This is a genomic window from Arthrobacter sp. Soil762, from assembly GCF_001428335.1.
Taxonomy (GTDB): Bacteria; Actinomycetota; Actinomycetes; order Actinomycetales; family Micrococcaceae; genus Arthrobacter.
This window is the reverse complement of record NZ_LMSG01000001.1, coordinates 456,436-512,667: the sequence shown is the minus strand read 5'-3', so window position 1 is coordinate 512,667 and position 56,232 is coordinate 456,436. Positions and strand designations below refer to the sequence as shown.

Annotated in this window: 51 protein-coding genes, 4 tRNA genes, 1 other RNA gene and 1 pseudogene (2 of these 57 cut by a window edge); 35 read left to right on the top strand and 22 right to left on the bottom strand. The window is 65.2% G+C overall.

The window, feature by feature from the left end:
* Positions 1-721: pseudogene (locus ASG77_RS02395) on the top strand (L-idonate 5-dehydrogenase) (it extends 522 nt beyond the left edge of the window).
* On the opposite strand, the gene ASG77_RS02390 reads toward ASG77_RS02395, so the two are convergent.
* On the bottom strand, positions 699-1,427 hold the full coding sequence (locus ASG77_RS02390; protein WP_056340687.1) for a FadR/GntR family transcriptional regulator: 729 nt from the start codon (positions 1,425-1,427) through the stop codon (positions 699-701). The pseudogene ASG77_RS02395 and the gene ASG77_RS02390 overlap by 23 nt on opposite strands.
* Positions 1,428-1,599: 172 nt before the next feature.
* Here ASG77_RS02390 and gndA point away from each other — a divergent pair, with 172 nt between their 5' ends.
* Together gndA and ASG77_RS02380 are read left to right on the top strand one after the other, a co-directional pair.
* Positions 1,600-3,036 (top strand): NADP-dependent phosphogluconate dehydrogenase, encoded by a 1,437-nt coding sequence (gndA, locus tag ASG77_RS02385; RefSeq protein ID WP_056340684.1) that lies wholly within the window; start codon positions 1,600-1,602, stop codon positions 3,034-3,036.
* Positions 3,037-3,157: 121 nt separating this feature from the next.
* Positions 3,158-3,991 (top strand): oxidoreductase, encoded by an 834-nt coding sequence (locus ASG77_RS02380; RefSeq protein WP_056340682.1) that lies wholly within the window; start codon positions 3,158-3,160, stop codon positions 3,989-3,991.
* 15 nt (positions 3,992-4,006) lie between these two features.
* On the opposite strand, the gene epsC is transcribed toward ASG77_RS02380, so the two are convergent.
* The 3 genes from epsC to msrA all read right to left on the bottom strand — a co-directional run bounded on the left by epsC (position 4,007) and on the right by msrA (position 6,156).
* Positions 4,007-4,591, bottom strand: coding sequence for a serine O-acetyltransferase EpsC (gene epsC, locus ASG77_RS02375; protein ID WP_056340679.1), 585 nt, complete (start codon positions 4,589-4,591; stop codon positions 4,007-4,009).
* Between the two features lie 39 nt (positions 4,592-4,630).
* Positions 4,631-5,566, bottom strand: a complete 936-nt coding sequence (cysK, locus tag ASG77_RS02370; RefSeq protein ID WP_056340675.1) for a cysteine synthase A — start codon at positions 5,564-5,566, stop codon at positions 4,631-4,633.
* A gap of 65 nt (positions 5,567-5,631) precedes the next feature.
* Positions 5,632-6,156: a peptide-methionine (S)-S-oxide reductase MsrA gene (gene msrA, locus ASG77_RS02365; RefSeq protein WP_056340672.1), complete on the bottom strand. Its 525-nt coding sequence runs from the start codon at positions 6,154-6,156 to the stop codon at positions 5,632-5,634.
* A 99-nt stretch (positions 6,157-6,255) separates the two neighbouring features.
* On the opposite strand from msrA, the gene ASG77_RS02360 reads away from it, so the two are divergent.
* A complete protein-coding gene (locus ASG77_RS02360; RefSeq protein ID WP_056340669.1) occupies positions 6,256-7,179 on the top strand; it encodes a Nif3-like dinuclear metal center hexameric protein in 924 nt (307 codons plus the stop codon).
* 132 nt (positions 7,180-7,311) lie between these two features.
* Positions 7,312-8,067: a zinc ribbon domain-containing protein gene (locus tag ASG77_RS02355; RefSeq protein ID WP_056340665.1), complete on the top strand. Its 756-nt coding sequence runs from the start codon at positions 7,312-7,314 to the stop codon at positions 8,065-8,067.
* A gap of 60 nt (positions 8,068-8,127) precedes the next feature.
* Here ASG77_RS02355 and ASG77_RS02350 read toward each other — a convergent pair whose 3' ends face one another.
* Entirely contained in the window at positions 8,128-8,892 is a 765-nt protein-coding gene (locus ASG77_RS02350) for a YaaA family protein (RefSeq protein ID WP_056340662.1), read from the bottom strand.
* A gap of 56 nt (positions 8,893-8,948) precedes the next feature.
* On the opposite strand from ASG77_RS02350, the gene rnpB reads away from it, so the two are divergent.
* From rnpB to ASG77_RS02335, 4 genes are all read left to right on the top strand, one after another.
* Positions 8,949-9,335, top strand: an RNA gene (gene rnpB, locus ASG77_RS04560) — RNase P RNA component class A.
* A 268-nt stretch (positions 9,336-9,603) separates the two neighbouring features.
* Positions 9,604-11,082, top strand: a complete 1,479-nt coding sequence (locus ASG77_RS02345) for a glyceraldehyde-3-phosphate dehydrogenase (protein ID WP_082575784.1) — start codon at positions 9,604-9,606, stop codon at positions 11,080-11,082.
* Positions 11,083-11,159: 77 nt separating this feature from the next.
* The gene (locus ASG77_RS02340; RefSeq protein WP_056340655.1) at positions 11,160-11,363 is read left to right on the top strand and encodes a hypothetical protein; all 204 of its coding nucleotides are present in this window, start codon (positions 11,160-11,162) and stop codon (positions 11,361-11,363) included.
* A 125-nt stretch (positions 11,364-11,488) separates the two neighbouring features.
* Positions 11,489-12,286, top strand: coding sequence for an HNH endonuclease family protein (locus tag ASG77_RS02335; protein ID WP_056340650.1), 798 nt, complete (start codon positions 11,489-11,491; stop codon positions 12,284-12,286).
* A gap of 9 nt (positions 12,287-12,295) precedes the next feature.
* Here ASG77_RS02335 and def read toward each other — a convergent pair whose 3' ends face one another.
* The 3 genes from def to orn form a co-directional block, all read right to left on the bottom strand.
* Entirely contained in the window at positions 12,296-12,868 is a 573-nt protein-coding gene (gene def / locus ASG77_RS02330; protein ID WP_056340647.1) for a peptide deformylase, read from the bottom strand.
* 116 nt (positions 12,869-12,984) lie between these two features.
* Positions 12,985-13,057 (bottom strand) — tRNA-His (locus ASG77_RS02325).
* Between the two features lie 129 nt (positions 13,058-13,186).
* Positions 13,187-13,819: an oligoribonuclease gene (orn, locus tag ASG77_RS02320; protein WP_082575783.1), complete on the bottom strand. Its 633-nt coding sequence runs from the start codon at positions 13,817-13,819 to the stop codon at positions 13,187-13,189.
* 162 nt (positions 13,820-13,981) lie between these two features.
* Between orn and mptB the strand changes: the two genes are divergently transcribed.
* On the top strand, positions 13,982-15,538 hold the full coding sequence (mptB, locus tag ASG77_RS02315; RefSeq protein ID WP_181037117.1) for a polyprenol phosphomannose-dependent alpha 1,6 mannosyltransferase MptB: 1,557 nt from the start codon (positions 13,982-13,984) through the stop codon (positions 15,536-15,538).
* Positions 15,539-15,553: 15 nt separating this feature from the next.
* On the opposite strand, the gene ASG77_RS02310 is transcribed toward mptB, so the two are convergent.
* Positions 15,554-16,330: a DNA alkylation repair protein gene (locus tag ASG77_RS02310; RefSeq protein WP_082575782.1), complete on the bottom strand. Its 777-nt coding sequence runs from the start codon at positions 16,328-16,330 to the stop codon at positions 15,554-15,556.
* Positions 16,331-16,470: 140 nt separating this feature from the next.
* On the opposite strand from ASG77_RS02310, the gene map reads away from it, so the two are divergent.
* Entirely contained in the window at positions 16,471-17,238 is a 768-nt protein-coding gene (gene map, locus ASG77_RS02305; protein WP_056340638.1) for a type I methionyl aminopeptidase, read from the top strand.
* On the opposite strand, the gene ASG77_RS02300 is transcribed toward map, so the two are convergent.
* Positions 17,225-17,860 carry a GNAT family N-acetyltransferase gene (locus ASG77_RS02300; RefSeq protein WP_056340635.1) on the bottom strand — a complete coding sequence of 212 codons (636 nt, stop codon included), beginning with the start codon at positions 17,858-17,860 and terminating at the stop codon, positions 17,225-17,227. The two genes, map and ASG77_RS02300, sit on opposite strands and share 14 nt — an antisense overlap.
* Positions 17,861-17,864: 4 nt before the next feature.
* Positions 17,865-18,953, bottom strand: coding sequence for a LacI family DNA-binding transcriptional regulator (locus tag ASG77_RS02295; RefSeq protein WP_056340634.1), 1,089 nt, complete (start codon positions 18,951-18,953; stop codon positions 17,865-17,867).
* Positions 18,954-19,131: 178 nt separating this feature from the next.
* Between ASG77_RS02295 and ASG77_RS02290 the strand changes: the two genes are divergently transcribed.
* Genes ASG77_RS02290 through ASG77_RS02280 form a run of 3 tightly spaced genes read left to right on the top strand, consistent with a single transcriptional unit; the run spans position 19,132 to position 22,369 of the window.
* The gene (locus tag ASG77_RS02290; RefSeq protein ID WP_056340631.1) at positions 19,132-20,301 is read left to right on the top strand and encodes a Gfo/Idh/MocA family protein; all 1,170 of its coding nucleotides are present in this window, start codon (positions 19,132-19,134) and stop codon (positions 20,299-20,301) included.
* A complete protein-coding gene (locus tag ASG77_RS02285; RefSeq protein WP_056340629.1) occupies positions 20,301-21,515 on the top strand; it encodes a dihydrodipicolinate synthase family protein in 1,215 nt (404 codons plus the stop codon). Before ASG77_RS02290 ends, ASG77_RS02285 begins: the two co-directional genes overlap by 1 nt.
* Entirely contained in the window at positions 21,512-22,369 is an 858-nt protein-coding gene (locus ASG77_RS02280; protein ID WP_056340625.1) for a sugar phosphate isomerase/epimerase family protein, read from the top strand. The genes ASG77_RS02285 and ASG77_RS02280 overlap by 4 nt, the downstream gene beginning before the upstream one ends.
* A 114-nt stretch (positions 22,370-22,483) precedes the next feature.
* Here the strand turns inward: ASG77_RS02280 and ASG77_RS02275 are convergent.
* Positions 22,484-22,556: transfer RNA gene (locus ASG77_RS02275), tRNA-Arg, on the bottom strand.
* A 215-nt stretch (positions 22,557-22,771) separates the two neighbouring features.
* On the opposite strand from ASG77_RS02275, the gene ASG77_RS02270 reads away from it, so the two are divergent.
* The 3 genes from ASG77_RS02270 (at position 22,772) to ettA (ending at position 25,748) form a co-directional block, all read left to right on the top strand.
* Positions 22,772-23,353 carry a single-stranded DNA-binding protein gene (locus ASG77_RS02270; protein WP_056340623.1) on the top strand — a complete coding sequence of 194 codons (582 nt, stop codon included), beginning with the start codon at positions 22,772-22,774 and terminating at the stop codon, positions 23,351-23,353.
* Positions 23,354-23,461: 108 nt separating this feature from the next.
* Positions 23,462-24,019 carry a DUF6993 domain-containing protein gene (locus ASG77_RS22360; protein WP_235564243.1) on the top strand — a complete coding sequence of 186 codons (558 nt, stop codon included), beginning with the start codon at positions 23,462-23,464 and terminating at the stop codon, positions 24,017-24,019.
* Positions 24,020-24,065: 46 nt separating this feature from the next.
* The gene (ettA, locus tag ASG77_RS02260) at positions 24,066-25,748 is read left to right on the top strand and encodes an energy-dependent translational throttle protein EttA (RefSeq protein WP_056340620.1); all 1,683 of its coding nucleotides are present in this window, start codon (positions 24,066-24,068) and stop codon (positions 25,746-25,748) included.
* Between the two features lie 162 nt (positions 25,749-25,910).
* Here ettA and ASG77_RS02255 read toward each other — a convergent pair whose 3' ends face one another.
* Positions 25,911-26,849 (bottom strand): acyl-CoA thioesterase, encoded by a 939-nt coding sequence (locus tag ASG77_RS02255; protein WP_056340615.1) that lies wholly within the window; start codon positions 26,847-26,849, stop codon positions 25,911-25,913.
* A gap of 63 nt (positions 26,850-26,912) precedes the next feature.
* On the opposite strand from ASG77_RS02255, the gene ASG77_RS02250 reads away from it, so the two are divergent.
* Positions 26,913-27,569: a hypothetical protein gene (locus ASG77_RS02250; RefSeq protein ID WP_056340612.1), complete on the top strand. Its 657-nt coding sequence runs from the start codon at positions 26,913-26,915 to the stop codon at positions 27,567-27,569.
* Positions 27,570-27,621: 52 nt separating this feature from the next.
* Here the strand turns inward: ASG77_RS02250 and ASG77_RS02245 are convergent, their stop codons facing one another.
* Both ASG77_RS02245 and ASG77_RS02240 read right to left on the bottom strand, forming a co-directional pair.
* Entirely contained in the window at positions 27,622-28,074 is a 453-nt protein-coding gene (locus ASG77_RS02245) for a globin (RefSeq protein WP_056340609.1), read from the bottom strand.
* 4 nt (positions 28,075-28,078) lie between these two features.
* Entirely contained in the window at positions 28,079-28,774 is a 696-nt protein-coding gene (locus ASG77_RS02240; RefSeq protein ID WP_442854228.1) for a mechanosensitive ion channel family protein, read from the bottom strand.
* Positions 28,775-28,908: 134 nt separating this feature from the next.
* Between ASG77_RS02240 and ASG77_RS02235 the strand changes: the two genes are divergently transcribed.
* Complete coding sequence (locus tag ASG77_RS02235) at positions 28,909-29,916, top strand: epimerase (protein ID WP_056340603.1); 1,008 nt, start codon at positions 28,909-28,911, stop codon at positions 29,914-29,916.
* Positions 29,917-29,923: 7 nt separating this feature from the next.
* On the opposite strand, the gene ASG77_RS02230 is transcribed toward ASG77_RS02235, so the two are convergent.
* Complete coding sequence (locus ASG77_RS02230) at positions 29,924-30,397, bottom strand: OsmC family protein (protein ID WP_056340600.1); 474 nt, start codon at positions 30,395-30,397, stop codon at positions 29,924-29,926.
* Positions 30,398-30,406: 9 nt separating this feature from the next.
* Positions 30,407-32,974 (bottom strand): aminopeptidase N, encoded by a 2,568-nt coding sequence (gene pepN / locus ASG77_RS02225; protein WP_056340598.1) that lies wholly within the window; start codon positions 32,972-32,974, stop codon positions 30,407-30,409.
* A 109-nt stretch (positions 32,975-33,083) separates the two neighbouring features.
* Between pepN and ASG77_RS02220 the strand changes: the two genes are divergently transcribed.
* From ASG77_RS02220 to ASG77_RS02210, 3 genes are all read left to right on the top strand, one after another.
* Positions 33,084-34,094, top strand: coding sequence for a hypothetical protein (locus ASG77_RS02220; RefSeq protein ID WP_056340593.1), 1,011 nt, complete (start codon positions 33,084-33,086; stop codon positions 34,092-34,094).
* An 84-nt stretch (positions 34,095-34,178) separates the two neighbouring features.
* Entirely contained in the window at positions 34,179-34,673 is a 495-nt protein-coding gene (locus tag ASG77_RS02215; RefSeq protein ID WP_056340590.1) for a ribose-5-phosphate isomerase, read from the top strand.
* Complete coding sequence (locus ASG77_RS02210; RefSeq protein ID WP_056340588.1) at positions 34,673-35,593, top strand: Fpg/Nei family DNA glycosylase; 921 nt, start codon at positions 34,673-34,675, stop codon at positions 35,591-35,593. The genes ASG77_RS02215 and ASG77_RS02210 overlap by 1 nt, the downstream gene beginning before the upstream one ends.
* 75 nt (positions 35,594-35,668) lie before the next feature.
* Here ASG77_RS02210 and ASG77_RS02205 read toward each other — a convergent pair.
* Positions 35,669-35,742, bottom strand: a tRNA-Gly gene (locus ASG77_RS02205).
* Between the two features lie 148 nt (positions 35,743-35,890).
* On the opposite strand from ASG77_RS02205, the gene ASG77_RS02200 reads away from it, so the two are divergent.
* The 6 genes from ASG77_RS02200 (at position 35,891) to ASG77_RS02175 (ending at position 41,124) form a co-directional block, all read left to right on the top strand.
* A tRNA-Pro gene (locus tag ASG77_RS02200) sits at positions 35,891-35,965 on the top strand.
* A gap of 85 nt (positions 35,966-36,050) precedes the next feature.
* Positions 36,051-37,436: a trigger factor gene (gene tig / locus ASG77_RS02195; protein ID WP_056340584.1), complete on the top strand. Its 1,386-nt coding sequence runs from the start codon at positions 36,051-36,053 to the stop codon at positions 37,434-37,436.
* 224 nt (positions 37,437-37,660) lie between these two features.
* Entirely contained in the window at positions 37,661-38,284 is a 624-nt protein-coding gene (locus ASG77_RS02190; RefSeq protein ID WP_056340581.1) for an ATP-dependent Clp protease proteolytic subunit, read from the top strand.
* A 37-nt stretch (positions 38,285-38,321) separates the two neighbouring features.
* Positions 38,322-38,981, top strand: a complete 660-nt coding sequence (locus tag ASG77_RS02185) for an ATP-dependent Clp protease proteolytic subunit (protein ID WP_056340578.1) — start codon at positions 38,322-38,324, stop codon at positions 38,979-38,981.
* A gap of 179 nt (positions 38,982-39,160) precedes the next feature.
* Positions 39,161-40,441 (top strand): ATP-dependent Clp protease ATP-binding subunit ClpX, encoded by a 1,281-nt coding sequence (gene clpX, locus ASG77_RS02180; protein ID WP_056340575.1) that lies wholly within the window; start codon positions 39,161-39,163, stop codon positions 40,439-40,441.
* Positions 40,442-40,509: 68 nt separating this feature from the next.
* Entirely contained in the window at positions 40,510-41,124 is a 615-nt protein-coding gene (locus ASG77_RS02175) for a mycothiol-dependent nitroreductase Rv2466c family protein (RefSeq protein WP_056340571.1), read from the top strand.
* 344 nt (positions 41,125-41,468) lie between these two features.
* Here the strand turns inward: ASG77_RS02175 and valS are convergent, their stop codons facing one another.
* Positions 41,469-44,087, bottom strand: a complete 2,619-nt coding sequence (gene valS / locus ASG77_RS02170; protein WP_056340568.1) for a valine--tRNA ligase — start codon at positions 44,085-44,087, stop codon at positions 41,469-41,471.
* Positions 44,088-44,169: 82 nt separating this feature from the next.
* On the opposite strand from valS, the gene ASG77_RS02165 reads away from it, so the two are divergent.
* Entirely contained in the window at positions 44,170-44,928 is a 759-nt protein-coding gene (locus ASG77_RS02165) for an SDR family oxidoreductase (RefSeq protein WP_056340566.1), read from the top strand.
* Here ASG77_RS02165 and ASG77_RS02160 read toward each other — a convergent pair.
* The gene (locus ASG77_RS02160; RefSeq protein ID WP_056341550.1) at positions 44,925-45,935 is read right to left on the bottom strand and encodes an endonuclease/exonuclease/phosphatase family protein; all 1,011 of its coding nucleotides are present in this window, start codon (positions 45,933-45,935) and stop codon (positions 44,925-44,927) included. The two genes, ASG77_RS02165 and ASG77_RS02160, sit on opposite strands and share 4 nt — an antisense overlap.
* Before the next feature lie 214 nt (positions 45,936-46,149).
* On the opposite strand from ASG77_RS02160, the gene ASG77_RS02155 reads away from it, so the two are divergent.
* From ASG77_RS02155 to ASG77_RS02140, 4 genes are all read left to right on the top strand, one after another.
* Positions 46,150-47,202 (top strand): glycerophosphodiester phosphodiesterase, encoded by a 1,053-nt coding sequence (locus ASG77_RS02155; protein ID WP_056340563.1) that lies wholly within the window; start codon positions 46,150-46,152, stop codon positions 47,200-47,202.
* Between the two features lie 385 nt (positions 47,203-47,587).
* Complete coding sequence (ileS, locus tag ASG77_RS02150; RefSeq protein ID WP_056340561.1) at positions 47,588-50,914, top strand: isoleucine--tRNA ligase; 3,327 nt, start codon at positions 47,588-47,590, stop codon at positions 50,912-50,914.
* A gap of 3 nt (positions 50,915-50,917) precedes the next feature.
* On the top strand, positions 50,918-52,276 hold the full coding sequence (locus ASG77_RS02145) for a bifunctional folylpolyglutamate synthase/dihydrofolate synthase (RefSeq protein WP_056340558.1): 1,359 nt from the start codon (positions 50,918-50,920) through the stop codon (positions 52,274-52,276).
* 2 nt (positions 52,277-52,278) lie between these two features.
* On the top strand, positions 52,279-52,728 hold the full coding sequence (locus ASG77_RS02140) for a DUF4233 domain-containing protein (RefSeq protein WP_056340555.1): 450 nt from the start codon (positions 52,279-52,281) through the stop codon (positions 52,726-52,728).
* Here the strand turns inward: ASG77_RS02140 and ASG77_RS02135 are convergent.
* Positions 52,725-53,462, bottom strand: coding sequence for a nuclear transport factor 2 family protein (locus tag ASG77_RS02135; protein ID WP_200950612.1), 738 nt, complete (start codon positions 53,460-53,462; stop codon positions 52,725-52,727). The two genes, ASG77_RS02140 and ASG77_RS02135, sit on opposite strands and share 4 nt — an antisense overlap.
* A gap of 211 nt (positions 53,463-53,673) precedes the next feature.
* Between ASG77_RS02135 and ndk the strand changes: the two genes are divergently transcribed.
* Positions 53,674-54,093 carry a nucleoside-diphosphate kinase gene (ndk, locus tag ASG77_RS02130; protein WP_056340550.1) on the top strand — a complete coding sequence of 140 codons (420 nt, stop codon included), beginning with the start codon at positions 53,674-53,676 and terminating at the stop codon, positions 54,091-54,093.
* A gap of 137 nt (positions 54,094-54,230) precedes the next feature.
* On the opposite strand, the gene ASG77_RS02125 is transcribed toward ndk, so the two are convergent.
* Positions 54,231-54,905 carry a vitamin K epoxide reductase family protein gene (locus ASG77_RS02125; protein WP_056340548.1) on the bottom strand — a complete coding sequence of 225 codons (675 nt, stop codon included), beginning with the start codon at positions 54,903-54,905 and terminating at the stop codon, positions 54,231-54,233.
* 454 nt (positions 54,906-55,359) lie between these two features.
* Between ASG77_RS02125 and ASG77_RS02120 the strand changes: the two genes are divergently transcribed.
* Positions 55,360-56,232: the start of an Rne/Rng family ribonuclease gene (locus ASG77_RS02120; protein ID WP_056340545.1), read on the top strand. Its footprint extends 2,406 nt past the window's final position; the window shows 873 of its 3,279 coding nt (coding positions 1-873); it begins with the start codon at positions 55,360-55,362; its stop codon lies beyond the right edge, outside the window.

Sequence of the window (56,232 nt, the reverse complement as noted above, 5' to 3'; positions counted from 1 at the left end):
GCCGTGGCCTGGCACGCCGTCGCGAGGGCCGGGGACGTGGCGGGCAAGAGTGTGCTGGTGATCGGCTGCGGTCCGATCGGGGCTTTGGCCGTCGCGGTCCTCAAGCGTGCCGGCGCGGGACGGATCACCGCCGTCGACGTCCACGCCAAACCGCTGGAGATCGCCGCCGCGGTCGGCGCGGATCAAGCCCTGCAGGCCGGGGACACGGACGCGATCGCGGCGGTGCAGGCCGACRTGGTCATYGAGTCCTCMGGCAGCCACCACGGCCTGGCCTCAGCCATTCAGGGCGCGGGGCGCGGCGGGACCGTGGTCATGGTCGGGCTGCTGCCCACCGGGCCCCAGCCGGTCCTGCGGCAGCCACCACGGCCTGGCCTCAGCCATTCAGGGCGCGGGGCGCGGCGGGACCGTGGTCATGGTCGGGCTGCTGCCCACCGGGCCCCAGCCGGTCCTGATCTCCCTGGCCATCACCCGGGAACTGGACCTGCGCGGATCCTTCCGCTTCAACGACGAGATCGACGACGTCATCACCGCCCTCGCCGACGGCACCCTGCACATCAGCCCCGTCATCACCCACGAATACCCCCTCAGCCAAGGCCTCCAGGCCTTCGAAACCGCAAAGAACTCCGCCGAATCAGGAAAAGTCCTCCTCAACTTCCACCCGAATAACGTCGTTGCGTATGGGCTGACTCCAGGCGCGGTCAGTTCCGGCGGACCGGGATAAACACCCGGGGCTGGTCCGTCCAGGTTCCGGACAGCCGGGAGGTGGTGCGGCGCATGATCTGTTCGGACGCGTCCCGGGCCGTGGCGGCGTCCCCGGCGGCGACCGCTTCGGCCAGATCGACGTGCCACTGGAGCGCCCCCTCGTGAGGGTGGTCCGGCATCAGTCCGTGGACAGTGCGCCCCGTCAGGGTCTCCGCCACCTGCCCCATCAGGTTGGCGAACATTTCGTTGCCAGACCCGGAGAGCAGCACCGAGTGAAAAGCGATGTCCAGCTCCAGGAACTTCTGTGCGTCCCCGGAGTGGCCGGCGTCGCGCAGTGCATGGGCAATGTCCACCAATTCCCGTCGCAGCTGCGCCGGTGCATTGTTTGCTGCCAGTTCGGCAGCGGCGGGCTCGACGGCGGAACGCAGTTCGATCAGTGACCGCAGCTGGGCGCCGCGGGCGTCGCTGGACAGCCGCCAGCGGATGACCTGGGAATCGAAGGGGTTCCAGCGGCTCGGCGGCAGCACGCGGATGCCCACCCGCTTGGTGGTTTCCACGAGGCCCAGGGACTGCAGGACCCGCACTGCCTCGCGGACCACGGACCGCGAAACCTTCAGTTCTTCCTCAAGGTGCTCGGCCAGCATGATGTGTCCGGTGGGCAGCTCGCCCGTGATGATCCGAGTGCCAAGGTTCTCAATGGCACGGTGGTGCAGGCTGGTCGACATGGACTCAAGCCTAAACTGGGATTGACTGGCCCCGTTCCACAAAGTGGGCGCCGCTTCCCTCAAGCCGATTGAATATATATGCTTTATTAGGATCCATCGGTTCGTGACAGCGTGCTTCGCAGCGAACGCGGAGCCATCTGCACATCCATTGCACAACGAAATTGGAGTTTTGATGTCTGCACACATCGGTGTCACCGGCCTCGCGGTGATGGGCGCCAACCTGGCCCGCAACCTGGCCCGCAACGGCTTCACCGTTGCCCTGCACAACAGGTCCGTCGAAAAGACTGACGCGCTGCTGGCAAAGCACGGCACGGACGGCGACTTCGTCCGCACCGAAACCCTTCAGGAGCTTGTTGACTCCCTGGAGAAGCCCCGCCGCGTCCTGATCATGGTCAAGGCCGGCAAGCCGGTTGACTCGGTCATCGAACAGCTTGAACCCCTGCTGGAAGCCGGCGACATCATCATCGACGCCGGAAACTCGCACTATGAGGACACCCGCCGCCGCGAAGCAGCACTGGCGAAGAAGGACCTGCACTTCGTGGGTATCGGCGTCTCCGGCGGTGAGGAAGGTGCCCTGAACGGCCCGTCCATCATGCCCGGTGGTTCCAAGGAGTCCTACGACGCCCTCGGCCCGTTGCTGGAAAAGATCGCCGCGCACGTCGACGGCAAGCCCTGCTGCGCATGGATCGGCACCGACGGCGCCGGCCACTTCGTCAAGATGGTCCACAACGGCATCGAATACGCCGACATGCAGGTCATCGGCGAAGCCTTCGACCTCCTCCGTTCCGGCGCCGGCATCGAGCCTGCCGACCAGGCCAAGATCTTCGAAGAGTGGAACAAGGGTGAGCTCGCCTCCTTCCTGATCGAAATCTCCGCCGAGGTCCTGGGCCACGTTGACACCCGCACCGGCAAGCCGTTTGTGGACGTCGTGGTGGATGCCGCAGGCCAGAAGGGCACCGGACGCTGGACGGTCATTTCCGCGCTGGAGCTTGGCTCCCCGACGTCGGGCATCGCCGAGTCCGTGTTCGCCCGCGCCCTGTCATCGCAGACCGAGCAGCGCAAGATCGCCCAGGAACTGCTCGCCGGTGAGGAAATCGCCGTCGACGTTCCGGACACCTTTGTTGAGGACGTCCGCCAGGCGCTCTACGCCTCCAAGCTGGTTTCCTACGCCCAGGGCCTGGACATGCTGACGTCCGCAGCCAAGGAATACGGCTGGGACCTCAAGCTGGACGAGATCGCCTCGCTGTGGCGCGGTGGCTGCATCATCCGTGCAGAACTGCTCAAGGAAATCACCAAGGCCTACGCCGCCGAAGACAAGCCGGCCAACCTGCTGTTCGCCCCGGCGTTCACCAAGGCCATCGCGGAGGTCCTGCCGGCATGGCGCCGCGTGGTCTCCACCGCCGTCCAGCTCGGCATCCCCGTGCCGGTATTCTCCTCTTCACTGGCCTACTACGACGGCCTGCGCCGCAAGCGCCTGCCGGCCGCAGTGATCCAGGGACAGCGCGACCTCTTCGGTGCGCACACCTACGGCCGTGTTGACGCCGAGGGCACGTTCCACACCCTCTGGGGCGAGGACAAGGCCGAAATCGAAGCAGTGGACACGCACTAATCACCACGCTCTGATTGCATCAAGCTGCAAACCCTGCGGCCGGCACTTCCCGGATATTCTGGGAACTGCCGGCCGTTGGCGATTCCGGCTGTTGTGGTGTCCGTCCATCCAAGGAGTCAGAATGCCCAAGCCAGTCGCAATAGTTACGGGAGCCTCCACGGGTATCGGCTTCGAGGCGGCGAAGAAGCTCAGCAGCCACGGCTTCACCGTCTACGCCGGCGCCCGCCGGGTGGACAGGATGGAGCCGCTGAAAGCGCTGGGCGTCCAGGTCCTGGCGCTGGACGTGACGGACGACGATTCGATGCGTGCCGCCGTCGGCCGTGTCCTGGAAGAGCGCGGGCGGATAGATGTCCTGGTCAACAACGCCGGCTACGGGTCCTACGGGGCGCTGGAACAGGTGGACCTGGCCGAAGGCCGGCGCCAGTTTGAGGTGAACGTCTTTGGCCTTGCCAGAATGACCCAGCTGGTCCTGCCGGCCATGCGGAGTGCGGGACGGGGCAGGATCATCAACATCTCGTCCATTGGCGGAAAATTCTACGAGCCCCTCGGCGCCTGGTACCACGCCACGAAGTTCGCCGTTGAGGGCATGAGCGACGCACTCCGGCTGGAACTCAAGCCGCACGGCGTCGAAGTCGCCATCATCGAACCGGCAAGTACGCTGAGCGAGTGGGGCCGGATTTCCGCTGACGGGCTGCTGGCCAGCAGCGGCGAGGGACCGTACGCTGCCCAGGCAAGGCACATGGCGGATGTCCTGGCGTCCGCGGACAGGCCCGAAACCTCAACGCAGCCGGCGGTGATTGCGGCGGCTGTCCTGCACGCAGCAACGGCCGCGCGTCCCCGGACCCGGTATCCGGTGGGCAGGGGAGCGGCGGCCATTCTGGGCCTGCGGCGCGTCCTGCCCGACCGGCTCTATGATGCGGTGGTCACGGCAGTCCTGAAGCGTGTGGCCGGGTAGGGCTGCAGCGAGGGATCAGATCCGGTATTCGATGTCGTACTCGGCCGGATCCACAGCGGGTTTAGTTTCGCGCTGGGCATCGCGGTGGCGCCACTTGGCGGGCACTCCCGTAACAATCGATTCCGGCGGCGCGTCCTTGACCACCACGGCGTTGGCGCCCACGGCGCTGTCCCGGCCGATGGTGATGGGTCCCAGGATCTTGGCTCCGGCGCCGATGGTGACCCGGTCCTCAATGGTCGGGTGGCGCTTGACCCTGGCCAGGGAGCGGCCGCCCAGCGTGACCCCGTGATAGATCATCACGTCTTCGCCGATTTCGGCGGTTTCGCCGATGACCACACCCATGCCGTGGTCGATGAAGAAGCGGCGGCCGATCGTGGCGCCGGGATGGATCTCGATTCCGGTCAGGAAGCGGCCCAGCTGCGACACCAGCCGCGCCGGGAACCGCAGTCCCGGGGTTTGCCACATATGGTGCGTCAGCCGGTGGATCCAGATGGCGTGCAGCCCAGAATAGGCGAAAAAGTTCTCAAAAGAACCTCGAGCCGCCGGGTCGTGTGACCGGGCGGCGTCGAGGTCTTCCTTCAGTCTTGCGAAGAAGCCCACAAAGTTCTTTCTACAGGAAACGGGGCGACAACGGGCTGATCAGCCGCGGATGTCGTCATAGAGCACGGTGGAGATGTAACGCTCGCCGAAGTCGCAGACAACCGCCACGATCAGCTTGCCGGCATTCTCCGGGCGCTTGGCAAGTTCCAGGGCGCCCCAGACGATGGCGCCGGAGGAGATGCCGCCGAGGATGCCTTCCTTGACGCCGAGTTCACGGGCGACTCGGACGGAGTCCTCCAGGGTGGCGTCCAGGACTTCGTCGTAGACGTTGGTGTCCAGGATTTCCGGGATGAAGTTCGCACCGATGCCCTGGATCTTGTGCGGCCCGGGAGCGCCGCCGTTCAGGATGGCGGAGTCCTTCGGTTCGATGGCAACAATCTGGACCTCAGGATTGCGTTCCTTCAGGACCTGGCCGACGCCGGTGACGGTACCGCCGGTGCCGATGCCCGCGACGAAGATGTCTACCTTGCCGTCGGTGTCGGACCAGATTTCCTCGGCGGTGGTGGTGCGGTGGATCTCAGGGTTGGCCTCGTTGGCGAACTGCTGGGCCCAGATGGAGTTCGCCGTGTTGGCCACGATTTCCTGGGCCTTTTCCACGGCGCCGCGCATACCCTCGGAACCCGGGGTCAGGACAATCTCGGCACCGAACGCCCGCAGCATAACGCGGCGTTCGGTGGACATGGTCTCGGGCATGGTCAGGATGACCTTGTAACCGCGGGCCGCGCCCACCATGGCCAGGGCGATGCCCGTGTTGCCGGAGGTGCCTTCAACGATGGTGCCGCCGGGCTTGAGGGCGCCGGACTTCTCGGCGGCGTCAACGATGGCCACGCCGATGCGGTCCTTAACGCTGTTGGCCGGGTTGTAGAACTCCAGCTTGACGGCCACAGTGGCGCCCAGGCCCTCGGTGAGCCGGTTCAGGCGGACCAGCGGAGTGCCGCCGACCAACTGCGTTACATCGTCATAGATCCGTGCCATGTAGATATGCCTATCTCTCAAGAGTGAATGCTGAGGTCAGCCTAACGATGGCTGAGCAGCCGCTGCTAAGCATTAAGCCATGCAGAGTAATATTTCCTGGCCTTGGCGAGCTTGGGGTTAATGATCACCTGACAGTAACCCTGCTCGGGATACTTGCCGTAAAAGTCCTGATGGAAGTCCTCCGCCACATGGAACCGTGGCAGCCGGCTGACCTCGGTCACGATCGGGTGCGACCACAGCGCCTGGTTCCGTTCAATGGCTTCCTCGAAGAGAATCTTCTCCTCGGTGGTCTCATAGAACATTGACGAGCGGTATTGCGTGCCCACGTCGTAGCCCTGGCGGTTAAGCGTGGTGGGATCGTGCAGCGCGAAGAACATGTCGAGGATAACCTCGGCCGGGATGACGGACTCGTCGAAGGTGACCGCAACAACCTCAGCGTGGCCTGTGGTCCCGCCGCAGACGGAGTAGTAGTCCGGCTGGGGGTCATGGCCGCCCGTATACCCGGAAATCACCGATGTGACGCCCTTGGTTATTTGGTAGACAGCGTCAAGGCACCAGAAGCAGCCCCCGCCAAGAACAAAAGTTTTCATGACCTCTTCAATGGTTGAGCGCGCCGGATGATTCCCTGACCACCCTACGAGAGTTTGAAATATGCGGGGCAACCGGCCCGATGGGGTAAAACTGAGAGTATGGAACCTGCAGACATCGGCGTCAGAGATGCGGACAAGCACGACGACGGCACCCCTACCGGGGAGGACGCGGCAGCGGCTGGCCCGGTCGCTCCCACGCTGGGGCAGGTTCTGCTGGCGGTAGAGGAACTCTGGCCCGAGTCACTGGCCGAAAACTGGGACGAAGTGGGGCTCGTGGCCGGCCACCCGTCAGCGCCCGTTACCAGGGTGATGTTCGCCGTTGATCCCACGCTTACGGTGATCGAAGAAGCCGTTGAATGGGGTGCCGAGCTCTTGATTACCCACCACCCGTTGCTCCTCAAAGGCGTCACGTCAGTGGCGGCCACCACTGCCAAAGGGCAGGCCATCCACCGGCTCATCGAGTCTGGAACCGCACTCCTGACCGTCCACACCAACGGTGATTCCGCCGTCGGGGGCGTTTCCGACGTCCTGGCTGATGCGCTGGGACTCGAAGGCGCTGTCCCGCTGACGGTGGCCGCGAACGGACTGCCCGAGGAAGGCATCGGACGCGTTGGTGATCTGGCTGACGTGATGAGCCTGGGCGATTTTGCTGCCCGGGTGTTCGGCATCCTGCCGTCGGTGGCCGGGGGAGTCCGTGTGTCGGGGGACAAAGACGGGCTGGTGCGGCGCATTGCGGTGTGCGGTGGTGCGGGGGATTCCCTGTTCAGTGAGGTGCGGGCCAACAACGCCGATGTCTACGTCACCGCCGACCTCCGGCACCACCCGGCGTCGGAAGCCCGCGAAGAGTCAGTCAACGGCCGGCCGTACCTGATTGACGTCTCGCACTTCGCCAGCGAATGGCTGTGGCTGCCCGCCGCGGCGTCGGCACTGGGCAATGTGCTCGCCGATCAGGGCCACGACGTCGAGATCCAGGTAAGCACCACCAACAGCGATCCGTGGGACTTCATTCTGACTCCGGGCTAAGCCGGGCTAAGCCTGGCGTGAGGGGTCCCCGGGCGAGCGGAACGAGGCAGGGGAGCAGGCCAGGCGCTAGAGTCTATACAGCGCCGATACGGTGCCCGGCTTCGGCCGGATTGGATTTAGCGGAGGTAAATAGTGGCCAAGGCAGCACCGGCGGAACAGTTGAAGTTGCTCGAACTGCAAGGGCTGGACGCAAAGCTCAAGTCCCTGTCCAACCGCCGCCGGGCCCTGGAAACCGATCCCCGGATCGAGGACCTGCAATCTGCCCTGTCCGTCGCCAACGGTGAACTCGGCTCCGCCAAGATGGCCGTCCATGACGCCGAAGCCGAGCTGAAGCGCGCTGAGGCCGACGTCGAACAGGTCGCCTCCCGCATCGCACGCGACGAAGCCCGGCTCAACAGCGGAACGGGCCTTTCCAAGGACCTCGTGGCGCTGCAGAAGGACATCGCATCGCTGAACAAGCGCCGCTCGGACCTTGAAGACGTTGAGCTGGAAATCCTGGAACGCCTGGATTCACTGCGCGAACGGCAGGCGGCCCAGCAGCTCATCGTGGACAACGTCCAGGGCTCTTTCGGCGGCATCCGGGCCGAACTCGATGAGGCCCTGGCCGAAGTGGCCGCTGAAGCGACGGTTGTACGCGGCAAGCGCGCCGAATTCGCTGCAGGCCTCGACGCCGGGATGCTGGCTATCTACGAAAAGACACTGGCAAAGCGGGGAGTAGGCGCCGCCCGGTTGTTCCACGGAACCTCTGAAGCCTCCGGAATGAAGCTGAGCCCCGGAGATCTGGCCGAGATCAAGTCCGCCGCCGAGGACGACATTGTGTTCTGCCCGGATTCGGGTGCCATCCTGGTGCGCTCCGCCGAGTGGAACACGCCCGCCCCAACTGCCTAGCCGCCCCTGTAGGTAACGCTAACAGTCGTTTTGGACGCTCTAAACGACAGTTAGCGCGACCTAGTTGGGAAGGATGATGTTCAGGGCGTGCGGTTTCTGCGCTGAACCGTCAACCAGCTCCGCGTCCCATTTTTCGCGTGCGGCCTTCAACAATTGCGACGGCGTCTGCGGGGCGTTGCCGCGGCGGACGAGCAGGTGCCTCGCCAGCTCGCCGCGGGTGTGCTTCGCGAAGTGGCTCACCACCTTGCGTACGCCGTTCACCTCCGTGAAAACGTTGACAGCCACCGTCTGCGCCGGCGGCGGGGCCCACGCCGCGGCATACGTGCTGGAGCGGCAGTCCACGAGCAGATGCCCCGACACGGACTCAGCGAGGGCTTCCGAAAGCTGCGGCTTCCAGAACGAGGCGAGGCGTCCGACGTCGGGCAGTGCCGTTCCCATCGACAGCCGGTAGGCGGGCACACTGTCGGCGAAGCGGATGGCACCCCACAGGGCCGAGATCACCAGCACCGAAACATCGGCCTTCCGGCGCTGCGCCGGCGTCAAGGTTTTGTAGCCGAGGGCGTCGTACAGAACGCCCGAATAGATCTGGTGCGCAGGAGCCGCCGGTTCGGCGTGGAGCCGGGTGTTGCGTTCGACTGCGTCCTGCAGCGATGCGCCGACGCCCAGCAGTGCGAGGGCATCCTCATGCGCACTCACCGTCCCCAGCGCTTCCAGGACCTTGGCCCGGTAGGTGTTGAGTTCAGGAAAACTCAGTGACGGCCAGTCGACGGCGGACCCGCGGACTGCGGGGGTCTTGCCTTCGGAGGGGGGAAGCAGAATCAGCACCGTACGATCCTACCGGCGATGGAGGGGCCTCCTTCCGGCGGTAGACTGGCTGCGGATGGGTTGACCAGGCGGCCGCGCGTCACGCAAGTGGCTCGAGGAACGTCCGGGCTCCGCAGGGCAGGGTGGTGGGTAACGCCCACTCGGGGTAACCCGCAGGCCAGTGCCACAGAGAACAGACCGCCTGCGTCTTCCGGCAACGGAAGCTCAGCAGGTAAGGGTGAAACGGTGGTGTAAGAGACCACCAGCTTCCCGGGTGACCGGGAAGGCTAGGTAAACCCCACCCGGAGCAAGGCCAGACAGGACACGTTTGAGGGCTGCCCGCCCGAGTGTCCGGGTAGGCCGCTGGAGGGCGTCGGCAACGGCGTCCGTAGATGGATGGCCGCTACTCCCGCGCTGGTAACGGCGCGGGAGCACAGAACCCGGCGTATCGGTCAACCCATCCAACACCACCCGCCGGGCACCGACCCGCCCCGCATGTGAGTGATTTCACGCCGGTCGCGGCGGTCCGTGGTGTCGCTCCAGCCTAGAATAGAGAGCGAACGTAGAAGTTCTGCCGCCGGGTCTGCGTTCGCAGCCGGTGGCTTTTCTTTACGCTTCTCCACGGCACCCGGGATGGACCGCATCCTGCCGGTGCCAGAGCCCCTGGACAACATCAGGTGGCCGCCAACCGCGTACGACGACGTATGCGGCTGAACCGAGGAAGGTAGTTCTGTGAGCCAGACGTCAGATTCTTGTCTTGATACGTGGATGGGCCGGGAGGCTCTCGCCGAGGCCATGATTCCGGTGATTGGCCGGCTGTACCGCGAAAACAACGTGGTGACCAGCATTCACGGCCGCAGCCTGATCAACAAGTCCACCATGAACATCCTCAAGGCGCACCGTTTCGCCCGCCGCATGAGCAACACCGAGCTCCTGCTCGAAGAGACCGCACCGCTGCTGAACATCCTGGCTCAGCTGGAACTTGGTGCTGCGGCCATCGACGTCGCCCGACTGGCGGAGAAGTTCAAGGCAGAAGGCGACGGCGCCACCCTGGAAGAGTTCCTCCGCGCCGAGCTTGCCGAGGTAGTTGGCAAGCGTGGCGGCGATGACCGCACCAGCACCGACGTTGTGCTCTACGGCTTTGGCCGGATCGGCCGGCTGCTGGCGCGCCTCCTCATTGAAAAGGCAGGCGGTGGCCACGGCCTGCGGCTGCGCGCCATCGTGGTGCGCCGCGGCTCGGACAAGGACCTCACCAAGCGCGCCAGCCTCCTGCGCCGTGACTCGGTCCACGGCTCCTTCGAGGGAACCATCCGCGTGGACGAAGACGCCAACACCATCACCGCGAACGGTGTCCAGGTCCAGGTTATCTACTCGGAAAACCCCGCCACGATCGACTACACCGCCTACGGCATCCACGACGCCCTGGTGGTGGACAACACGGGCCGCTGGCGCGACGCTGAGGGCCTGTCGCAGCACCTGCAGAGCAAGGGCGTTGCCCGCGTGCTCCTCACCGCTCCGGGCAAGGGTGCGTTGAAGAACATTGTGCACGGCATCAACCACGGCACCATCGAGGACACGGACCAGATTGTGTCCGCAGCCTCCTGCACCACGAACGCCATCACCCCGGTCCTGAAGGCCATTAACGACAAGTTCGGTGTGGTCCACGGCCACGTGGAGACGGTCCACTCCTTCACCAACGACCAGAACCTGATCGATAACTTCCATAAGGGCGACCGCCGCGGCCGCTCCGCCGCGCTGAACATGGTCATCACGGAAACCGGAGCGGCCACCGCTGTGGCGAAGGCCCTGCCCGAGCTGCTGGGCAAGCTCACGGGAAGTTCCATCCGGGTCCCCACCCCGGACGTCTCGCTGGCGATCCTGAACCTGAGCCTTGAGAACGGCACCACCAAGGATGAGGTGAACGATTACCTGCGCCAGATGTCCCTGCATTCGGACCTGCGCAAGCAGATCGATTACATCGATTCGCCGGAGGTTGTTTCCACGGACTTCGTCGGCTCGCGCCGCGCCGGCATCGTGGACGGTCTCGCCACGATCTCCAATGACAAGAACGTCATCCTCTACGTCTGGTACGACAACGAGTTCGGCTACAGCTGCCAGGTAGTCCGGGTCATGGAAGAGATGGCCGGCGTCAACCCGCCGTCCTTCCCCGCCAAGGAAGCCGCTGCTGCCTTGGCCGCAATCGCCGTCTAGGCCGTTTGCGGGCTGGCTGCCCTACATTCCCGGCTGATTCGCTGGAATCAGCCGGGAATCGGGACCACACTGGTGGCATGGATAACGAAACTCTCCACGAGACCACTCTTGAACACGCCCTCGACGTCGCCAAGGCCAACCACAAAGAAGCCATCAGGCTCCTGGAGCAGGCCCGCGCGTCCCGGGCTTCCGGCGACGTCGGCGACGACCGCGTGCGCCAGCTCGAAGGGCTTCTCCAGGTTGCCGAAGAAGACCTGCGCCGCGTAGCACGGGAGCAGTAGCCGGCCATAGCAGTCGGCGGATCACCCGGGCCACTCGTCCTCCCCATTGTGGATAACCGCATGGGTGTCAGTGGGGTGGCCTAGGCTCTTCTGGTGCATTACATTTCCGGAAGAGCCGGTTGCCCATGACCGTCAACTGGCGTGCCTACCGCCGGGCCCGCCGCCGCTCGAGGCAGGCCTGGGCTCTGCTGGCGGTGCTGGCCCTGTCTGCAGTGGGCTCAGCGGGGTGGTTTTTCACCGCGGGCCAGTTCGCTGCGGCAGAACCTGCAATCGCCGGGCCCCGCGAGGCGCCTGTTTTCGACGGGACCTGGATGAAGCCCGTGATCCCGGTGCACGCTGTACCGCAGGGGAGTGCACTGACCGCCCTCGAGCGGCTTTCCGTCAAGGGACGGGGTCCCAAGGACAATTACCAGCGGGAGGCCTTCGGGCAGGCCTGGCTGGACGTGGACCGGAACGGCTGCGACACCCGCAATGACATCCTTCGCAGGGACCTCACCGCTGTGGGCTTCACGGAGGGGTCCAAATGCCGGGTCGCGTCGGGCGCTTTCCACGAGCCCTACACGGGAAAAATGGTGGACTTCCGCCGTGGCCCGGAAAGCAGCAAGGCGGTCCAGGTCGATCACGTGGTGGCTCTGGCAGACTCATGGCAGAAGGGCGCGCAGGCGCTGACCCCGCAGCAGCGCCAGAGCCTGGCCAACGATCCGCTGAACCTCATCGCCGCGGACGGTCCCGCCAACCAGCAGAAGAGCGCAAGCGACGCCGCCACCTGGCTGCCGAAGAACAAAAACATCCGCTGCCATTACGTGGCCCGCCAGATCTCGGTGAAGGCGTCCTATGGACTGTGGGTCACGCAGCCGGAGAAGGATGCGATGAAGCGCGTCCTGGACTCCTGCCCGGACCAGCCAACCATTACCGCGAGGTAATGCTTCGGCTCAGTGGCCGAACGGGTCCGGATCCACGCCGGGCATCCAGGTCAGGCCGGGCACACCCCAGCCGCTCTTCTTGGCCAGTTTCATGGCCTTCCGTGCATAGCGGTCAATCAGCCGGTTGACGTACAGCTTTCCGTCGAGGTGGTCGTATTCGTGCTGGATGACCCGTGCGAACCATCCGGTCGCTTCGAACTCCACAGGCTGCCCATGGCCGTCAAATCCTTCCACCCGCGCCCACTCCGCACGCTTGAGCGGGTATGCGCCGCCGGGGAAGGAGAGGCAGCCCTCTTCCTCTTCCTCGGGGTCCGGCAGCGCGCCAGAGATCTTGGACAGTGTCAGTACCGGGTTTACCAGGACCCCGATGGGCGGAGCGCCGTCGTCGTTGGCGTACTTGTACACGAAAATTCTTTTGCCCACACCAACCTGCGGCGCCGCCAGGCCCACGCCGTTGGCGGCGTCGTTGGTTTCAAACATGTCCGCGATCAGGGTGCGCAGTTCGTCGTCGAAAACCTCCACCTCGGCGGCGCGGCGGTGCAGCACCGGTTCACCCCAGACGGTGATTGGCAGAACTGTCATGTCAGGCGGCCCTTCGTGCGTGCGGCGTGGCGCCGGCGGATATGCAAAAAAATGGAGGCCGTACCGGATATCCGGTACGGCCTCCAAATGGACGGCTTTTACTGCCGCCCTATGAGGGTGAGCTACGGGGGTTGAACCCGCGACCTCCTGGACCACAACCAGGCGCTCTGCCAACTGAGCTAAGCCCACCATGTGCCCCACAGAATTCCCGGCGGTCCGGTGCTCTGGAAAGGCAACTCAAATAGCTTACCTGCTGTTTGAGGGTGCTTGCGCCACTTTTGGGGTTTTTGCGAAAATTTCCGCCAAACGTGGCGCAGATTACTCTTTCGGAATACCTGCTGTGCCCGGCGAGGCAGTGATGCGCTGGGCGACTTCGCGGGCCGTGGCGCTGTCAGGCCCCGGAGCCGGAACAAAAACCGCCTCGCGGTAGTAACGGAGCTCGTCGATGGAATCCTGGATGTCACCCAGTGCGCGGTGGCCGCCCTTCTTGGCAGGGGACTGGAAGTAAGCCCGGGCGAACCAGCGGCGGGAGAGTTCCTTGATGGTGCTGACGTCGATCACGCGGTAATGCAGGTGCTCCACAACGGCCGGCATGTCGCGGGATAGGAAGACGCGGTCGGTCCCCACGGAGTTGCCGCCCAGCGGTGCCTTGCGCGGGTCCGGCACCCACTTTTCGATGTATTCCATCACGGCGGCTTCGGCCTCGGCCATGGTCTTGCCGTGCGGCAGTTCCTTCAGCAGCCCGGACCGGGTGTGCATGTCCCTGACGAAGTCGTTCATCTGGGCGAGGGCAGCATCCTCAGGCTTGATCACCACGTCCACACCGTCGCCGAGAATGTTGAGCTCTGAATCCGTCACCAGCGCCGCCACCTCGATCAGGGCGTCGTTCTTGATGTCCAGGCCGGTCATTTCGCAGTCGATCCAGACGATGCGTTCGTTAGATATAGGCACCGGACCAGCCTACCGTTTAGCTCCGGCGCAACCGTCCGATGCTAGGATTTCGGGTACATGGGGGCGAGGATTTTGCCGCTGTGCTGTGTCTGCGCGGCCCGGGCGGCCACCGCCGCCCGCGGGGCTGAAGCGCCGAGTGTAAAGAGATTGGACGATCCTGAGATGACGGCGCCTGTGCCTGCAACGGGGGAGATGGCCGCCAGTGTGATCCCGGAGCCCGCTGCGGCAGAAGTGGATAACGCCAGGTCCCCCATCCTTGCCGGTCTTGTCGGCTCGGTCCTTATGGTGTTCGGATCCCTCGGCGTCGGCTGGCTGGCCCCCGTTTCCGAACTCCGCCGCGTACCGATCTTTATCTGGATGCGGACGGAGGCCATCGGCGTTGCCCTTGCCATCGTGCTGGTTGCGGTAGGCGGAATGCTCCTGGTCCGCTCCTGGCTGAGGCTCGGCCAGCGGGTCCGCGTATGGGGGCCGGCGGCGCGAAAGGCGACGCTGCAGGCCATCGCGGCATGGGGCCTGCCGTTGATGTTCACCGTCCCGCTCTTCAGCCGCGACGTGTATGCCTACATTGGTCAGGGCAGGCTGATGGTGGAGGGGTTCAACCCCTATGAGAACGGCATCTCGGCGTTGTCCAACTATTTCCAGCTAGGCGCCGACAAACAGTGGACTGAAGCTCCTGTGCCGTACGGCCAGCTGTTTCTGTGGATCGAGCAGTTTGTGGTCTGGTCTACCAACGTCCAGCCCGAGGCCAGCGTGATGCTTTTCAGGCTCGTGGCGCTGTTTGGTGTGGTCCTCTGTGTCATCTACGTGCCCAAGCTGGCCGAGCTTCACGGCGTCAATCCGCACCGCGCCTTGTGGCTCACCGCGGCCAACCCCCTGTTCCTCACCAACTTCATCGCCAGCGTCCACAATGATGCCCTCATGATCGGGTTGGCCCTTGCCGGGCTGTACTACGCGGCCACCAGGCGCGTGGTGCTGGGCATCGTCCTCGTCACCCTGTCCATCGCCGTCAAGCCCATCACCATCGTTTTCCTGCCGTTCATCGGCCTGATCTGGGCAGGCAAGAACGCCGGGTGGCCGCGGAAATTCCTGTTCTGGGGACTGACCGGAGGGCTGAGCCTGGCCATTCTGTACGGCCTGAGCCTCGTCAACGGGTTCGGCTTCGGCTGGATCAATGGGCTGTCCGCCCCCGGCAGCCTCTTCATTTGGTACGCGCCGGTGGGCTTGGTGGGGCTGGTGGTCGCTTCCGTTTCGAACGCCTTTGGCCTCGACGGGTGGACGCTCGCCGACTGGGTGTTCGACGCCGGCAAACTACTTGCCGTGGGCATCGTCGCCTTCCAGATATTCAGGGGTGAGCATGAGCGGCTGATCCGCCGCCTCACCTTGGGCTTTGCGGCCATCGTGGTGCTGGCGCCGATGATCCAGGCCTGGTACGTGGTGTGGCTCATCCCGCTGTTCGCGGTGACAGGCATCCGCAATGACTGGCAGGTCAAGGCCCTGTATTTCATCGTGTCGTTCTTCATGATCTACGCCATTTCTGACCAGCTGGAGGTATTTCCCTACCTCCAGACCGAGGACCTGGGACTTGCCCTGGTGCTTGCCCGCTTCGCGGCAGCGATTACCGGCCTGCTTTTTGCCATGTACCTGATCTTCATGGATCCGGACACCAAAAGGCTTTTCCGGAAGTCTGCCGAACCGGTGACCGAACGCCCCGTTATCTAGTCTCCGCAGGCGCGGTTATCCGGCGCCGGTGATTCCCGCCGTCGTGCCCTGTTCCAGATGCCGCAAGGCTTCCTTCCGGGACAGCGGACTCAACCGCGTGCCCTTTTCCACTACGAAGTCGTGTACCCACTCCGGGTCCGTTTTGGCGTATTCACGAAGCGCCCAGCCAATGGCCTTCCGGATGAAAAACTCCGGGTCCGCCAGGTTAGGCTCAATGACAGCCCGCAGCAGGTCCTGATCCGTGCTGGCCTTGGCCTTCAACTGCGAGGTGATGGCCGACCGCCTGATCCAAAAATCCTGGTCTGTACTCCATGCCAGCAGGAGTTCGGTCATCATGGGCCGGTGGGCCTGAAGAAGGGCGCCGATACGATGAGACACCCCGTCCACGAAATCCCACCACGCGCCGGTGCGGATGATCTCCTCATAGACAGGGAGCATCAGCTGGTCACGGGCCACCAACCGGAGGCTTGTCAGGTCAATGGCCGCATAGCGTTCCTCGCGTACTGTGGAGCCGCGCCAGAGTTCCAGCACCGTGGCCCTCAACTGGCCCGCCGACGTAACGGGATGGACGGAAGCAGCGGCCAGCGCCAGCCGCCTGACTTCCGGAACTCTGACGCCCAGTGACGGCAGAGTCGACTTCATATATGCCTGTGCGCCTGTGGCCCGCACCGGGTCAGTCCGCTCCCGCAGCGCCGCGCGCACGGCATCCAGCAACTCGCGGTTCGGAGTCTCCGTGGCCGGAGCTTCCGTGACCGGTGCGTCCGTGTCCAGCGATTCGTCATTCGGCGACATTCCGTCCATGGTGCAACTTTAGCGAGGTGCCGGCGGCGTGGATGTCGGCCGGTCCATCCTCAGCGGGACGGCTCTAGAGTGGGACCAGACAAACTGCACGTTCCCGTGAACCGTGCCACCCGACGTCGGAGGTTCCCTGCATGTCCATGATCAAGACTCCCGAGCAGATTGCCCTCATGCGCGAAGCCGGGCGAGTGGTGGCCAATACGCTGGCGGCGGTGCGCGAGGCCGCCGGAGTGGGTGTCACCCTGCGTGACCTCGATGCGCTGGCCGCCGAGACGATTGCCACGGCGGGAGCCACGCCGGCCTTCCTGGACTACCACCCGCGATGGGCCGCAGTTCCTTTTCCCGGCGTGATCTGCACAAGTGTGAACGACGCCGTGGTCCACGGAATCCCCGATGGCTACAAACTCCAGGACGGTGACCTGCTCAGCGTGGATTGCGGGGCATTCCTGGAGGGCTGGTGCGGCGATGCGGCCGTCAGTTTCATTGTGGGAACACCCGATCCTGTGGACCAGGCCCTCATTGATGCCACGGATGCCGCCTTGGCCCGTGGGATCGAGGCAGCCCGGATCGGCAACAAAATGGGCGATCTTGCCTACGCGATCGGCGGCGCCGCGCGGCGGGCAGGCTACGGTCTGCTGGCTGACCACGGCGGCCACGGGATCGGCCGCACCATGCACGCCGAACCGCCGGTCCCCAACGACGGCAGGCCGGGACGGGGGATCAAGCTCACCGAGGGGCTGGTCATCGCCATCGAGCCCATGCTGATCCTGGGCCGCAAAGACGACTACTACCAGGACGACGACGGATGGACGCTGCGTTCCGCCAACGGCCGCCGGGCTGCCCACAGCGAACACACAGTGGCCATCACTGCCGATGGCCCGCTGATCCTTACGTTCCCTTAGGTCCGGTGAGGCTCAGGCGCACCACGGCCCGCCCTGGGACGGCGCTGCTGGCCACGGTGAACCCGGCGCGCAGGAAGAGGTTCAGCGTGCCCTGGTAAAGGTCTGCGGGTCCCGCTTTGGGCCGCTGCTCGCGGTCCACCGGGTAGCCTTCCACAACGTCGGCACCATTGAGCCGGGCATGCTCGACGGCGGCGCGCAGCAGCGCGGCTGCCACACCGCTCCGGCGGTGGCTGGCGGCGACCACGAAGCAGGTCACTGACCACACGCTGTCGGCCGCATCCGGTGGTGCTGTTTCGGAATCGGGCGGCCCTGATTTCTCCGCTTGCCGAAGCACGCGGGAGCGAAGCACACGTGGATAACAGGTCCGTGGCTCCACGGCGCACCAGCCCACGGGCTGACCGTCGACGAAGGCGAGGACGCCGGGGGCGGGGGAGCCGCCGTCGAACTTTTCCTTCAACTGTGCCTTGCGGGCGGCCGGATCCAGCGCCGAGTACTCCGGACCCGTGAGGGCAAAGAACCGGCACCAGCAGCGGGACGGCTCACCGGGCCGGCCGAACAGCCGCTCGACGCCGTTCCACAGCGCCGGGGCCGTCGTCAGGCCGGGGACGGGCCCGTCAGCCATCTGGTCAGGCCACCGACTCGGCGCTGGTCGGGTGTGCCACTTCGGTGCTGCGCCGGAGTATGACCTGGCCGGTTATCGGGGGCGACCCGGCATCGTCGGCGGACGGGCCGGCTGCCCTGCTGGCGGCCTGCCGTCCGATCTCCTCCAGGGGAAGGTGCACCGTGGAGAGGGCCGGCCGGAAATCGCGCAGAGTCTCAATATCGTCGAAACCGGCAACGGCGGCGTCGCGCGGGATCCGCAGTCCCTGGGAGCGCAGCGCGGCGGCGGCACCGATGGCCATAACATCGTTGACGGCAAAGATGCAGAGCCGTTTTGTCTCGGTCCCGGGTTGGGACGCTGTGATCCGTGCAGCCAGGGCGAGGCCGGCCTCGAAGCCGCCCGCACGGGTGAAGTCCGTGCGGATGACGTCCGCGGCAGGCAGGCCGGCGCTGGCAAGGCCGCGCTGGAACCCACGGATCCGGTCGTCGGAGGTGAACAGCCCTTCCGGGCCGCCGACGATGACGAAGTCTTCTTCCCGCGACGTGGCGAGCTCAGTTGCGAGATGCGCGGCCAGCTCCTCATTGGGCACATTCACCACGTGGTAGCCGTCCGCTGCCGCGGCCCCCACAATCCCGTGGCCGATCACGCTCACGTGGCCGCCGTTGCGGCAGTATCGGTCCAGTTCCGCGGCGAGTTCGGTGTTGCCTTCCAGGTCCTCGGCGCGGGAGGTCCGTGATCCTGCGATCACGATGGAATCGGCGCGGCGTGCGGCGAAGGCAGCCACGGCTTCCTTCTCACTGTCCGGAGCGCCCACAGTGGTGGCCAGCAGCACCATCTTGTGCTGTTCCCTCGCGGCCTCCTGGACTCCGCGGGCAATGGCTGCGAAGTACGGATCGGCAATGTCATGCACGATCAGCCCGATAAGCCCGGAGCTGGACTTGGCCAGCCCCTGAGCCTGGGCGTTGGGAATGTAGCCGAGGGATTCGGCAGCCTGGCGCACCCGGTCCGCAATATCCTTGCCGGGTATCCGGGCGGAGCCGTTCAGCACGCGGGAGGCGGTGGCCGGCGACACGCCCGCCAGCCGGGCCACCTCGGTGAGGGTACTTGCAGCCACAACTTCTCCCGTTCATACAGACTTTCAGCGCCGTTAGCGCCGCTTTCAGTATGGCAGTTTGAGGATACTTTGGGAAAGCGCTTGCCAACCCGAAGGGGAGCGGTGCATGATGGACGCAGTGGGAATGCGCTTTCCCAATTCAGCTTAAGTAACACTGCTCACTCACCGTGGAGGACACATGGGCTTCGAAACAAAGACGATCCGTATCGCCATGAACGGCATTACCGGCCGGATGGGTTACCGCCAGCACCTGCTGCGTTCCATCCTTCCCATCCGCGACGCCGGGGGCTTCACGCTGGAGGACGGCACCAAGGTCCAGGTGGAGCCGATCCTGGTGGGCCGCAATGAAGCCAAGATCCGCGAGCTGGCAGAACTGCACAAGGTGGCCGAATGGACCACGGACCTCGACTCCGTGATTAATGATCCTTCGGTGGACATCATCTTTGATGCCTCCATGACCAGCCTCCGCGCCGCCACCCTGAAGAAGGCCATGCTCGCCGGTAAGCACATCTTCACCGAGAAGCCCACGGCAGAGTCCCTCGAAGAAGCCATCGAGCTGGCCCGCATCGGCAAGGAAGCCGGCGTCACCGCCGGCGTTGTGCACGACAAGCTGTACCTCCCCGGTCTGGTCAAGCTCCGCCGCCTGGTGGACGAAGGCTTCTTCGGCCGCATCCTGTCCATCCGCGGCGAGTTCGGCTACTGGGTCTTCGAAGGCGACGTGCAGGCAGCGCAGCGCCCGTCCTGGAACTACCGCAAGGAAGACGGCGGCGGAATGACCACGGACATGTTCTGCCACTGGAACTACGTCCTCGAAGGCATCATCGGCAAGGTCAAGAGCGTCAACGCCAAGACCGCCACCCACATCCCGGCCCGCTGGGACGAGGCAGGCAAGGAGTACAAGGCCACGGCCGACGACGCCTCCTACGGCATCTTTGAACTCGAAACCCCGGCCGGCGAGCCGGTCATCGGCCAGATCAACTCCTCCTGGGCAGTCCGCGTCTACCGCGACGAGCTTGTGGAATTCCAGATCGACGGCACGCATGGTTCCGCCGTTGCCGGCCTGAACAAGTGCGTTGCCCAGCAGCGCGCCCACACTCCCAAGCCGGTCTGGAACCCGGACCTGCCCGTCACGGAATCCTTCCGCAGCCAGTGGCAGGAAGTTCCCGCCAACGCCGAGCTGGATAACGGCTTCAAGCTGCAGTGGGAAGAGTTCCTGCGCGATGTCGTGGCCGGCCGCGAGCACCGCTTCGGCCTGTTGTCCGCCGCCCGCGGCGTCCAGCTGGCCGAGCTTGGCCTGCAGTCCAACGACGAACGCCGCACCATCGACATCCCGGAGATCACGCTCTGATGACTTCCCTGATCCTTCCCACCCACGACGGCGGCACCCGCGAGTACCGTCTCCAGGGCGGCGTGTCGTGGGCGCGCCCCACCGCCCCGCTCACGTCGCGCCGCGCGTACGCCGCCGCTCACGTCATTCCCGAGGTCCTGGCGGACAACACGCCAGGTGCCCCGGCCAGCCTCGACTGGGACGCCACCATGGCGTACCGGCACGAACTCTGGTCCTACGGCCTCGGTGTCGCCGATGCCATGGATACGGCCCAGCGCGGCATGGGCCTGGACTGGGCCGCAACCCAGCAGCTCATCAAGCGCACGGGTGTGGAGGCCGCTTCGGTGGTCATCGCCGGTGGCCCTGCTACCGCCGGGAAGACCGTCCGCGATCTCGTCTCGTGCGGTGCCGGCACCGACCAGCTGGAGCTCGCAACACTGCCCACCGGCAAGGCAGGTCTTGCCGCCGTCCTGGACGCCTACCGCGAGCAGATCGCCGTCGTCAGTGAAGCCGGACCCAAGATCATTCTGATGGCTTCCCGGGCGCTGGCCCGCGTGGCCAACGGTCCGGACGACTACTTGCACGTCTATTCGACGTTGCTGCAGGAAGTGGACCAGCCCGTCATCCTGCACTGGCTCGGGACCATGTTCGATCCCGCGCTGGCCGGATACTGGGGTTCGGACGACGTCGCTGCCGCGACCGAGACGTTCCTGTCCCTGATTCGCCAGCACGCCGACAAGGTGGACGGCGTCAAGGTATCGCTGCTTGACGCAACGCACGAGGTTGCCCTGCGCGCTGCCCTGCCGGAAGGCGTCCGCCTCTACACCGGCGACGACTTCAACTACCCGGAACTGATCGACGGCGACGGCAGCCACCACTCGGACGCGCTGCTGGGCATCTTCGCTGCTATCTACCCTGCCGCGTCGGTTGCGCTGCAGAAGTACGACGCCGGCAAGGCTGCCGAAGCGCGGGCCATCCTGGACTCCACCCGCGAACTCGGCAAGCACATCTTCAGTGCCCCCACGTTCTACTACAAGACCGGGATCGCCTTTATGTCCTGGCTCAACGGCAGGCAGCCCGGCTTCCAGATGGTGGGCGGACTGCACTCCGGCCGCTCCGTCTGCCACCTGGCCAAGACCTTCGAACTTGCCGACCAGGCAGGGCTGCTGAAGGACCCGGCGCTCGCCGCGTTCCGAATGTCCGACTACCTGCGCATCAACGGGGTGGGAGTATGACATCCAATTCAGGTCCGTCCCCTTTTTCACGGCTTTCCCTGAACAGCGCCACAACCAAGAAATTGACGCTCGCCGAAGTGGTTGATGGCTGTGTCCGCGCCGGAATTCCCGCGATCGCCCCGTGGCGCGACCGGGTTGAAGAAGCGGGGCTGGACAAGGCCGCGAAGATGATCAAGGACGCGGGCCTACGGGTCTCCTCCTTATGCCGCGGAGGCTTCCTGACGGCGGCTGACGCTGACGGCCAGGCCGCCGCCCTGGCGGACAACCGAGCGGCGGTCCTCGAAGCCGCTGCGCTGGACACCAGGGAACTCTTCCTGGTGGTCGGCGGCCTGGCGCCGGGGGAAAAAGACGTGGTGGGTGCCCGCCAGCGGGTGGCCGACCGTCTCGCCGACCTTGTCCCGTTCGCCTCGGAGCAGGGCATCCGGCTGGTGCTGGAGCCACTGCACCCCATGTACGCAGCGGACCGCGCCGTCATTTCGACCCTGGGCCAGGCCCTGGATCTCGCAACGCCCTTTGATGCGCAGGCCGTGGGCGTCGCCGTCGACACCTTCCACGTGTGGTGGGATCCGGAACTGAAGGCGCAGATTGAACGTGCCGGCCGGGAAGGGCGCATCGCCTCCTACCAGGTGTGTGACTTCAACATGCCCATCGCGGCCGATCCGCTGCTGTCCCGGGGTTTTATGGGCGACGGCGTCATCGACTTCGCCACCATCGGCACCTGGGTCAGGGACGCCGGGTATACCGGGGACATCGAGGTTGAGATCTTCAATCAGGAGGTCTGGGACGCCGACGGCGATGCTGTCATGGAGACCGTCAAGGCCCGCTACGCGGAACTCGTGCTGCCTTACGCCTGATTCACCCCGCAGGTTCGTTACACGCACACAACGAAAAACACCCCCGGTCCGAAGACCGGGGGTGTTCTTCGCTGACCGGCGCATCCGTCAAGGACGTGCCAACTCATCATCTTGTGCCCCAGGAGGGAATCGAACCCCCGACCGGCGGATTAGAAGGCCGCTGCTCTATCCCCTGAGCTACTGGGGCACGTGGCGCCACGACCATAGATCCGGCGCATCAAAAAGTCTACATTGCCCCGACGCGCAGCAGCGTCAGCGTCGCGCGCTGCCGGTACTTCTCCTCAACAAGGCAGTTTTGGGAAGACTTGTGCACATACGCGAACTTGTCTCTCGCGGCCCGGTGCTGTCCGCGCGAAGCTGGTTCTGCCGGTAAGGCGCTACCTTTCGAGACAGGACAAGATGATGACTGACTACCAAACATTCCGGGGCTTCGTTGCCACGGATATCAAGACCTCTACAACCCCGGGCGGCGTCGGCACCGCCTCGTTCCGCCTCGGTTCAACGGCGCGGCGTTTTGACCGGGCCACCAGCACCTGGGTGGACAGCCACACCAACTGGTTCAACGTCCAGGGCTACCGTCAGCTTGCCGGGAACATGGCCTGCAGCATCAAAAAGGGCCAGTGCGTCATCGTAGTTGGCCGGCTTAAGCTGCGCAGCTGGGAGAAAGACGGCCGGGTCTACCATTCGGCCGAAATCGATGCGGATTCCGTGGGGCACGACCTCAAGCGGGGTTCGGCCAACTACATCCGTACCAGCGACACCGGACTGCACCTCGTTTCAGACAACGGCGCGGCAGGCCAGGAGGCCGCAGCGGAGGGCAGCGGCACCGGCCCCGCTGATCCTGAGGACGACGGAGGAGACCCGGAGGAAGGGGAGCACGCGGACGACGACGCTGCAGCCTTGGGAGTCTTCCACGAGGACGCAGACGGCAACCAAATTCCGGTGGACGCTGAAACAGGCGAGCTCGCCGGAGCCGCCGTCTGAAAGTGCTGGCGTTGGATACCGCACGGGACACGGTCGGTCCCGGTGCCGGCAGCCCGCCCGCACCGGGACCGTTCCGTCCCACGCTTGGCCGCGTGGAAGAATGGCGGCATGAATCGCGCGACGGACAACCGGCAGGCAACCCCCATCACCAGCCGGACCACCCGTTCCCGTCGGCTTGGGCTGTCTGCGGGACGGGCGGCCGCGGCGCTCGCCGGAAGCCTCCTGATGGTTCTTGGGCTTGCAGCCTGCACCGGCGACTCCTCAAGAGGAGTGGGACAGGGCGCTGCCACGCCCGGCGAAGTGGCAACCCCCTCGGAGCTGGCAACCACGGGCTCCACCCAGCCGGCCGCCACGTCCCCGGCGGAGGATCCAGCCATCGTGGCGATGAAACAGACTGTGACGGATGCGCTGGGGAAGCTGGCGGCGGGGACACCAAAGCCAGCCACAGCCCAGGTGACAGATGCCCTGACCGGCGCCGGGATTTCCCCGCCGGCGCTCGAAGTGTCGGCGAGCCGGACTCCTACCGGGCTGGAAGCTGATGCCATTGAGGCCGCTGTGTTGCAGGGCACCGACTGCGTGGTGGGACAGGTCCGCGATGGCAAGGTCACCGTTATCGTTCTGCCGGTCCTGGCCAGCGGCAAGTGCTTCGTGGGTGCGGCTGCCTGACGCCTCGAATGTGAGTTAAGCCCGCCAACCCACTAGATTTGGAACCATGGCGGAATTTATCTACACAATGACCAATGCCCGCAAGGCAGTTGGCGAAAAACTCATTCTTGACAACGTAAGCATGTCGTTCTTCCCGGGCGCCAAAATCGGTGTTGTTGGCCCGAACGGTGCCGGTAAGTCCACCATCCTGAAGATCATGGCCGGACTGGACATCCCCTCCAACGGTGAGGCCCGGCTCAGCCCCGGCTACACCGTGGGGATCCTGTTGCAGGAACCGCCACTGAACGAGGAAAAGACTGTCCTGGGCAACGTCCAGGAAGGTGTTGGCGAGATCTACGGCAAGATCCAGCGATTCAACGAGATCTCCGAGGAAATGGCCAGCCCTGACGCTGACTTCGACGTCCTGCTCGAAGAAATGGGTCAGCTGCAGGAAGCCATTGACGCCGCTGAGGCTTGGGATCTCGACTCCCAGCTCGAGCAGGCCATGGACGCCCTCCGCTGCCCGCCCGCGGACGCCGACGTGACGCTGCTCTCCGGCGGTGAGCGCCGCCGCGTGGCGCTCTGCAAGCTCCTGCTGCAGAAGCCCGACCTCCTGCTCCTGGACGAGCCCACCAACCACCTGGACGCCGAGAGCGTGCTGTGGCTGGAACAGCACCTCTCCAGCTATGCCGGCGCAGTCCTTGCAGTCACCCACGACCGGTACTTCCTTGACCACGTCGCGGAATGGATCGCCGAGGTTGACCGCGGCCACCTGTACCCCTACGAAGGCAACTACTCCACGTACCTGGAGAAGAAGCGGGCCCGCCTGGAAGTCCAGGGCAAGAAGGACGCCAAGCAGGCCAAGCGCCTCACCGAGGAACTCGAGTGGGTACGCTCCAACGCCAAGGGCCGCCAGACCAAGTCCAAGGCCCGTCTGGCCCGCTACGAGGAGATGGCTGCCGAGGCTGACCGCACACGCAAGCTTGACTTCGAAGAGATCCAGATTCCGCCGGGCCCGCGCCTGGGCGGGCTGGTCCTGGAAGCCAGGAACCTGCAGAAGGGCTTCGATGACCGCACCCTGATCGACGGCCTGTCCTTCACGCTTCCCCGCAACGGCATCGTCGGCGTCATCGGCCCCAACGGCGTGGGCAAGTCCACGCTGTTCAAAACCATCATTGGCCTGGAGCCGCTCGACGGCGGCGAGCTGAAGATCGGCGATTCGGTCAAGATCTCCTACGCGGACCAAAGCCGCGGCGGCATCGACCCGACCAAGACCCTGTGGGAAGTTGTTTCCGACGGCCTCGATTACATCCAGGTGGGCCAGGTCGAAATGCCGTCCCGCGCCTACGTTGCCGCTTTCGGCTTCAAGGGCCCGGACCAGCAGAAGAAGGCCGGGGTGCTCTCCGGTGGTGAGCGCAACCGCCTCAACCTTGCGCTGACCCTCAAGCAGGGCGGCAATCTGCTGCTGCTTGACGAACCCACTAACGACCTCGACGTCGAGACCCTCAGCAGCCTTGAAAACGCGCTGCTGGAGTTCCCCGGCTGCGCCGTAGTGGTATCGCACGACCGCTGGTTCCTGGACCGGGTGGCCACGCACATCCTGGCCTACGAAGGCGACGAGGAAAACCCCGCCAAGTGGTACTGGTTCGAGGGCAACTTCGAATCCTACGAGGAGAACAAAGTAGAGCGGCTCGGACCCGATGCGGCCAAGCCGCACCGCGTAACGCACCGCCGCCTCACCCGCGACTGATCGCAAAGAAAGGCCGGCACCCCGTCAAGGGTGCCGGCCTTTCTGCTGCCTGCCGGCAGCCAGTCAGCCGGCAAACCGGTCAGCACAGGGAAACCCCGCTAGGAAATACTTCCGGGCGGGGTTTCCTGCATCAGGGGGATGCCTTGCTGAGGGACCGACGGCTCAGGCCTGGGCCGTGTTCCTGCTCTGCAGTCCTTCGGGCACCCGCAGCATGCCTTCCTGCGCCACCGTGGCTACATGCACGCCGCTGCGGTTGAAGATCTTGCCCGTGGCCAGCCCGCGTGCGCCCTGGGCGCTCGGCGATTCCTGCACATACAGCAGCCAGTCATCAACCCTGACGGGTCGGTGCCACCACATGGCGTGGTCCAGGCTGGCCACGCTCATGCCCGGAGTCAGCCAGGACAGGCCGTGCTTGCGCAGGATGGGCTCCAACAGGGTGTAGTCGCTGGCGTAGGCCAGTGCCGCCCGGTGCAGATTGGGGTCATTGGGCAGCGGACCTAGGGTCTTCATCCACACGGCGTTCGTGGCCACCTTCTCCTCGGGGGCCGAGACGTACAGGGCGGGGTCGATGTGCCGCACGTCGAAGGGCCGCTCGGACGACATATGGCGGGCCATAGGGTGGTCATAGCGGGCGAGTAGGTCGGCCGTGCTGGGCAGCGACTCCGGATCCGGTATGCCTGCCGGCATGGTGGACTGGTGGTCCAGGCCGTCGTCCTCGTGCTGGAACGAGGCGATCATTGACAGGATCGGGACCCCGTCCTGGTATGCGTGGACGCGGCGGGCCGAAAACGAGCGGCCGTCGCGCAGCCGTTCCACCCCGAAAGTGATGGGCTTGTTGGCGTCGCCGGCCCGGAGGAAGTAGCCGTGCATCGAGTGGGCCACACGGTCCGGCTCCACGGTCCTCATGCCGGCCATCATTGACTGGGCCAGCACCTGGCCGCCGAAGACACGGTGCCGTGGCTGCCTCTGGGAGGGCCCGAGAAAAATGTCTTCATCCGTCCGGGCGCCGTCGAGGCTGCCCAGATCGAGCAGTCCGATCAGGGTATCCATGGGGTCATCGATGGAGGCCTCTTCGTCAAGGCCGATGTACGCGTCAGTCATGGATTGACTCTAGACGGCGCCCCGCCGCTGCTCAACCAAGCTTCAGCCGGTAGTGTTCTTAATGTGTCTGACCTACTTACGAAGTCCTTCCGGTTCGCCGATCCGCGTGATCTCGCCGATCTGCGCACATTCACCACCCGTGCCAAGACGGTCGACGACGGCGCCATCCGGCTTCAGGCCGCAGGTTCCGTTCTCGCGGCCTACGTGTGCATTCTGCGGCCGCGCCTGCTGGGCGAATCCACCCCCACCATCCTGGGCCTGCGGACCATGGCGCTGGCGGAACCTTCCGCGATTGACGTGACGGTACCGCTCTCAGCCGTCGTTGACCGGCTTGCCAGGGCAGGGGAGGACGACGTCGAGCTGCCGGTGCCGCCGTCCACCGTCACCGAATCGTGGACAGGCGTCGGCGCACCGCGCACCGGCTGGGAACTGGTGGGTGCGTTGTCGGATGCCGAACTGCGGCGCGCGGCCGAAGCCGGCATCACCGAAGTGGCGGGCATCATGCCCGCCCAGCCGGGGGCGCTGATCGTCAACAACGCACGCGCCGCTGTGTGGGGCCGGGCCCTTGACGACACCGGCCTTCCGGCAGGAGCCGCCTTCGCGGCCCTCACCCTGGGATTCCTCGCAGACGGGGACCAGAAGCTGTACCGGGCGGGCCGTTGGTTCCGTCTCAGTGGTCCACGCGGCCACGTCCTGGCACGCACCGGCAGCGGCCTCTAAAACCCGGCCAGCCGCCGTCGTACGCGCCCATGCGCTAAGCCCGAAGGCCGCGTCAGGCCTCCGACGGGCTGTTCACCATGGACAGCGCGGCGCGTTCCATGTAGTCCCAGAGCGTTCCCTCGTGCAAGGGTGGCAGTTCCAGGGCATCGACAGCGGTCCGCATGTGGAACAGCCAACGGTCCTTGGCCTCCGGCGTGACCCGGAACGGTATGTGGCGCATCCGCAGGCGCGGGTGGCCGCGTTCCTCGCCGTACGTGGTGGGGCCGCCCCAGTACTGCTCCAGAAACATCAGGAACCGCCGTTTGGCCGGTTCGAGGTCCTCCTCCGGGTACATCGGGCGCAATAGCGGGTCCGTGGCCACTCCGTCGTAAAAAACATCGATCAGCTTGACGAACGTCTCGTGTCCGCCCACGGCGTCGTAGAAGTTGTCCGTGTAGCCGGGCTGGCTGAAGGGATCGTTCTGCATAAGCTGGCGTGGCTGCTGCGGCTCGGCGGGTATGGTCATGTCTCTATTCTCCGGCCTTTTGCTCGGTCTTTTTCGCCTCGGTGGCGGGCGCACTCAGGGCAGTGTCCGGCCCGGCGTCCGGCGAGTCCTCGACCGGCACGTCCGGCACCGGCACGTAGTTGCCCTGGGAACGGTTGCCGACGCGAAGGATCTCGCCATTGCGGAGGTACCAGATGGCGCCGTCCTCCGAGCGGACCCGGGTGATGCGCAGCCCCATGGACTCGACCACACCCACTACCTCGCTGGTTTCAATGACGTCGCCGATCCCGTACTGGTCCTCGATGGTGATGAAGATGCCGGCGAGGAAGTCGCGGATCAGCTGCTGGGCGCCGAAACCGATGGCGATACCCAGGATTCCCACGCTGGTCAGCAGCGGGGCGATGTCGATGTCCAGGTTCTGCAGCACATACATGATGGTGATCACGGCCACCAGTACGCCCACGATGCTGTTGAGCAGGGAACCAATGGTTTCCGCCCGCTGCACGCGGCGCTCGTGATCCAAAGCCCGCAGGGCGGGGGCAACCCACTTGAAGTGCGGTTTCTTGAAGAAATTGGTGCCCGCAGCCACTCGCTTGCTGATCCGGGAAATTACGAAGGTGGCCACCAGCCATATCGCGATTCCGACGCCAAGGCTGATCGCGATGCCCGTGACGCTGACGCCGTTGGGCTGCGAGGTGAGGGGCGGGGGTGTAAGCGACATCGTGCTGAACATAGAGGTAAAACTCCTTGGGGGGTCACCGGCGGCGGCCGGGCGGATGACGTCGGCCCATGCACAGGTTCGCCCGCGGCATATGGCTCTATTCTCCTTCAACCCTAGCGCCGTAGCGTGTCCTCATGCGCATCCTCGTTCTGGGCGGAACCGCCTTTCTCTCCGCTGAAATCGCCCGGCAGGCCGTTTCCGCAGGTCACGCAGTCACGTGCCTGGCCCGTGGGTCCGCGACGGAACCGCCAGACGGTGTCCGGTGGGTAAAAGCGGACCGTTCACTCGGCGCGAACAGCTACGCACAGGTGGCAGGGGAGTGGGATGCGGTCATTGACGTGGCCCGCGATCCTGTCCCGGCCAAAGGGGCGCTGGCCGCCCTGGCCCACAGGACTGCCCACTGGACGTTTGTGTCCAGCTGCTCCGTCTATGCGGACGCTTCGACGCCGGGAGCTACTGAGGACGCCGTACTCCTGGCACCCTTGCCAGCCGGCACGGAATCCACTCCCGAGAACTATGGGGAATCCAAGTCTGCGATTGAACAGGCAACCCTGGAAGCCGTGGGCGCCAGGGCGCACCTCTGCCGCGCCGGCCTGATCGGGGGCCCCGGCGACGGAACGGACCGGTATGGCTACTGGCCCGCAAGGTTCGCAAGGGACAACGGCCCGGCCGTGGTCCCGGCCATCGCCGGCCACGCCACGCAGGTCATTGATGTGCGGGACCTCGCGGCCTGGGTCCTCGATGCTGCCCAGCGCGGGGTGACCGGGCCGCTGAACGCCGTGGGGGAGCACGTGCCCTTCGGCGAGTACATCGAGGCGGCCAAAACAGTGGCCGGGTACCAAGGCGAGGCCCTCAACGCTCCGGAGGATTGGCTAGTGGAGTCCGGGATCGACTACTGGGCCGGACCTGACTCCCTCCCGCTGTGGCTGCCGCCCGGCCACGAAGGGTTTTGCAACCGCAGCAACCACGCAGCCAGGGCCGCCGGAATGGCCATTAGACCCTGGCAGGAAACGCTGGCGGCCACACTGGAGGACGAGCGCCGCCGCGGCCTGGACCGCCGCCGCAAGGCAGGGCTCGCGCCGGCCACCGAAGCCCGGCTGGCCCAGGAACTACTGGGTGGTGAACTGCTGACCGGCCGGTGAACTCCTGTCAGGCCACCACAGTCACCGGTGAATGATGCACGGGGAAGTTGACGCTCCGGGCGATGAAACAGACGGCGTTGGCTTCGCGGTGCAGCTGTTCCGCAAGATCCACGTGCGCCGCGTCCACCACGGTGACCCGCGGGTTCAGCGTGACGGACTCGAACTGTCCGCTGCCGTCGCGGTTCAGCCGCATCACACCGGTGGCGTCGTCCTGATAGTCGGTCACCACCACCCCGTGCTTCACCGCCACGTGCAGGAACGACAGCATGTGGCACTGCGCCAGCGCCGCCAGGAGCAGCTGCTCCGGGTTGTAGCGGTCACGGTCCCCATGGAACGTCGGATCGGCGGAACCGGGCAGGACCGGCAGCCCGGGGATCCGGATGTCGTGGTCCCGTGAGTAGCCCCGGTACGACGACGTGCCGTCGCCCAGGTTGCCGGTCCACTGCACCGTCAGGGAATAGTGGTGCTCGCCCAGGCCCACGGCGCCGGCCTAGGCTTCGCCCGGCAGCACGTCGGCCGCGCGTGCCCGCAGCGCCCGGGCCACGCCGTCCCGGTTTTCCAGCATCATGCGGCGCAGGGCGCTGCTGTCGGCCGGAAGACCGGCGAGGAAAGCATCCGTCCGGTCCACCGTTGCCTGCGTGGTCAGCAGTGCCGGATAAAGCCCGACGACGATCTGCTGGGCGAGTGCGTGCGTGCGGTTTGCCACGATGCCGGGAACAGCCTCGAAGTACTTTTCCGCGTACGGCTCCAGCAGCGAACGGTCCAGCACCCGCATGAAGCCTGTGACGGCTGATCCCTGGAGCGCATTGGAGAGTTCTCCCGTGACCACGATCGAGTCCCAGGCGGCGGCTTTGGCTTCGGCGGTGGGGATGGCGGCCGTGGCCAGGGCCGCGGCGTTCTGTCCGCTCGCGGTGTTGTCGCGTTCCAGTTCGGCGGCGATCTCCGCCTGACCCAGCCGGGCACCGGACACCAGTGAGGCCAGCAGTTCCCAGCGGAGGTCCTGGTCCACGGCCAGCCCGTCCAGGGTCGCGGTGCCGTCCAGGAGCCCGGCGACGGTGTCCAGCTGGCCTGAGCTGCGGGCCAGCAGGGCAAACGACTTCACAAACTGCAGCTGGGCGTCGGACCCGGCAAGTGCTGCGCTGGCAAGGTCCCACAGCGTGTCCACGGCGGCGACCGTGGTGGCCTCGCGGTGCTCCTCAGCCACATAGAAGTTCAGCGTGGTGGCCAGCTGGCGCAGCTGGACCAGGATCACCGAAGAATCGGATTCCGCGGCCACGTTGGCCAGGATCAGCTCTACATACCGGCGCGCCGGGGACTCGCCATCGCGGGCAGCGTCCCAGGCGGAGTTCCACACCAAGGTGCGCGGCAGGCTCGCGCTGAAGTCCTTCAGGTGCGCCGTTGCCGTGGCGAGGGACTTCTCGTCCAGCCGGACCTTGGCGTAGGCGAGGTCGTCGTCGTTGACCAGGATCAGGTCAGGCTGCGCCAGGCCGGCCAGCTCCGGCACCTCGGTGCGCTCACCGTCGACGTCGAGCTCCTCGCGGTGCACGCGCTCCAGCTTGCCTGCGCTGTTCAGGTTGTAGAACCCGACGGCGAGCCGGTGCGGACGGATGGTGGGCCACTCCTTGACGGCTGACTGCACGATGGTGAACGATGTCAGCGTCCCGGCGCCGTCCACGGCGAGCTCCGGCTTGAGCGTATTGACGCCGGCAGTCTCCAGCCAGAGGCGGCCCCACTGGTCCAGGTCGCGGCCGCTGGCCTTCTCCAACTCGATCATGAGGTCGCTGAGCTCGGTGTTCTGCCACGCGTGCTTGGCGAAATACTCCCGGACCCCGGCCATAAACTGCTCCGGCCCCACCCAGGCCACCAGCTGGCGCAGGACTGAGGCGCCCTTGGCGTAGGTGATGCCGTCGAAGTTGACCTCCACGTCCTGCAGGTCGCTGATGTCGGCGAAGATCGGGTGCGTCGTGGGCAGCTGGTCCTGGCGGTAGGCCCAGGACTTCTCCACCGAGGCGAAGGTGGTCCACGCGCTCGTGAAGGACGTGTTTTCCACGGCCGCGAGGTGGGACATGTATTCGGCGAAGGATTCGTTGAGCCAGAGGTCGTTCCACCAGCGCATGGTCACCAGGTCGCCGAACCACATGTGCGCGAGTTCGTGCAGCACGGTGATGGCCCGGCGCTCGATCTGGGCCCCGGTCACCTTGCTCCGGAAAACGTAGCCTTCGAGGATGGTCACGGCGCCGGCATTCTCCATGGCACCCGCGTTGAACTCGGGCACAAACAGCTGGTCGTACTTCTCGAACGGGTACGGGAAGCCGAACTGCGCCTCGAAGAATTCGAAGCCCTGGCGGGTCAGGTCAAAGATGTTGTCCGCGTCGAGGTACTGCATCAGGGACTTCCGGGCAAAAACACCCAGCGGGATCACGCGGCCGTCGGAACTGGTGACCTCGGACCGGACAGCCTGGTACGGGCCGGCGATCAGGGCCGTGACATAGGAAGACAGCCGCGGTGTGGGGGTGAACGCCCAGACCGAGCGGGCACCGCCGTCGTCCCCTGGCGTGGCTTCCACGGGGGCCGGGGTGGGGGAGTTGGAGATGACATCCCAGTGCGAGGGCGCCGTGACCGTGAACCTGAAAGTGCCCTTGAGGTCGGGCTGCTCAAACACCGCAAACATCCGGCGCGAATCGGGAACCTCGAACTGCGTGTACAGGTACACCTCGTGGTCCACCGGATCCACAAAGCGGTGCAGGCCTTCGCCGGTGTTCATGTACGGCGCGTCGGCCACCACCGTGAGCTCGTTGGCCGCGGCCAACTCCGGGAGCTGGATCCGGATGCCGTCTGACACTACGGCAGGGTCGAGGGCGCGCCCGTTGAGCGTGACGCTGTGCACGGCGTGGGTGACGGCATCGATGAACGTGGCGGATCCGGGCACTGCCGTGAACTTCACCGTGGTGGTGGTTCCGAAGACCTTCTCGCCCCTGGTCAGGTCCAGGATGACATCGTAGGAGTCAACGTTGATGAGTTCAGCACGCTCGCGGGCTTCGGCGCGAGTCAGGTTCATACCTGGCAAGTGGGGCCTCCAGAAGGGTCTCGGTTGCCGGCGGGCGGTGGCCTGCACCGGCACAGTGAAGTCATTCTGTCACGGCCTCAGGCGGGAGTAGCGTTAATGCATGGGAAAGTTCCGGGATTCGGTGGATACCAAGGCACTGCGCTTCGTGGTGGGCTTTCCCGTGGTCCTGGCGGCGGCTTTTGTGTTCTGCGCGTTCTTGCTGCGGCCCGATCTTCCGGACCCCGTGGCAATCAGCTGGACGGCCGACGGCGGCGCCTCCTTTGCCCCGTTCGGCGCCTATGCGGCCGGCGGTGCGCTGCTCATTATCGCCTCAGGCTGGCTGGTGCTGTCCCAGGCGGTACCGCTGTCCCGGCCCGCTGTTATGCGCCGGATCATGATGGGGACGGGGCTGTTCCTGACCCTGTTCATCACCAGCGTCCTGGCGGCCGGACTGGTGGGCCAGGCCGGCCTCGCCGACGCCCGGGAATCCCGGGTGGATCTCACGGTCCTTGCTTTGGGCAGCGGGGCGGCGTTGTCGCTGGGCGTCATTATGGGCTTCGTCTTCAAAGCCGACAGGCAGTGGTCGCTCGACGATGACCGGGCCCTGGAGCTTGCCCTCGCCCGCGAGCTTGACCCGGAGCTTGCCGGAGACACCTTCCGGATGTGGGTGCACGCCCGCAGTTCCGTCTTTGTGATGATCGCGGTGGCCAGCCTGTTCCCGGCCGCGCTGATCGCCGTGGCGCTGCCCTGGCTCGGGGCCCTGGTGGCTGCCCTCGCTGTGGTGGCCGCTGCTTTCCTCTGCGCCCGCGTCAAGGCTGACCGCCGCGGCCTGCGTGTCCTGGTGGCCGGCGTGCTGCCGGTCATGGATGTGCCGGCGGCCGCGATCTCCACCGCGAGTGCCGCGGACGTCCGCGCCGCCGACTACGGCGGGTGGGGCTACCGCAACCACAGCGGCACTGCCGCGATGCTGGTCAGCAGCGGCCCCGCCGTCGTCGTTCATCAAACAGATGGGCGCAACCTCGCGGTCAGCGGCGGCAGCCCGGCATCCGCGGCCCGGCTGGCAGAGGTCCTGACCCGGGTGGCTGCCAGGGCGCACGGGGGCGCGTCCGGCGAACGTGCCCCCGGAGTCTGAGTCCTAGTAACCTTGTCCGTGATGATCTGACCCTGGCCTGAACCAGCGCCGCTGGCCCCGGCGCCGAAACGAACGGATACTGCTGTGACCTCTTCCCCTGCCTTCCCGCGGGTACACATCGCCACCGACCACGCAGGCATGGAACTCAGCGCCCACCTGGTCAGCCACCTCACGGCCAAGGGCTACGACGTAGTGGACCACGGCCCCAAGGAATACGACGCCCTGGACGACTACCCGTCCTTCTGCATCAACGCAGCGCTCGCCGTCGTCGCAGACCAGCAGGCAGGAATCCATGCCCTGGGCATTGTCCTTGGCGGCTCGGGCAACGGGGAACAGATTGCGGCCAACAAGGTCAAGGGGGTCCGCGCAGCACTAGCCTGGAACCACTCCACCGCCACCCTGGCGCGTGAACACAACGACGCCAACGTGGTGGCAGTGGGCGGCCGCCAGCACACGGTCGAGGAAGCAACCGAACTGATCGAGGCGTTCCTGGCTGAGCCCTTCAGCAACGACGAACGGCACGTCCGCCGCATCGGCAAGATCGCGGCTTACGAATCCACCGGCGAGGTCATCGAGTAGTGCCCGAAGGGCATTCAGTCCGCCGCCTGGCGCAACAGTTCGGGGACGTCTTTACCGGCGAGTCACTGTCCGTCAGCAGCCCGCAGGGCCGGTTTATTGCCGGCGCAGCCCTGCTGGACGGCCAGGTCCTGACGGATTCGCGCGCCCACGGCAAGCACCTCTTCCTGCATTTTGACCACGCCGTGGTGCTGCACGTCCACCTGGGGCTCTACGGCGCCTGGGACTTCGGCGGCGACGCGACCTTCAGCGGGGCCTCCAGCATCGGTGCCCCGCGGAAGATCGGGGAGCGCGAGGTTTTCGAGGACCCCGAAATTACCGACGACGCCGGGATGGTTGAGTACGCGGGCCCGCCCGAGCCCCGCGGCGCCGTGCGTGTCCGGCTGGTCAGCAAGCATGGGTGGGCGGACCTCCGCGGTGCCACCACCTGCGCGGCCATCACCGAGGCAGAAGCCCGGGCCGTCCTGGCCCGGCTGGGGCCGGATCCGCTGCACAACCATCCCTCGGACAGGACCCGCTTTGTGACGGGCCTTTTGTCCCGCAAGACCTCCATCGCAGCGCTGCTGATGGACCAGAAGGTGATTGCCGGCGTCGGGAATGTCTACCGGGCCGAAGTGCTGTTCCGGCAGCGGCTGGATCCGTGGCTGCCGGGTACTGGACTCTCCAGCGCCGCCGCCGGTCTGTTGTGGGACGACACAGCCGCAGTAATGGCCGACGGCGTCCGCGACGGGCGGATCATCACCACACCGCCGGTGTATTGGGAGCCGGATAACCGGGAACCAGGGGCGCTCCTGCCCACGGGCGGCGACGCCCACTTTGTGTACAAGCGCGAAGGGCAGCCCTGCCGGGTCTGCGCCGTGCCGGTGGCCATCACCGAAATAGTGGGCCGCAAGCTCTACTGGTGCCCCGGCTGCCAGCAGTAGCCAACCCAAGTCGGCCGAACAAAAAAGCCAGCCAAACAAAAAGCAGGGCCCCTCAGCTGAGGGGCCCTGCTTATGTGGAGGGGACGACGGGAATCGAACCCGCATCATCAGTTTGGAAGACTGAGGCTTTACCACTAAGCTACGTCCCCGGAAAAATACACCTCAGCTGTTGTATCAGGCTGCACTGCGTTTCTTCGGGCTGGCTGTTGAAGCCGGATACAACTAAACCTAATTCATGCCCCACGTGTCAAATGTGCAAAGAACGCCCGGATGAACGTAGACTTGCCTGTGCACTTACGGGGTGTAGCTCAGCTTGGCTAGAGCACCTGCTTTGGGAGCAGGAAGTCGCAGGTTCAAATCCTGTCACCCCGACTCTGCGGCTCGGGCCGTGCAAACGGCCCGGGCAGAAAACTGCGTTTGCAGAAACCCATCCCACAAACCCAGGAGTACTTAGACCGTGAAGAGCGCTGTCGAGAACCTCACCCCCACGCGGGTCAAGCTCAATGTTGAGGTCCCTTTTGAGGAATTGAAGCCCAGCATCGACGAGGCATACAAGACTGTTGCTTCGCAGATCCAGGTCCCTGGCTTCCGTAAGGGCAAGGTCCCGTCCAAGCTGATCGACCAGCGCGTTGGCCGCGGCTACGTCCTGGAGACGGCAATCAACGAAGGCCTCAACGGCTGGTACCAGGCTGCAGTCCAGGAATCCGGCATCCGCCCCCTGAGCCGTCCCGAGGTTGAGATCACCGAAGTTCCGGACCCCACCTCCACGGACGGGGAACTGAAGTTCCACGCCGAGGTCGATATCCGTCCGGAGATCGAACTCCCGGACTACGCCGGCATCAAGGTCGAGGTAGCCGCAGCGGAATCCTCCGACGAAGACGTTGATAAGGCCCTGGACGAACTGCGCGGCCGCTTCGGCACGCTGAAGTCCGTGGACCGCCCGGCCGCCGATGGCGACTTCCTGACCATCGACATCACTGCCACCATTGACGGCGCCGACGTTGATTCCGCGTCCGGCCTGTCCTACCAGGTGGGCACGGAAACCATGCTCGAGGGCCTGGACGAGGCCGTGACCGGCCTCAGCGTTGACGAGGACGCCATCTTCGAAACCACCCTGGTGGGCGGTGACCACGCCGGTGAGTCCGCCCAGGTGAAGGTTGTTGTCAAGGCCGTCAAGGAGCGCGAGCTTCCCGAGGCCGACGACGACTTCGCCCAGCTGGCCTCCGAGTTCGACACCCTTGCCGAACTCCGCGAGGACCTGGCCAAGCAGGCCGCCGACTCCAAGGTTGTTGAGCAGGGCGTTGAGGCCCGCGATAAGGTCCTGGACAAGCTCGTTGAGCTCATTGCGGTTCCGGTTCCGGACTCCGTCGTCGACGAGCAGGTCGACGCCCACTTCAAGGAGGGCAACGGCCACGGTGAAGGCGAACACGACACCGAGGAGCACCGCGAAGAGGTCAAGGCCAACACCGCCCGCGCCTTCCAGAACGAAGTCATCCTTGACGCCATTGCCGAAAAGGAAGAAGTCAACGTCAGCCAGGCTGAGCTGATCGACTACATCGTCAGCGCCGCCAGCCAGTACGGCATGGACCCGAACCAGTTCGCCCAGATCATCGATCAGAGCGGCCAGGTTCCCATGATGGTTTCCGAGGTCCGCCGCCGGAAGGCCTTGGCTGTTGTCCTGGGCCAGGCCAACGTGACCGACACCGACGGCAAGACCGTTGACCTCAGCGACTTCGTCCGCCCCGGCGGCGAAGAAGAGGCTCCCGCCGCTGAGGCTGCTGAAGACACCAACGCCGAGACCGAGGCCACCCCGAGTGACGACCCGGCAGCCGTGAAGTTCTAGCACGCCCCTGGCAGTGCGACTGAAGGCAGCCCCCGGACCTATTGGTCCGGGGGCTGCCTCGGTTAACGGGCAGTCGCAGGGATCGTGCGCCGTCAGCGAACAGCGCGATTCCCGCGAACAAATCGGCCACCAAACCGGTTAGTGTCCAAGTAGTGAAGTTCAGTGATGTCACCGTCACCAGCGAGAGGTAAGTACACATGTCACAGCACGCAGAGGCCCCCCGGATGGCGACTGTAGATCCGGCCGCCCAGGACAACTACATCTACAACCGCCTCCTGAAGGAGCGCATCATCTGGCTGGGCTCCGAGGTGCGTGACGACAACGCCAACGCCATCTGCTCGCAGCTGCTGCTCCTGTCCGCCGAGAACCCGGAAAAGGACATCTACCTTTACATCAACTCTCCCGGCGGCTCCGTGACCGCGGGCATGGCCATCTATGACACCATGCAGTTCATCCCGAACGACGTCGTCACCGTCGCCACCGGCCTGGCAGCCTCCATGGGCCAGTTCCTGCTCTCCTCCGGCACCAAGGGCAAGCGCTACGCCACCCCCAACGCCCGCGTCCTGATGCACCAGCCCTCCGGCGGCATCGGCGGCACGGCCTCGGACATTAAGATCCAGGCCGAGCTGATCCTGCACATGAAGAAGGTCATGGCTGAATTGACCGCGGACCAGACCGGCCAGTCCGTGGAAACCATCCTCAAGGACAACGACCGCGACAAGTGGTTCACCGCGCCTGAAGCCCTCGAATACGGCTTCTTCGACAAGATCGCGGCCCACGCCGGTTCCGTCTCCGGCGGCGGCGGCACCGCCAACGGCACCTCCGGCGAGTCAGCATCCGAGAAGTAACCCGGCACTTAGAACACTTAGATCAGGAGCAACAAAAATGACTTACAACTTCGGATCGACTGCCGGTAATCTTCCGACCAGCCGCTACGTCCTTCCCCAGTTCGAAGAGCGCACGCCTTACGGCTTCAAGCGCCAGGACCCCTACACGAAGCTGTTCGAGGACCGCATCATCTTCCTCGGCGTCCAGATCGATGACGCCTCCGCTGATGACGTCATGGCCCAGCTGCTGGTGCTCGAGTCCACCGACCCGGACCGCGACATCACTCTCTACATCAACTCCCCGGGCGGCTCCTTCACGGCCATGACCGCGATCTACGACACCATGACGTACATCCGGCCGGAGATCCAGACCGTCTGCCTCGGCCAGGCCGCCAGCGCCGCCGCCGTGATCCTCGCAGCCGGCACCCCGGGCAAGCGCCTGGCCCTGCCCAACGCCCGTGTCCTGATCCACCAGCCGGCCCTCTCCGGCGGCCAAGGTGGACAGGCCTCGGACCTGGAAATCCAGGCCGCGGAAGTTATGCGGATGCGCGCCTGGCTTGAGGACACGCTGGCCCACCACTCGGGCCGCACCCCGGAGCAGGTCAACAACGACATTGAGCGTGACAAGATCCTGACCGCCGCCGAGGCCCTGGATTACGGCCTCATTGACCAGGTGCTTGATTCCCGCAAGATGAAGCCGCAGGCAATCACCAGGTAGCCAGCCTCTTCGACGGCCGGTGCGGTCCAGTAATTTGGGCCGCACCGGCCTTCGCTTTCCACCCTTGGACGCAATTGTGACCTAGAGTGGAAGATGTCACGGCCGGTCCTCCCAGGCCCGCTACGATTCCAGCAACGGTGCACAGCTGCCTGGCAGCAAGATACTAAAGGGGTTCACATATGGCTCGGATTGGCGAGAGCACGGATCTGCTGAAGTGTTCTTTCTGCGGAAAGAGCCAGAAGCAGGTGCGCAAGCTCATTGCCGGGCCCGGTGTCTACATCTGCGACGAATGCATTGAGCTCTGCAACGAGATCATTGAGGAAGAGCTCGCGGAAGTCGCCGATCTGGGAAGTTTCGAACTGCCCAAGCCCCGCGAGATCTTTGACTTCCTGCAGGAATACGTCATCGGCCAGGAACCCGCCAAGCGTTCCCTCGCCGTCGCCGTCTACAACCACTACAAGCGGATCCAGGCCGGCCACGCCCCCAAGAGCGGCAGCCTCGCCGAGGGCGGCCACCACGACGACGTCGAAATCGCCAAGTCCAACATCCTCCTGATCGGCCCCACCGGCTGCGGCAAAACGTACTTGGCCCAGACACTGGCGCGGCGGTTGAATGTTCCGTTTGCTGTTGCCGACGCCACGGCACTCACCGAGGCCGGCTATGTGGGTGAGGACGTGGAGAACATCCTCCTCAAGCTCATCCAGTCAGCCGATTACGACGTCAAAAAGGCCGAACAGGGCATCATCTACATCGACGAAATCGACAAGATTTCGCGCAAGAGCGAGAATCCCTCCATCACCCGGGACGTCTCCGGTGAGGGCGTGCAGCAGGCCCTTCTGAAGATCCTCGAAGGAACCGTAGCTTCCGTTCCGCCCCAGGGTGGACGCAAGCACCCCCACCAGGAATTCATCCAGATCGACACCACCAACGTGCTGTTTATCGTGGCGGGCGCCTTTGCCGGGCTGGAAGAGATCATTGGTTCGCGTTCCGGACGCAAAGGCATTGGCTTCGGCGCCCCACTCAACGATGCCAGCAACAAGGTGGACTCCTATGGTGAAGTGATGCCCGAGGACCTCCTGAAGTTCGGTCTGATCCCGGAATTCATCGGCCGCCTTCCCGTGATCACCACGGTCTCCAGCCTGGATCGTGACGCCCTCATCCAGATCCTCTCCACGCCGAAGAACGCGCTGGTCAAGCAGTACCAGAAGATGTTCCAGATCGACGGCGTGGAACTCGTCTTCGATGACGACGCCCTCAATGCCATCGCCGACCAGGCCCTGGAGCGTGGCACCGGTGCCCGTGGCCTGCGCGCCATCATGGAGGAAGTGCTGCTCCCGGTCATGTTCGACCTCCCCAGCCGCGAAGACGTGGCCAGCGTGGTCATCACCGCCGACGTTGTCCTCAGCAAGGCCGAGCCAACCCTCATTCCGCACGTGACCAAGCGACGCAAGTCCGCCTGACACGTCCGCCACCCTGCCTGACACTTCCGCCTTCCACTCCCGCATGCCCAGGAACAGAGGACTCACGCATGACTGAAACAACCATCAACCAGGCCGACTTCTGGTTTGATCCGCTGTGCCCGTTCGCCTGGATCACCTCACGCTGGATCGGCGAGGTTGAGGCTGTCCGCGACATCAAGACCGTGTGGCATGTAATGAGCCTCTCTGTCCTGAACGAAGGCAGGGACCTGGAACCCGCGTACCGCGAAGGCATGGACAAGGCATGGGGCCCGGTCCGGGTCATCATCGCGGCCCAGGAGCAGCACGGCGACCACGTTGTGAAGCCGCTCTACGACGCCATGGGCACACTGATCCACCTTGATGGGGAGAAGGACTTCGGCGTTGTCGTCAGCAAGGCACTGGCGGAGTGCGGACTCCCGGCCGGCCTGGCAGACGTTGCCACCACGGACGCCTTTGACACCCAGCTGAGGGCCAGCCATGAGGAGGGCATCTCGCTGGTGGGCCAGGACGTCGGCACGCCGGTTGTTGCCTTCAACGGAACCGCTTTCTTCGGCCCCGTGCTGACCCGCATCCCGCGCGGCGAGCAGGCGGGCCTGCTGTGGGATGCCACCGTCACACTGGCCTCGTACCCGCACTTCTTCGAGATTAAGCGCAGCCGAAGCGAACGTCCCGAATTCAACTGACGCAGACAGCAAAGAGCCCCGGACGAACTACTCTCATGTAGTTCTTCCGGGGCTCTTGCGCATCCGAACCGTCGGGACAACAATGGTTCTTACCCACTTCGAAAGAAGCGGGACGCAGGAACCAAAGATTCAGTGATATGTATCCGACGCAGCCATCGGCAAAGTCAGATACAAGCTACCAGTGACGAGGTAGGAAGACCTGAAGATCCAAGGATCCTGCCAGACCATCAAAGACGTCACGAGGATGGCCGAAAAGTCGAAGCCCCACCAACGGCAAAACGCTGATGGGGCTTCCCCTTTGCCCAAAAACAGGGCTGCTGCCCCGAAACGGGGCCTAAATCCGGTCAGGCCTTGGGCTGTTCCTCCGGAGCGGCCAGTACGACATCGCTGACGGTCAGTTCGCCGTCGCCTGCCACGAGGGTCAGTTCGCGGGCGTTCGAGGCGGCCTTCAGGTCGCCCAGTCCGGCCTTCAGCTGCGTGGTCAGGGATTCCGACGCCGTGATGGTGGCGGAGAGGACCTCGGTGCGCTGCTTGACCTTGGCCTCGGACTTTGCCTTGCGGACACCGCTCAGGGCCGTGCCAACGGTGGCAAGCAGGGTAGTGTCGCCGTCCACGTCCACTGCGCTGGGCCACTGTGCACGGTGTACGGAGCCGTTGCGCCACCAGCCCCAGACCTCTTCGGTGGCGAAGGGCAGGAACGGGGCGAACAGGCGCAGCAGCGTGTCCAGGCTGGTGGCGAGTGCTGCCAGCACGGAGGCCTGCTCAGCGTCGCCGGCGGCACCGTAGGCGCGGTCCTTGATGAGCTCCACGTAATCGTCCGTGAACTGCCAGAAGAAGCTCTCGGTGATCTGCAGAGCCCGGGCGTAGTCGTAGTTCTCGAACGCCTTGGTGGACTGGCGCACCACCTCGGCCAGCTGGGCCAGCACCGCGCGGTCCAACGGGTTGGTCAGGACCGAGAGATCGGTGGAGACCACGGAATTCTCCGTCGCGCCCAGGTTCAGGACGAACTTTGAGGCGTTCAGCAGCTTGATGGCAAGGCGGCGGCCGATCTTCATCTGCGCGATTTCGTACGCCGTATCCGCGCCGAGCTTGGCGGACGTGGCCCAGTAGCGGACGGCGTCAGAGCCGAATTCGTCCAGCACATCGGTGGGAACCACCACGTTGCCCTTGGACTTGGACATCTTCTTCCGGTCCGGGTCCAGGATCCAGCCGGAGATGGCGGCATGCTTCCACGGCGCGGCGTGCTGCAGCGCATCAGCCTGGACTACCGAGGAGAACAGCCAGGTGCGGATGATGTCGTGGCCCTGGGGGCGCAGGTCAAACGGGAACACCTTGGCAAAGAGGTCCTCGTCCCGGCTCCAGCCGCCCACAATCTGCGGCGTCAGGGAAGACGTGGCCCACGTGTCCAGGATGTCGGCGTCGCCGGCGAAGCCACCGGGAACACCGCGCTGGGCTTCGTCGTAACCCGGTGCGGCATCGGCCGCGGGGTCAACCGGCAGCTGCTCGTCCAGGGGCACGATCGGGGCGTCGTACCGCGGGTTGCCCTCGGCGTCCAGCGGATACCAGACGGGAATGGGCACACCGAAGAAGCGCTGGCGGGACACGAGCCAGTCGCCGTTCAGCCCGGAGATCCAGTTCTCGAAGCGGGACCGCATAAAGGCCGGGTGGAAGTCGATCTCGTGGCCGCGCGCGATCAGGCGGGCGCGGCGCTCTTCGTCGCGTCCGCCGTTGCGGTAGTACCACTGGCGTGAGGTGACAACCTCAAGGGGCTTGTCGCCCTTTTCGTAGAAGTTCACCGGGTGCATGATCTTCTTCGGTTCGCCGTCGATCAGACCGTCGGCGGCCAGGAGCTCCACTACTGCTTCCTTGGCGCTGAAGACGGTCTTGCCTGCGATGGCTTCGTAGGCGGTGCGGCCTGCGTCGGTGGTGATCCAGTCCGGGGTTTCGCCGACGATGCGGCCGTCCCGGCCAACGATGGCGCGGGTGGGCAGCTGGAGTTCCCGCCACCAGGTGACGTCGGTGAGGTCACCGAACGTGCACACCATGGCGATGCCGGAGCCCTTGTCCGCCTTGGCCAGCGGGTGGGCCTTGACCTCAACCTCAACGCCGAAGACCGGGGACGTGACCATCTTGCCGAACAGCGGCTGGTACCGCTCGTCGTCGGGGTTTGCCACCAGGGCGGCACAGGCTGCCAGCAGTTCGGGACGGGTGGTCTCGACGTAGATCTTTTCGCCGTCTTCGGTGAAGAACGGGTAGCGGTAGTACGCGCCGGCAACTTCGCGGTCTTCGAGTTCCGCCTGGGCCACGGCGGTGCGGAAGGTGATGTCCCACAGGGTAGGTGCCTCGGCCATGTATGCGTCGCCCGCTGCCAGGTTGGCCAGGAAGGCGCGCTGGGAGACTTCGCGGGAGGCGTCATCGATGGTCCGGTACGTCAGCTGCCAGTCCACGGAAAGTCCGAGCTGCTGGAACAGGCTTTCGAAGACCTTCTCGTCCTCCACGGCCAGTTCTTCACACAGCTCGATGAAGTTCCGGCGCGAGACGACGTCGAAGTCGCGCTGGTTCTTGGCGGGCTCGGCCGGTGCACGGTAAGCGGCGTCGTACGGGATGGCCGGGTCGCAGCGCACGCCGTAGTAGTTCTGGACGCGGCGCTCGGTGGGCAGGCCGTTGTCATCCCAACCCATTGGGTAGAACACGTTCTTGCCGATCATGCGCTGGTAGCGGGCCAGCACGTCCGTCTGCGTGAAGGAGAACATGTGGCCCACGTGCAGGGAGCCCGACGCCGTGGGTGGGGGAGTGTCGATCGAGTAGACCTGCTCCCGGGTGGTATCCGGGTTGAATTTGTAGGTCCCTTCGGCAAGCCAGCGCTGCGTGAGGGCAGCTTCGAGCCCCTCAAGGGCGGGCTTGTCCGGAACGTTGATAGGGGCGGTGGAGGGCGTGTCTGTACCCTGAGTGTCTTCAGCCATCTGGCAATTGTTTCATGGCCAGGACTTCATCCGGCGACATCGCTCCAAGCATGCCACCGGCCGGGGCCGTTAGGGTGGTGCCATGACTGAAGATTCACTGAACAAGGCAGCAGTAGTAACCGGCGCCAGCACCGGCATCGGCGAGGCTACCGTGCGGGCATTGCGGGAAGAAGGCTGGACGGTATTCGCTGTGGCGCGGCGCGCCGAACGGCTGGCCGCGCTGGAAGCTGAAACAGGCGCCGTCGGAATTCCCGCTGACATCACCGAGGACGACGACGTCGCCAGGCTCCTTGCCCGCGTCACCGAAGCCGGCGGCGTGGGGACGCTCATCAACATCGCCGGCGGGGCCCGGGGTGCTGACCTGGTGGGCGATGCCAACACCGAGGACTGGGAATGGATGTTCCGGGTCAACGTCCTCGGCACCGTGAAGCTCACCCGGGCGTTCCTGCCGATGCTCCGCGCCACCGGCGAAGGAACTGTCCTGAACCTGACGTCGACCGCCGGACTGGTGGCCTACGAGGGCGGCGGCGGCTACAACGCCGCCAAGTTTGCCCAGCACGCACTGACTGGTGCCCTCCGGCTGGAAGAGGCGGAGCACAATATCCGCGTCATCGAGGTAGCCCCGGGCCTTGTCCGCACCGAAGAGTTCGCGCTCAACCGCTTTGGTGACCAGGACGCCGCGGAGAAGGTCTACGAAGGCGTTGAGAATCCGCTGACCGCAGCCGACGTGGCAGACGTGGTGCGCTATGCCGTCAGTGCGCCGCACCACGTCAACCTGGACCAGATTGTGATCCGGCCCGTTGCCCAGGCCGCCACCCACAAGCTGATCCGCAGGCGTTAGGGAAGCTGGATCTCCAGGGTGGCGATCACGGCAGCGTGGTCCGTGCCGCTGACCGGATGGACCAAGTAACCCGAACTTGAAATGTCCGGGCTGGTCACCAAATGGTCCAGAGTCACGCCGGGAAGGTTGTAATCCCGCATCGGCCAGGTGGGGATGAGCCGGCTGCCCAACGCGGTTGCAACGTCCACCAGTTTCCGGCCGCCGCCGGCCCCCTCCAGCATCGCGCGGAATTCCCAGTGGTCATATGTCGCGTTGAAATCGCCCGCCAGAAGCGTAGGACCGGCCCCGCTGCTTGCCCGGGCCACAGCTGTAAGGTCACCTCGCCATTGATGAACGGCAATGTCCACGGGCGCGTGCGCGTGCACATTGATGACCGTCAGGCCGGCGCCGGCGCCCGGGACACTGGTCTCAAGCCGGACAACCGGCATACTGAACGCTGTGTCAGGGACCAGTCCCACCTCCTTTAGCCGGAAAGTCGAATAGACGGCGCTGCCGGCCGCTCCATTCCGGGGATGGGACACGCGGTGGGGAAGCACGCTGCCCAGGTCCGCACGCGCCAGCCGCTTCTCCAACTCCAGGCTGTGCTCCTGGACGGTCAGCAGGTCAACATGGTGGTCCCGGACCAGCCGGACGACGGCGGCGCTATCAGCACCTCCGAGCCGGGCATTGAGGTTCATGACCGTCAGCTTCGCCGCGGCTGGAGCATCCGGCCCCCGGACCTGGGGGTACCCTCCCTGCCGGGCCAGGAACACTTCCGGCGGGAACAGCCAGATAAGCTGTGCGACCAGCAGGATTGCCGCCGGCAGGATAGCCCAGGCACGCCGGCTGGGCAGTGCCAGCAACACGGCGGCCGCGGCGAGGAATGCCAGCCACGGCGTAAAGGCCACTACCTGTACCACAAGCGGCGGCCACGGCGCCGGGACGGCGCGGAACCAGGACACCACCACAACAGGTGCCGCAACCAGGCCGGCTGACCACAGCCAACCGTGGTGTGCACGATGGCCCATCAGGGACCGGAACAAATCGCCCGGGAGACTGTCATGGCACGAGTCTAAAGAGTCGCCGCCCTGGCGTCGCCCGTTGATTGGACCGGCTTTGCGATGAAGCCCAACGTTTACCGTCCCGTCGCACTCCGGCCAGCCCGCTGTGGCCTGACGTTGGCCGCAGGACGGCACTGTAGCAGGCGCAAACTGCACACCACCAGAGTGGAGATTCCTTCCTATGCGCACCCCGATGAAGCTTGGCGCTGCCGTACTCAGCGCAGCCCTGCTCCTCACTACTTCGGTCCAGGCCCAAGCCGCTGACACGAACCCCAACGGCACGGACAACCATTTTGATCTACAGGCCCACCGCGGCGGACTCGGCCTGACCGTCGAATCCACCCTGGCGTCCTTCGCGAAGGGCCTCGAGACCGGCGTGTCCACCCTGGAACTTGACCTCCAGATCACCAAGGACGGCCGCGAAGTCATCACGCACGACCGCAAGATCAGCAACAAGAAGTGCCTCGATACCGCGCCGGTCACGCCGAACGATCCGCAGTTCCCCTACGTGGGCAAGTATGTCAAGGACCTGACCTTCGAACAGGTCCGAAGCCTGGACTGCGGTTCGCTCACCCAGCCGCAGTTCCCGGGCCAGACGGCGTCTCCCGGCGCCAAGATGCCGACTCTGGCCGAGGTTTTTGAGCTCGCCGACGCCCACCGCGCCAGCCAGGTGAAGTTCAACATTGAAACGAAGGTCGAAGCCGGCGCTCCGGCGGAAACCGCCCCGCGCGAGCAGTTCATTGACGTCGCCCTCCGGGAAATCAACGCCGCCCAGATGCAGAGCCGCGTCTCCATCCAGAGCTTCGACTGGGGCTCCCTGCGCCTCGTCCAGCAGCGGGATCCGCAGATCCGCACCGTGGCCCTGACCAACAAGGACTTCCTCCAGGCCGGGCAGCCGGGCAGCTCGCCGTGGCTTGGCGGGATTGACGCTGACGACTTTGGCGGCGACCTCATCGCTGCAGCGTCCTCCCTCGGCTTCGACGCCGTCTCTCCCGTGCACGGCACCCCGCAGAACGGCAAAGTTACGGATCCGGGCTACGTCCCCTACGTCACCGCGGACATGGTGGAGCGTGCGCACGCCGCCGGGATGCAGGTCATCCCGTGGACTGTGGATGACCAGCCCACCATGCGGGCTCTGATCGATACCGGAGTTGACGGGATCATCACCGACTACCCGGACCGGCTCCGCGATGTCATGGCTGCTGCCGGAATAAAGCTGCCGCACCGCTTTTAGTCCCGTCCGGGCGGTTCCGACCCGCCGTCACTGCGTTTCCCTGCTCAGCAGACCGCGCTGTGCAGTGAAACGCAGTGACTTCTCCGGTAACATCGTCGTATCAGCTTCGACCCGGCCATCACCGGTGAGCTTCCGGAAGAACGCCCCGGCGCAAGGATCAGCACGCGTCAGGGCCGGTAGAACCGGACGGGTAAGCCCGTCACAGCAGTAATGAGCGGCCGGCGCACCAACAAGCTTCCCCCGGAGCATGGTGGAGTGCCGGTAAGTGAGGTGGTACCGCGGTAAGCGTGCAGTCCCAGGACAGCACAGGAGCCGTCCTCGCATCCTGAACGGAACCATCCAGCAACGGCTGAGTGGTTCACCAGCTCAACCCAGGATGTCGAGAATGACGTATTACCCCAAAGCCTCAGCTTCCCCTTCGGCTGCAGTTTCGAGCGGCGCTGCCGCCGGTGTCTCCGCCTCCGTGAAATTCCCGGAGATCGAAGAGCGCATCCTGAAGTACTGGGACCAGGACGGCACTTTCCAGGCCAGCATCGACCAGCGAAGCGCCGACGCCCCCGGCGGGCAGCCCGGCAGCAACGAATTCGTCTTCTACGACGGCCCTCCCTTCGCCAACGGTCTGCCGCACTACGGCCACCTGCTGACCGGGTACGCCAAGGACCTCGTGGGCCGCTACCAGACACAGCGCGGCCGCCGCGTTGAACGCCGCTTCGGCTGGGACACCCACGGACTGCCGGCTGAACTGGAAGCCATGAAGCAGCTGGGCATGACAGACAAGACCCAGATTGAGGCCATGGGCATCGATAAGTTCAACGACGCCTGCCGTGCCTCCGTGATGAAGTACGCCGATGAGTGGAAGAGCTACGTCACCCGCCAGGCCCGCTGGGTGGACTTCGACAACGATTACAAGACGCTCAACGTCGAATACATGGAATCGGTCCTGTGGGCGTTCAAGCAGCTGCACGAAAAAGGCCTGACGTACAACGGCTACCGCGTGCTGCCCTACTGCTGGAAGGACGAGACGCCGCTGTCCAACCATGAGCTCCGTATGGACGACGACGTCTACAAGAACCGCCAGGACCAGACTGTCACGGTGACGTTCCCCATCACGGCAGGGGAGTCGGCGCTGTCGAAGCAGCTCGCCGGCGTCCAGGCGCTCGCCTGGACCACCACGCCCTGGACGCTGCCCACCAACCTGGCGCTCGCCGTCGGGCCGTCCATCACCTACGCCGTGCTCCCCGCCGGACCCAACGGCGTCAAGGCCGCTTCGCCGGACGCGCCCGTCAACGGCAGTTTCCTCCTGGCCGCGGACCTGCTGGCCGCGTACGCCAAGGACCTGGGCTATGAGGATGCGGACTCCGCCGAGGCTGCCGTGACGTCAACCCACACCGGCGCCGACCTTGAGGGCCTGGCCTACCAGCCGCTGTGGAACGACTTCAGCGACGACGAAAAGTACGGGACGCAGAACGCCTGGCGCTTCCTCGTGGCCGACTACGTCACAACAACCGACGGCACCGGCATCGTCCATCAGGCGCCCGCTTATGGTGAAGACGACCAGAAGGTCTGTGAAGAGGCCGGCATCCCGGTGGTCCTGTCCGTGGACGAAGGTGCCAAGTTCCTGCCGCTGTTCAGCCACGGCGACCTGCACGACATCGCCGGGCTTCAGGTCTTCGAGGCCAACAAGCCCATCACCCAGGTGCTGCGCGCCCAGGGCCGCCTGGTCCGGCAGGCCAGCTACGAGCACAGCTACCCTCACTGCTGGCGCTGCCGCAACCCCCTGATCTACCGCGCCGTGTCCTCCTGGTACGTCGAGGTCACCAAATTCAAGGACCGTATGTCCGAACTGAACCAGGACATCAACTGGATCCCCGGCAACGTCAAGGACGGCCAGTTCGGCAAGTGGCTCGCCAACGCCCGCGACTGGTCCATCAGCCGCAACCGCTACTGGGGCAGCCCCATCCCGGTGTGGCAGTCCAGCGACCCGGAATTCCCGCGCACCGACGTCTACGGCTCCCTTGCCGAGATCGAGGCTGATTTCGGCCGCCTGCCGCTGAACAAGGCCGGCGAGGTTGACCTGCACCGCCCGTTCATCGATGAACTGACCCGCCCCAACCCGGACGATCCCCGGACCCCCGAAGAGGGCCAGTCCGTGATGCGCCGCGTCGAGGACGTCCTGGACGTCTGGTTCGACTCCGGCTCCATGCCCTACGGCCAGGTGCATTACCCCTTCCAGAACGAAGCCTGGTTCGACACGCACAACCCGGCGGACTTCATCGTGGAGTACATCGGCCAGACCCGCGGCTGGTTCTACATGCTGCACATCCTGTCCACGGCACTGTTTGACCGTCCGGCGTTCCGGAACGTCATCAGCCACGGCATCGTGCTGGGCTCGGACGGGCAGAAGATGTCCAAGAGCCTGCGCAACTACCCGGATGTCTCCGAGGTCCTGGACCGTGACGGCTCCGACGCCATGCGCTGGTTCCTGATGTCCAGCCCCATCCTGCGCGGCGGCAACCTGGTGGTCACCGAACAGGGAATCCGCGACGGCGTCCGCCAGGTCATCCTGCCGTTGTGGAACGTCTATAGCTTCTTCACGCTGTACACGAACGCAGCCGACGGCGGTAGGGGTTACGACGCGAAGCTCCGCTACGACGGATACGCCGACACCCTGGACCAGTACCTGCTGGCGAACACCGGTGACCTGGTCCGCAACATGACCGCCCAGCTGGACAGCTACGACATCTCCGGCGCCTGCGACGAGCTCCGCAGCTACCTGGACATGCTCACCAACTGGTACGTCCGCCGCAGCCGCCAGCGCTTCTTCGACGAGAGCGCTGACGCCTTCGACGCGCTGTACACCGCGCTGGAGACCGTGTCCCGCGTGGCCGCATCGCTGCTGCCACTGGTCTCCGAGGAGATCTGGCGCGGCCTCACCGGCGGCCGCTCCGTGCACCTGGCCGACTGGCCGGACGCGGACCTGTTCCCGGCCGACGCGTCGCTGGTGGAAGCGATGGACCGCGTGCAGCAGATCTGCTCCACCGGATCCTCGCTGCGCAAGGCCGCCAACCTGCGCGTGCGGCTGCCGCTGCAGGAACTGACGGTTGTGGCACCCGGCGCGGATGCGCTGGGAGGCTTCGCCGCCGTCGTCGCCGATGAACTGAACCTGCGCTCCGTGCGCCTGCTGGACGCCGAGAGCGCCTCCCCGGAGGAGTTCGGCATCGAGCAGAAGCTCGTGGTCAACGCCCGCGCCGCGGGACCGCGCCTGGGCAAGAACGTCCAGCAGGCTATCAAGGGCGCCAAGTCCGGTGACTGGTCGGTTTCCGATGCCGGACTGGTCATCGCCGGCGGCCTGGAGCTGGAACCCCAGGAATACACCCTGGAGACGGTGGTGGCGGAATCCGACGGCGGTTCGGCATCAGTAGCTGTCCTTCCGGGCGGCGGCTTTGTGGTCCTGAACACCGAGGTCACCCCTGAGCTTGAGGCCGAAGGCACTGCGCGCGACATGGTCCGCGCCATTCAGCAGGCACGCAAGGACGCCGGATTGAACGTAAGCGACCGGATCCGGACCACTGTTACGGCCGCTCCCGCCGTGCTGGAGGCACTGCTGGCAAACGCCGAGCTGGTCAAGACCGAAACCCTGACCCTGGAGCTGGCCACAGTTCCGGCTGAGTCAGGCGAACCACGCATCACCGTCGAAAAAGCAGAGGCCTGAGCTATGACTGACGAATTCTCCGTGGAAAGTGTCTACGCCGAGCTGCTGGGGCGTGCGCCGGAAAACAAGATGGAGCCGCGTCTCGCGCCGCTGTTCCGGGCCATGGACGTGCTGGGGGAGCCCAACAAGGCGTTCCCGATCATCCATGTGACCGGCACCAACGGCAAGACCTCCACGGCCCGGATGATTGAGGCCGGGCTGCGCGCGCACGGCCTGAGTACCGGCCGCTACACCAGCCCGCACCTGTCCAAGGTCACCGAGCGGATCAGCATCGACGGCCACCCCGTCTCTGACGAAACGTTCGTCCGGATCTGGGACGAGATCCGCCCGTACCTGCAGATCGTCGACGACGAACTCACAGCGGCGGGGGAGCCCCGGCTCACGTACTTCGAGTGCCTGACCATCCTGGGCTTCGCGATCTTCGCGGACCAGCCGGTCAACGTGGCCGTGATCGAGGTGGGTCTGGGCGGTATCACCGATGCCACCAACGTGGGCGACGGCCTGGTTTCCGTGGTCACCCCCATTTCCCTGGACCACACCGACCTGCTGGGCGATACCACCGAGGACATTGCCTATGAGAAGGCCGGTATCATCAAGCCCGGTGGATACCTCATCAGTGCCTCGCAGCCCGTTGATGCTGCGCAGGTGCTGCTCGAGAAAGCCAAGGACGTGGGAGTCCCGTTCCGGTTTGAAGGTGTGGAGTTCGGCGTCGAATCCCGGACGGTTGCCGTGGGCGGCCAGGTGGTGAGTATCCAGGGCATCGCCGGCCGGTACCCTGAACTGCTGCTGCCGCTGCACGGCGCGCATCAGGCCCAGAACGCAGCAGTGGCAGTGGCAGCCCTCGAGGCCTTCTTTGGCGGCGAGAAGGAACTTGACGCCGAGGTACTCCAGGAAGCGTTCGCATCCGTCACGTCCCCTGGTCGCCTGGAGGTTGTCCGCACCGCGCCCACCATCATCGTGGACGCGGCCCACAACCCGGACGGCATCAGGGTCTCGGCCGAGGCCATCCAGGAGGCCTTCACTTTCACCCGTCTGGTGCCGGTGGTCGGAGTCCTGAAGGAGAAGGATGCCGAAGAGATCCTGAGCCAGCTCAAGGAATCCCTGGGCGAGATCGCCCAGGAATACTGCTTCACCCAGTCCAATTCGCCACGGGCAGTGCCCGCGGCCGAACTGGCTGAACTGGCGGTGGAAATGGGCTTCGGCGAAGACAACATCCACATTGCTGAGAAGCTCGACGACGCCCTCGAATGGGCCGTGGAACGCGCCGAAGCCAGCGACGACCTCTCCGGCGGCGTGCTGGTGACGGGGTCCATTACCCTGGTGGCGGAAGCCCGGATCCTGCTCGGAAAGACGGAGGCCTAGCCGTGGCGAAGCTGACCAAAGCGCAGCGCGAATGGCGCCCGGGAATGCCCAAGAAGCGCCGGTCCACCAAGGTGATGTTTGCCTCCACCGTCCTGCTGCTTGAAGCGTTTGTGGTCTTTTTCGCAACACTGGCCGTCTTTGGACTCAGGCGCGGCGAGTTTCCGCCGGCGCTGATCCTGGGCATCGGCATCGCACTGAGCGTAGTGATGATCCTGGCCTGCGCGGTGCTGTCCAAGCCTTGGGGCGTGGGACTGGGCTGGATCCTGCAGATTGTGCTGATCCTTACCGGCATCGTTGAGCCCATGATGTTCCTGGTTGGCGCGCTGTTCGGCCTGGCCTGGTGGTACGGAATCCGCACCGGCATCCGGATCGATTCAGAAGCCGCAAAGCGCGAACGCGAACAGGCCGAGTGGAACGCGTCGCACGGGGCGGAGGGTGGCCAAACGGACTAGAAGAGGCCGTTGCCGTGGGGCAATGACTCCGGAATGTCCGCCACGACATCCCAGTGCTCGACGATCTTGCCTCCGTCGACCCGGAACAGATCGTAGAACGCGGTGGGTTTGCCGCCCAGCCGCCCCTCGGACTGGGTCAGCACGAACTCGCCCTCGGCGACTGAACGGTACAAGGTGTCGTACTGCATCGTGATGCCCTGTTCACCCCACGACTTCAACGCCGCACCCAGCCCGTCCAGGCCGTCAGCGACGCCGGGGTTGTGCTGGTCGTACTGCTCCGTGCTGATGAACTCCGTGATCCGGTCGACTTGCCCGCCTTTAAGGACCGCTTCGACGAAACCCACGACGACGGCGCGGCTCGCCTCAGTCTGTTCCGGTGCGGTGACTTCGGCCGGACCGTCGACCTGGCTCCGGCCGCTGGCGGTGCTGGGAATTGCCGGCTGGAGCGCGTCCCAGTGCTCGGCGATCCGGCCGTCCGCGACACGGAACAGGTCGAACGCCACGAGCGGATCCGGCCCGAAGCCGTGGTAGACACAGTGCACTGCGACCAGATCACCGTCGGCAAGCATCCTGGCCGGTTCAAAGCGGAACCCTTCGGGCAGGCCGGCCACCAGACCGCGCAACGCCCCCGGTCCGTCGGCGACCATGGCGCTGTGCTGGCGGTAGTCCGTTGCCCACCATCGGTCCACCGCCCCCAAGTCGCGGTCAATGAAAAGCTCGCTCCCCGCTTTCATTACAAGCTCCTTGTTGTCCATCGTCGGCGTCCTCTCTCTCGCATCCGGCCGTAGACGGCTGTTGGCGCGGCCACCTTTCAGTGTGTCCAGTTGCGGGCGGGAAGACAAGGGGGCATCCGGCTGGGACCTTCAAGGGTCACAACCCGTCCCATGGTGCTGTCTAAACCCCGTAAACTGGTGGGAAACCCACCCATTACGCATTGGAGCAGCTATGACCATTGAGCGCACCCTGGTACTGATCAAGCCCGACGGCGTTGCCCGCAACCTCAGCGGCGCCATCCTGGGCCGTATTGAGGCCAAAGGCTACACCCTCGCTGAACTGAAGAAGGTTGACGCCAGCCGGGAACTGCTGGAGCAGCACTACGAAGAGCACATGGGCAAGCCGTTTTACGAGCCCCTCGTTGAATTCATGCTCAGCGGACCGGTGGTGGCCGCGATCTTCGAAGGCCACCGCGTCATCGAAGGCTTCCGGTCCCTGGCAGGCACCACCGATCCCACCACCGCGGCTCCAGGCACCATCCGTGGCGATTTCGGCCGCGACTGGGGCCTGAAGGTCCAGCAGAACCTGGTCCACGGCTCCGACTCCGTGGACTCGGCCGAGCGCGAAATCAAGATCTGGTTCCAGGACTAACGTCCACCGCGATCTGCGCTAACGGACACCTGAGTCCACAGTGCGAACGGACACTTGAGGCCCCGGGAAACCGGGGCCTCCAGTGTCCGTTCGCGCTTGTCCGTTGGCGCCTGTTGTGCGTTTGTGCGGGGCTCGCGTCAGAAGCCCGAGGTTCCCGCAAACACCTGGATGAAGGCGAAGAAGATGCTGGCGATGACCGCCACGTACAGCAGCGCCGTGATGATCCAGCCCGATTCGCCCAGCACACGTGCAGTACCTGCCGGGACGGGGATGACGCCGTGGACGACGTTGCGGATGGTTACCCAGACGAAGAGCGGGATCATCGCGGCCCAGACGATCATGCAGAACGGGCACAGGATATGGATGTCGTAAAGTGCCTGGGACCAGAGCCACACCACAAACGCGAAGCCGAGCGTGACGCCGGCCTGGAGACCTGTCCAGTACCAGCGGGCGAAGGTGGCGCCGGACAGCAGGGCCATGCCCACGGTGATGATGACGGCGAACGCAACGATGCCAATGAACATGTTGGGGAACCCGAACGCCGAGCTCTGCCACGTCTGCATGACCTGACCGCAGGAGATCCACGGATTAACGTCGCAGGCCGTTACGTGATTCGGATCCTCGAGGACAGCGAGCTTTTCCAGGACCAGCGCCCCCGAGGCAAGCCAGCCGATGGCGCCGGTGACTACCATCAGCCAGCCAAGGGGCCGGTTACGTGCCATCGGCGGCACAGTCCCGGGCGTGGCGGGAAACGGCTCCGCCGCAGGGGAGGCAGCCGGCGTGTCGGTGCCGTGGGAGGAAATGCTGGGCATGGTGTGTGGCGTCCTTTGCTTCGGGTGCTCCTTGCCCCGATTGTAACGCCGGTGACTGGAAGCAGCATTCAGTCAGCGCCGTCAGGTACCGATCCGTTGCCCGTGGTTCCGCCGCCTTTCAGCCCGGGTGTGAGAGAATGAACATGGCTGGAGGCCGACCCACATTCGGACTCCGGTCCGGTGGCTTGTTTCAAGACCGCCAATGATGAGCAGGGCAGGCTTCGGATTCTCTGATCCGGCTTCCCGCAATTCCATTGGTCGGCACCTGGTTGTGGCGTTTAGAACAACGGGTTTCAGGACACAGCCGACGGCTCCCACGGGCTGCCGCACCCCTCTGCCGGTGCGAACCTGGGAGTATCCACTTGACTTCTGTCAACGCCTGCGGGTTTTGACAATATGTGCCCCAATGGGTGCCGGATGTGGCGGTACGTCAGGGGCAGGAGTGTTGCCACATATGGAAAACGAACAAACACCAGCCGTTAATGATGAAGCCGTCGCCGAGGCTGCGGAAGCGCCCAAGAAGGCCACCCGGACACGTCGGAAGGCGGTACCGAAGGCCGCAGAGGCCGCACCGGTGAATGACGCCGCCGAGACTGAGGCTGCGACGGACGCCGCACCGGAGCCTAAGGCACCGGTCCGCCGGACCCGCGCACGTAAGACGGTGGTCGCCGCCGAACCGTTGCCGGCCTTCGCTGCTGAGGTTCTGGAAGCACCTGCCGCCGTTGTTACCGAGACCGCCGTAGAGACTGCCGCGGTGGGGACTGCCGCCGTCGAACCCGAGGCCGCAGCCCCTGAGGCTGCAGCGGAGACCAAGCCTGTCCGCCGCCGCCGCGTGGCCACCCGCAAAACCTCGGCCCCCGACGTCGCTCCCGCGGCCGTCGACCAAACGGCTCCGGAACAGGCAGCCCCTGAAACTGCGGCAACGCCGGCCCCGGAAGCAGAGGAAGTCGCCGTATCGGAGGCCACCGCGCCCGCAGCCGCCGTCGCCCCCGTCAACGCTGCCGCCGCGCCGGCTGAAGAGCCAGCTGCTGCTGAGACTGCCAGCCCGTTCAGTTCACTGTTCCTTGAGCCGGCGTCCACCACATCGGTGCTTTTCCAGGCCCCCGACCTCAGCACGGTGGTCCGCCCCGCGCCGGTTGCTGCCGTGGTTGAAGAGCCGGAAGAGGACGACGTCGAAGAAGGCGAAACGGACGACGCCAACGGCCGCCGCAGGCGCCGCAGCCGTGGTCGCCGTGGTCGCAGCCGCACAGGCGAAAGCGATGCTGACGGGGATAACGAAGGCGACGAAGGCGCAGCCGAAGAAACAGATGAGGAGTCCGCCGGGCGG

What these genes read in the sequence shown, in the direction of transcription:
- ASG77_RS02165 (WP_056340566.1), top strand. Translation starts at nt 44,170, where the DNA reads ATGACTGAAGATTCACTGAACAAGGCAGCAGTAGTAACCGGCGCCAGC.
- ileS (WP_056340561.1), top strand. Translation starts at nt 47,588, where the DNA reads ATGACGTATTACCCCAAAGCCTCAGCTTCCCCTTCGGCTGCAGTTTCG.
- ASG77_RS02290 (WP_056340631.1), top strand. Translation starts at nt 19,132, where the DNA reads ATGGGCTTCGAAACAAAGACGATCCGTATCGCCATGAACGGCATTACC.
- ASG77_RS02280 (WP_056340625.1), top strand. Translation starts at nt 21,512, where the DNA reads ATGACATCCAATTCAGGTCCGTCCCCTTTTTCACGGCTTTCCCTGAAC.
- gndA (WP_056340684.1), top strand. Translation starts at nt 1,600, where the DNA reads ATGTCTGCACACATCGGTGTCACCGGCCTCGCGGTGATGGGCGCCAAC.
- ASG77_RS02135 (WP_200950612.1), bottom strand. Translation starts at nt 53,462, where the DNA reads ATGAAAGCGGGGAGCGAGCTTTTCATTGACCGCGACTTGGGGGCGGTG.
- ASG77_RS02340 (WP_056340655.1), top strand. Translation starts at nt 11,160, where the DNA reads ATGGATAACGAAACTCTCCACGAGACCACTCTTGAACACGCCCTCGAC.
- ASG77_RS02285 (WP_056340629.1), top strand. Translation starts at nt 20,301, where the DNA reads ATGACTTCCCTGATCCTTCCCACCCACGACGGCGGCACCCGCGAGTAC.
- ASG77_RS22360 (WP_235564243.1), top strand. Translation starts at nt 23,462, where the DNA reads ATGAATCGCGCGACGGACAACCGGCAGGCAACCCCCATCACCAGCCGG.
- ASG77_RS02190 (WP_056340581.1), top strand. Translation starts at nt 37,661, where the DNA reads ATGGCGACTGTAGATCCGGCCGCCCAGGACAACTACATCTACAACCGC.
- ASG77_RS02175 (WP_056340571.1), top strand. Translation starts at nt 40,510, where the DNA reads ATGACTGAAACAACCATCAACCAGGCCGACTTCTGGTTTGATCCGCTG.
- pepN (WP_056340598.1), bottom strand. Translation starts at nt 32,974, where the DNA reads ATGAACCTGACTCGCGCCGAAGCCCGCGAGCGTGCTGAACTCATCAAC.
- ASG77_RS02245 (WP_056340609.1), bottom strand. Translation starts at nt 28,074, where the DNA reads ATGACCATACCCGCCGAGCCGCAGCAGCCACGCCAGCTTATGCAGAAC.
- clpX (WP_056340575.1), top strand. Translation starts at nt 39,161, where the DNA reads ATGGCTCGGATTGGCGAGAGCACGGATCTGCTGAAGTGTTCTTTCTGC.
- ASG77_RS02255 (WP_056340615.1), bottom strand. Translation starts at nt 26,849, where the DNA reads ATGACTGACGCGTACATCGGCCTTGACGAAGAGGCCTCCATCGATGAC.
- cysK (WP_056340675.1), bottom strand. Translation starts at nt 5,566, where the DNA reads ATGGCACGGATCTATGACGATGTAACGCAGTTGGTCGGCGGCACTCCG.
- ASG77_RS02360 (WP_056340669.1), top strand. Translation starts at nt 6,256, where the DNA reads ATGGAACCTGCAGACATCGGCGTCAGAGATGCGGACAAGCACGACGAC.
- ASG77_RS02380 (WP_056340682.1), top strand. Translation starts at nt 3,158, where the DNA reads ATGCCCAAGCCAGTCGCAATAGTTACGGGAGCCTCCACGGGTATCGGC.
- ASG77_RS02240 (WP_442854228.1), bottom strand. Translation starts at nt 28,774, where the DNA reads ATGTCGCTTACACCCCCGCCCCTCACCTCGCAGCCCAACGGCGTCAGC.
- ASG77_RS02335 (WP_056340650.1), top strand. Translation starts at nt 11,489, where the DNA reads ATGACCGTCAACTGGCGTGCCTACCGCCGGGCCCGCCGCCGCTCGAGG.
- mptB (WP_181037117.1), top strand. Translation starts at nt 13,982, where the DNA reads ATGACGGCGCCTGTGCCTGCAACGGGGGAGATGGCCGCCAGTGTGATC.
- ettA (WP_056340620.1), top strand. Translation starts at nt 24,066, where the DNA reads ATGGCGGAATTTATCTACACAATGACCAATGCCCGCAAGGCAGTTGGC.
- valS (WP_056340568.1), bottom strand. Translation starts at nt 44,087, where the DNA reads ATGGCTGAAGACACTCAGGGTACAGACACGCCCTCCACCGCCCCTATC.
- map (WP_056340638.1), top strand. Translation starts at nt 16,471, where the DNA reads ATGTCCATGATCAAGACTCCCGAGCAGATTGCCCTCATGCGCGAAGCC.
- ASG77_RS02220 (WP_056340593.1), top strand. Translation starts at nt 33,084, where the DNA reads ATGGGAAAGTTCCGGGATTCGGTGGATACCAAGGCACTGCGCTTCGTG.
- ASG77_RS02185 (WP_056340578.1), top strand. Translation starts at nt 38,322, where the DNA reads ATGACTTACAACTTCGGATCGACTGCCGGTAATCTTCCGACCAGCCGC.
- ASG77_RS02235 (WP_056340603.1), top strand. Translation starts at nt 28,909, where the DNA reads ATGCGCATCCTCGTTCTGGGCGGAACCGCCTTTCTCTCCGCTGAAATC.
- msrA (WP_056340672.1), bottom strand. Translation starts at nt 6,156, where the DNA reads ATGAAAACTTTTGTTCTTGGCGGGGGCTGCTTCTGGTGCCTTGACGCT.
- ASG77_RS02310 (WP_082575782.1), bottom strand. Translation starts at nt 16,330, where the DNA reads ATGTCGCCGAATGACGAATCGCTGGACACGGACGCACCGGTCACGGAA.
- ASG77_RS02160 (WP_056341550.1), bottom strand. Translation starts at nt 45,935, where the DNA reads ATGGGCCATCGTGCACACCACGGTTGGCTGTGGTCAGCCGGCCTGGTT.
- ASG77_RS02390 (WP_056340687.1), bottom strand. Translation starts at nt 1,427, where the DNA reads ATGTCGACCAGCCTGCACCACCGTGCCATTGAGAACCTTGGCACTCGG.
- ASG77_RS02125 (WP_056340548.1), bottom strand. Translation starts at nt 54,905, where the DNA reads ATGCCCAGCATTTCCTCCCACGGCACCGACACGCCGGCTGCCTCCCCT.
- def (WP_056340647.1), bottom strand. Translation starts at nt 12,868, where the DNA reads ATGACAGTTCTGCCAATCACCGTCTGGGGTGAACCGGTGCTGCACCGC.
- ASG77_RS02145 (WP_056340558.1), top strand. Translation starts at nt 50,918, where the DNA reads ATGACTGACGAATTCTCCGTGGAAAGTGTCTACGCCGAGCTGCTGGGG.
- ndk (WP_056340550.1), top strand. Translation starts at nt 53,674, where the DNA reads ATGACCATTGAGCGCACCCTGGTACTGATCAAGCCCGACGGCGTTGCC.
- ASG77_RS02155 (WP_056340563.1), top strand. Translation starts at nt 46,150, where the DNA reads ATGCGCACCCCGATGAAGCTTGGCGCTGCCGTACTCAGCGCAGCCCTG.
- ASG77_RS02300 (WP_056340635.1), bottom strand. Translation starts at nt 17,860, where the DNA reads ATGGCTGACGGGCCCGTCCCCGGCCTGACGACGGCCCCGGCGCTGTGG.
- ASG77_RS02270 (WP_056340623.1), top strand. Translation starts at nt 22,772, where the DNA reads ATGACTGACTACCAAACATTCCGGGGCTTCGTTGCCACGGATATCAAG.